The 57,671-nt window shown below is 45.8% G+C and carries 59 protein-coding genes, 6 tRNA genes and 1 riboswitch (1 of these 66 only partly in view); of the genes, 17 read left to right on the plus strand and 48 right to left on the minus strand.

The genetic code is table 11. The features are described from left to right. Positions 1 to 534, minus strand: the 5' portion of a protein-coding gene (gene cobD, locus BLQ13_RS08260) for a threonine-phosphate decarboxylase CobD (RefSeq protein WP_090918023.1). 657 nt of this gene lie to the left of the window's left edge; only the first 534 of its 1,191 coding nucleotides appear in the window; the start codon lies at positions 532 to 534; its stop codon lies beyond the left edge, outside the window. A 263-nt stretch (positions 535 to 797) separates the two neighbouring features. On the opposite strand from cobD, the gene BLQ13_RS08265 reads away from it, so the two are divergent. Together BLQ13_RS08265 and BLQ13_RS08270 are read left to right on the plus strand one after the other, a co-directional pair. After that, positions 798 to 1,802 carry a lipoate--protein ligase gene (locus BLQ13_RS08265; RefSeq protein ID WP_090918025.1) on the plus strand — a complete coding sequence of 335 codons (1,005 nt, stop codon included), beginning with the start codon at positions 798 to 800 and terminating at the stop codon, positions 1,800 to 1,802. 365 nt (positions 1,803 to 2,167) lie between these two features. Further along, positions 2,168 to 2,971, plus strand: a complete 804-nt coding sequence (locus BLQ13_RS08270; RefSeq protein WP_090918027.1) for a Cof-type HAD-IIB family hydrolase — start codon at positions 2,168 to 2,170, stop codon at positions 2,969 to 2,971. 317 nt (positions 2,972 to 3,288) lie between these two features. Here BLQ13_RS08270 and BLQ13_RS08280 read toward each other — a convergent pair whose 3' ends face one another. After that, positions 3,289 to 4,212: a DMT family transporter gene (locus tag BLQ13_RS08280; protein WP_090918031.1), complete on the minus strand. Its 924-nt coding sequence runs from the start codon at positions 4,210 to 4,212 to the stop codon at positions 3,289 to 3,291. A gap of 120 nt (positions 4,213 to 4,332) precedes the next feature. Here BLQ13_RS08280 and BLQ13_RS08285 point away from each other — a divergent pair, with 120 nt between their 5' ends. Then, positions 4,333 to 5,754 (plus strand): aminotransferase-like domain-containing protein, encoded by a 1,422-nt coding sequence (locus BLQ13_RS08285; RefSeq protein ID WP_420848920.1) that lies wholly within the window; start codon positions 4,333 to 4,335, stop codon positions 5,752 to 5,754. Between the two features lie 525 nt (positions 5,755 to 6,279). Here BLQ13_RS08285 and BLQ13_RS08290 read toward each other — a convergent pair. From BLQ13_RS08290 to cysT, 11 genes are all read right to left on the minus strand, one after another. Then, positions 6,280 to 6,906: an ABC-2 transporter permease gene (locus BLQ13_RS08290; protein WP_090918035.1), complete on the minus strand. Its 627-nt coding sequence runs from the start codon at positions 6,904 to 6,906 to the stop codon at positions 6,280 to 6,282. Beyond that, on the minus strand, positions 6,899 to 7,765 hold the full coding sequence (locus tag BLQ13_RS08295) for an ABC transporter ATP-binding protein (protein ID WP_090918037.1): 867 nt from the start codon (positions 7,763 to 7,765) through the stop codon (positions 6,899 to 6,901). The genes BLQ13_RS08290 and BLQ13_RS08295 overlap by 8 nt, the downstream gene beginning before the upstream one ends. Positions 7,766 to 7,770: 5 nt before the next feature. Next, positions 7,771 to 8,145 (minus strand): GntR family transcriptional regulator, encoded by a 375-nt coding sequence (locus BLQ13_RS08300; RefSeq protein ID WP_090918040.1) that lies wholly within the window; start codon positions 8,143 to 8,145, stop codon positions 7,771 to 7,773. A gap of 235 nt (positions 8,146 to 8,380) precedes the next feature. Next, positions 8,381 to 9,016: an ATP-dependent Clp endopeptidase proteolytic subunit ClpP gene (gene clpP, locus BLQ13_RS08305; protein ID WP_276326729.1), complete on the minus strand. Its 636-nt coding sequence runs from the start codon at positions 9,014 to 9,016 to the stop codon at positions 8,381 to 8,383. Further along, on the minus strand, positions 8,982 to 9,965 hold the full coding sequence (locus BLQ13_RS08310) for an RNA polymerase sigma factor (protein ID WP_244159256.1): 984 nt from the start codon (positions 9,963 to 9,965) through the stop codon (positions 8,982 to 8,984). Before BLQ13_RS08310 ends, clpP begins: the two co-directional genes overlap by 35 nt. Before the next feature lie 367 nt (positions 9,966 to 10,332). Further along, positions 10,333 to 11,127 (minus strand): MBL fold metallo-hydrolase, encoded by a 795-nt coding sequence (locus BLQ13_RS08315; RefSeq protein ID WP_090918044.1) that lies wholly within the window; start codon positions 11,125 to 11,127, stop codon positions 10,333 to 10,335. 233 nt (positions 11,128 to 11,360) lie between these two features. Continuing rightward, positions 11,361 to 11,807, minus strand: coding sequence for a hypothetical protein (locus tag BLQ13_RS08320; protein ID WP_090918045.1), 447 nt, complete (start codon positions 11,805 to 11,807; stop codon positions 11,361 to 11,363). 126 nt (positions 11,808 to 11,933) lie between these two features. Continuing rightward, on the minus strand, positions 11,934 to 13,001 hold the full coding sequence (locus BLQ13_RS08325) for a sulfate ABC transporter substrate-binding protein (protein ID WP_186809753.1): 1,068 nt from the start codon (positions 12,999 to 13,001) through the stop codon (positions 11,934 to 11,936). A gap of 46 nt (positions 13,002 to 13,047) precedes the next feature. Continuing rightward, the gene (locus tag BLQ13_RS08330; RefSeq protein ID WP_090918047.1) at positions 13,048 to 14,112 is read right to left on the minus strand and encodes a sulfate/molybdate ABC transporter ATP-binding protein; all 1,065 of its coding nucleotides are present in this window, start codon (positions 14,110 to 14,112) and stop codon (positions 13,048 to 13,050) included. Position 14,113: 1 nt separating this feature from the next. Then, entirely contained in the window at positions 14,114 to 14,911 is a 798-nt protein-coding gene (locus BLQ13_RS08335) for a sulfate ABC transporter permease subunit (RefSeq protein WP_090918049.1), read from the minus strand. Continuing rightward, the gene (cysT, locus tag BLQ13_RS08340; protein ID WP_090918051.1) at positions 14,908 to 15,723 is read right to left on the minus strand and encodes a sulfate ABC transporter permease subunit CysT; all 816 of its coding nucleotides are present in this window, start codon (positions 15,721 to 15,723) and stop codon (positions 14,908 to 14,910) included. Before cysT ends, BLQ13_RS08335 begins: the two co-directional genes overlap by 4 nt. A 422-nt stretch (positions 15,724 to 16,145) precedes the next feature. On the opposite strand from cysT, the gene BLQ13_RS08345 reads away from it, so the two are divergent. Then, positions 16,146 to 16,547: a secondary thiamine-phosphate synthase enzyme YjbQ gene (locus BLQ13_RS08345; RefSeq protein ID WP_090918053.1), complete on the plus strand. Its 402-nt coding sequence runs from the start codon at positions 16,146 to 16,148 to the stop codon at positions 16,545 to 16,547. Positions 16,548 to 16,723: 176 nt separating this feature from the next. On the opposite strand, the gene BLQ13_RS08350 is transcribed toward BLQ13_RS08345, so the two are convergent. The 5 genes from BLQ13_RS08350 to tkt form a co-directional block, all read right to left on the minus strand. After that, positions 16,724 to 17,326, minus strand: coding sequence for a TetR/AcrR family transcriptional regulator (locus BLQ13_RS08350; protein WP_090918057.1), 603 nt, complete (start codon positions 17,324 to 17,326; stop codon positions 16,724 to 16,726). 5 nt (positions 17,327 to 17,331) lie between these two features. Continuing rightward, positions 17,332 to 17,964, minus strand: coding sequence for a YigZ family protein (locus tag BLQ13_RS08355; protein ID WP_090918449.1), 633 nt, complete (start codon positions 17,962 to 17,964; stop codon positions 17,332 to 17,334). 168 nt (positions 17,965 to 18,132) lie between these two features. Further along, the gene (locus BLQ13_RS08360; RefSeq protein ID WP_090918059.1) at positions 18,133 to 19,488 is read right to left on the minus strand and encodes a glucose-6-phosphate isomerase; all 1,356 of its coding nucleotides are present in this window, start codon (positions 19,486 to 19,488) and stop codon (positions 18,133 to 18,135) included. A gap of 182 nt (positions 19,489 to 19,670) precedes the next feature. Next, a complete protein-coding gene (gene ppnP / locus BLQ13_RS08365) occupies positions 19,671 to 19,988 on the minus strand; it encodes a pyrimidine/purine nucleoside phosphorylase (protein WP_090918062.1) in 318 nt (105 codons plus the stop codon). A 154-nt stretch (positions 19,989 to 20,142) separates the two neighbouring features. Then, complete coding sequence (gene tkt / locus BLQ13_RS08370; protein WP_090918064.1) at positions 20,143 to 22,185, minus strand: transketolase; 2,043 nt, start codon at positions 22,183 to 22,185, stop codon at positions 20,143 to 20,145. A gap of 370 nt (positions 22,186 to 22,555) precedes the next feature. Here tkt and BLQ13_RS08375 point away from each other — a divergent pair, with 370 nt between their 5' ends. Next, on the plus strand, positions 22,556 to 23,035 hold the full coding sequence (locus BLQ13_RS08375) for a hypothetical protein (RefSeq protein ID WP_090918066.1): 480 nt from the start codon (positions 22,556 to 22,558) through the stop codon (positions 23,033 to 23,035). Positions 23,036 to 23,141: 106 nt separating this feature from the next. Here BLQ13_RS08375 and purU read toward each other — a convergent pair whose 3' ends face one another. Continuing rightward, entirely contained in the window at positions 23,142 to 24,035 is an 894-nt protein-coding gene (purU, locus tag BLQ13_RS08380; protein ID WP_090918068.1) for a formyltetrahydrofolate deformylase, read from the minus strand. 67 nt (positions 24,036 to 24,102) lie between these two features. Continuing rightward, positions 24,103 to 25,209 carry a deoxyribonuclease IV gene (locus tag BLQ13_RS08385; RefSeq protein WP_090918070.1) on the minus strand — a complete coding sequence of 369 codons (1,107 nt, stop codon included), beginning with the start codon at positions 25,207 to 25,209 and terminating at the stop codon, positions 24,103 to 24,105. Positions 25,210 to 25,376: 167 nt separating this feature from the next. Here BLQ13_RS08385 and BLQ13_RS08390 point away from each other — a divergent pair, with 167 nt between their 5' ends. After that, complete coding sequence (locus BLQ13_RS08390) at positions 25,377 to 25,844, plus strand: DUF2621 domain-containing protein (RefSeq protein ID WP_090918072.1); 468 nt, start codon at positions 25,377 to 25,379, stop codon at positions 25,842 to 25,844. A gap of 173 nt (positions 25,845 to 26,017) precedes the next feature. After that, entirely contained in the window at positions 26,018 to 26,929 is a 912-nt protein-coding gene (locus BLQ13_RS08395; RefSeq protein WP_090918075.1) for a TIGR01777 family oxidoreductase, read from the plus strand. A gap of 26 nt (positions 26,930 to 26,955) precedes the next feature. Here BLQ13_RS08395 and BLQ13_RS08400 read toward each other — a convergent pair whose 3' ends face one another. The 16 genes from BLQ13_RS08400 to BLQ13_RS08475 form a co-directional block, all read right to left on the minus strand. Continuing rightward, on the minus strand, positions 26,956 to 28,755 hold the full coding sequence (locus BLQ13_RS08400) for a DUF6382 domain-containing protein (RefSeq protein WP_090918077.1): 1,800 nt from the start codon (positions 28,753 to 28,755) through the stop codon (positions 26,956 to 26,958). A gap of 60 nt (positions 28,756 to 28,815) precedes the next feature. Continuing rightward, positions 28,816 to 29,322 carry an A24 family peptidase gene (locus BLQ13_RS08405; RefSeq protein WP_090918079.1) on the minus strand — a complete coding sequence of 169 codons (507 nt, stop codon included), beginning with the start codon at positions 29,320 to 29,322 and terminating at the stop codon, positions 28,816 to 28,818. A 15-nt stretch (positions 29,323 to 29,337) separates the two neighbouring features. Next, positions 29,338 to 30,378 (minus strand): pilus assembly protein, encoded by a 1,041-nt coding sequence (locus BLQ13_RS08410; protein WP_420848921.1) that lies wholly within the window; start codon positions 30,376 to 30,378, stop codon positions 29,338 to 29,340. 26 nt (positions 30,379 to 30,404) lie between these two features. Then, a complete protein-coding gene (locus tag BLQ13_RS08415; protein ID WP_090918081.1) occupies positions 30,405 to 32,633 on the minus strand; it encodes a hypothetical protein in 2,229 nt (742 codons plus the stop codon). Beyond that, positions 32,614 to 33,279 (minus strand): TadE/TadG family type IV pilus assembly protein, encoded by a 666-nt coding sequence (locus BLQ13_RS08420; protein WP_420848922.1) that lies wholly within the window; start codon positions 33,277 to 33,279, stop codon positions 32,614 to 32,616. Before BLQ13_RS08420 ends, BLQ13_RS08415 begins: the two co-directional genes overlap by 20 nt. Further along, positions 33,272 to 33,448, minus strand: coding sequence for a Flp1 family type IVb pilin (locus BLQ13_RS08425; protein ID WP_090918085.1), 177 nt, complete (start codon positions 33,446 to 33,448; stop codon positions 33,272 to 33,274). Before BLQ13_RS08425 ends, BLQ13_RS08420 begins: the two co-directional genes overlap by 8 nt. A 13-nt stretch (positions 33,449 to 33,461) precedes the next feature. After that, positions 33,462 to 34,331, minus strand: a complete 870-nt coding sequence (locus BLQ13_RS08430) for a type II secretion system F family protein (RefSeq protein ID WP_090918087.1) — start codon at positions 34,329 to 34,331, stop codon at positions 33,462 to 33,464. A gap of 12 nt (positions 34,332 to 34,343) precedes the next feature. Next, positions 34,344 to 35,102 carry a type II secretion system F family protein gene (locus tag BLQ13_RS08435; RefSeq protein ID WP_145333424.1) on the minus strand — a complete coding sequence of 253 codons (759 nt, stop codon included), beginning with the start codon at positions 35,100 to 35,102 and terminating at the stop codon, positions 34,344 to 34,346. 166 nt (positions 35,103 to 35,268) lie between these two features. After that, positions 35,269 to 36,564 (minus strand): TadA family conjugal transfer-associated ATPase, encoded by a 1,296-nt coding sequence (locus BLQ13_RS08440; protein ID WP_090918091.1) that lies wholly within the window; start codon positions 36,562 to 36,564, stop codon positions 35,269 to 35,271. A gap of 45 nt (positions 36,565 to 36,609) precedes the next feature. Beyond that, on the minus strand, positions 36,610 to 37,902 hold the full coding sequence (locus BLQ13_RS08445; protein ID WP_090918093.1) for a nucleotide-binding protein: 1,293 nt from the start codon (positions 37,900 to 37,902) through the stop codon (positions 36,610 to 36,612). Positions 37,903 to 38,061: 159 nt separating this feature from the next. Continuing rightward, positions 38,062 to 38,445 carry a VOC family protein gene (locus tag BLQ13_RS08450; RefSeq protein ID WP_090918096.1) on the minus strand — a complete coding sequence of 128 codons (384 nt, stop codon included), beginning with the start codon at positions 38,443 to 38,445 and terminating at the stop codon, positions 38,062 to 38,064. Between the two features lie 229 nt (positions 38,446 to 38,674). Continuing rightward, a complete protein-coding gene (locus BLQ13_RS08455; RefSeq protein WP_090918099.1) occupies positions 38,675 to 39,532 on the minus strand; it encodes a DUF6612 family protein in 858 nt (285 codons plus the stop codon). Between the two features lie 131 nt (positions 39,533 to 39,663). After that, positions 39,664 to 40,086 (minus strand): thiol-disulfide oxidoreductase DCC family protein, encoded by a 423-nt coding sequence (locus tag BLQ13_RS08460; protein ID WP_090918101.1) that lies wholly within the window; start codon positions 40,084 to 40,086, stop codon positions 39,664 to 39,666. 149 nt (positions 40,087 to 40,235) lie between these two features. Then, the gene (locus BLQ13_RS08465; RefSeq protein WP_090918103.1) at positions 40,236 to 40,514 is read right to left on the minus strand and encodes a hypothetical protein; all 279 of its coding nucleotides are present in this window, start codon (positions 40,512 to 40,514) and stop codon (positions 40,236 to 40,238) included. Between the two features lie 104 nt (positions 40,515 to 40,618). Continuing rightward, a complete protein-coding gene (locus tag BLQ13_RS08470) occupies positions 40,619 to 40,864 on the minus strand; it encodes a zinc ribbon domain-containing protein (protein WP_090918105.1) in 246 nt (81 codons plus the stop codon). A 250-nt stretch (positions 40,865 to 41,114) separates the two neighbouring features. Continuing rightward, a complete protein-coding gene (locus BLQ13_RS08475) occupies positions 41,115 to 41,534 on the minus strand; it encodes an organic hydroperoxide resistance protein (RefSeq protein ID WP_090918107.1) in 420 nt (139 codons plus the stop codon). 409 nt (positions 41,535 to 41,943) lie between these two features. On the opposite strand from BLQ13_RS08475, the gene BLQ13_RS08480 reads away from it, so the two are divergent. Further along, entirely contained in the window at positions 41,944 to 43,302 is a 1,359-nt protein-coding gene (locus tag BLQ13_RS08480; RefSeq protein WP_090918110.1) for an Nramp family divalent metal transporter, read from the plus strand. Between the two features lie 130 nt (positions 43,303 to 43,432). On the opposite strand, the gene BLQ13_RS08485 is transcribed toward BLQ13_RS08480, so the two are convergent. Continuing rightward, entirely contained in the window at positions 43,433 to 44,131 is a 699-nt protein-coding gene (locus BLQ13_RS08485; protein WP_167375680.1) for an HAD family hydrolase, read from the minus strand. Between the two features lie 157 nt (positions 44,132 to 44,288). After that, positions 44,289 to 44,717, minus strand: a complete 429-nt coding sequence (locus BLQ13_RS08490; RefSeq protein ID WP_090918114.1) for a hypothetical protein — start codon at positions 44,715 to 44,717, stop codon at positions 44,289 to 44,291. 117 nt (positions 44,718 to 44,834) lie between these two features. Further along, positions 44,835 to 45,010: riboswitch (cyclic di-AMP (ydaO/yuaA leader) on the minus strand. Between the two features lie 378 nt (positions 45,011 to 45,388). Here BLQ13_RS08490 and BLQ13_RS08495 point away from each other — a divergent pair. After that, a complete protein-coding gene (locus tag BLQ13_RS08495; protein ID WP_090918116.1) occupies positions 45,389 to 45,868 on the plus strand; it encodes a glutathione peroxidase in 480 nt (159 codons plus the stop codon). A 205-nt stretch (positions 45,869 to 46,073) separates the two neighbouring features. Here BLQ13_RS08495 and BLQ13_RS08500 read toward each other — a convergent pair. Then, positions 46,074 to 46,156 (minus strand) — tRNA-Leu (locus BLQ13_RS08500). A 449-nt stretch (positions 46,157 to 46,605) separates the two neighbouring features. On the opposite strand from BLQ13_RS08500, the gene BLQ13_RS08505 reads away from it, so the two are divergent. The 3 genes from BLQ13_RS08505 (at position 46,606) to BLQ13_RS08515 (ending at position 48,439) form a co-directional block, all read left to right on the plus strand. Then, positions 46,606 to 47,307 (plus strand): urease accessory protein UreF, encoded by a 702-nt coding sequence (locus BLQ13_RS08505; RefSeq protein ID WP_167375681.1) that lies wholly within the window; start codon positions 46,606 to 46,608, stop codon positions 47,305 to 47,307. A gap of 266 nt (positions 47,308 to 47,573) precedes the next feature. Continuing rightward, positions 47,574 to 47,777 (plus strand): Rha family transcriptional regulator, encoded by a 204-nt coding sequence (locus BLQ13_RS08510; RefSeq protein ID WP_090918120.1) that lies wholly within the window; start codon positions 47,574 to 47,576, stop codon positions 47,775 to 47,777. Positions 47,778 to 47,812: 35 nt separating this feature from the next. Beyond that, complete coding sequence (locus tag BLQ13_RS08515; protein WP_090918121.1) at positions 47,813 to 48,439, plus strand: nitrogen regulation protein NR(II); 627 nt, start codon at positions 47,813 to 47,815, stop codon at positions 48,437 to 48,439. Between the two features lie 90 nt (positions 48,440 to 48,529). Here the strand turns inward: BLQ13_RS08515 and BLQ13_RS08520 are convergent, their stop codons facing one another. From BLQ13_RS08520 to BLQ13_RS08535, 4 genes are all read right to left on the minus strand, one after another. Then, complete coding sequence (locus tag BLQ13_RS08520) at positions 48,530 to 48,955, minus strand: helix-turn-helix domain-containing protein (RefSeq protein ID WP_090918123.1); 426 nt, start codon at positions 48,953 to 48,955, stop codon at positions 48,530 to 48,532. A gap of 259 nt (positions 48,956 to 49,214) precedes the next feature. Further along, a tRNA-Leu gene (locus tag BLQ13_RS08525) sits at positions 49,215 to 49,297 on the minus strand. A 15-nt stretch (positions 49,298 to 49,312) separates the two neighbouring features. Further along, positions 49,313 to 49,388: transfer RNA gene (locus tag BLQ13_RS08530), tRNA-Lys, on the minus strand. 120 nt (positions 49,389 to 49,508) lie between these two features. Further along, positions 49,509 to 49,580 (minus strand) — tRNA-Glu (locus BLQ13_RS08535). Positions 49,581 to 49,931: 351 nt separating this feature from the next. Between BLQ13_RS08535 and BLQ13_RS08540 the strand changes: the two genes are divergently transcribed. Beyond that, a complete protein-coding gene (locus tag BLQ13_RS08540) occupies positions 49,932 to 50,708 on the plus strand; it encodes a DeoR/GlpR family DNA-binding transcription regulator (protein WP_090918125.1) in 777 nt (258 codons plus the stop codon). Between the two features lie 4 nt (positions 50,709 to 50,712). Next, positions 50,713 to 51,606 (plus strand): Cof-type HAD-IIB family hydrolase, encoded by an 894-nt coding sequence (locus tag BLQ13_RS08545; RefSeq protein ID WP_090918127.1) that lies wholly within the window; start codon positions 50,713 to 50,715, stop codon positions 51,604 to 51,606. A 181-nt stretch (positions 51,607 to 51,787) separates the two neighbouring features. On the opposite strand, the gene BLQ13_RS08550 is transcribed toward BLQ13_RS08545, so the two are convergent. Then, positions 51,788 to 52,426, minus strand: coding sequence for a flavin reductase family protein (locus BLQ13_RS08550; RefSeq protein ID WP_090918453.1), 639 nt, complete (start codon positions 52,424 to 52,426; stop codon positions 51,788 to 51,790). An 85-nt stretch (positions 52,427 to 52,511) separates the two neighbouring features. Between BLQ13_RS08550 and BLQ13_RS08555 the strand changes: the two genes are divergently transcribed. Then, a complete protein-coding gene (locus BLQ13_RS08555) occupies positions 52,512 to 53,210 on the plus strand; it encodes an ArsR/SmtB family transcription factor (RefSeq protein ID WP_090918129.1) in 699 nt (232 codons plus the stop codon). A 202-nt stretch (positions 53,211 to 53,412) separates the two neighbouring features. Here BLQ13_RS08555 and BLQ13_RS08560 read toward each other — a convergent pair. The 3 genes from BLQ13_RS08560 to BLQ13_RS08570 form a co-directional block, all read right to left on the minus strand. Next, positions 53,413 to 53,501 (minus strand) — tRNA-Ser (locus BLQ13_RS08560). A 1-nt stretch (position 53,502) separates the two neighbouring features. Further along, positions 53,503 to 53,578 (minus strand) — tRNA-Asn (locus BLQ13_RS08565). 94 nt (positions 53,579 to 53,672) lie between these two features. Then, entirely contained in the window at positions 53,673 to 54,134 is a 462-nt protein-coding gene (locus tag BLQ13_RS08570; protein ID WP_090918455.1) for a SprT family protein, read from the minus strand. A 119-nt stretch (positions 54,135 to 54,253) separates the two neighbouring features. Here BLQ13_RS08570 and BLQ13_RS08575 point away from each other — a divergent pair, with 119 nt between their 5' ends. Together BLQ13_RS08575 and cmpA are read left to right on the plus strand one after the other, a co-directional pair. Continuing rightward, on the plus strand, positions 54,254 to 54,610 hold the full coding sequence (locus BLQ13_RS08575) for a hydrolase/acyltransferase (protein WP_090918133.1): 357 nt from the start codon (positions 54,254 to 54,256) through the stop codon (positions 54,608 to 54,610). A gap of 200 nt (positions 54,611 to 54,810) precedes the next feature. Next, a complete protein-coding gene (gene cmpA, locus BLQ13_RS08580) occupies positions 54,811 to 54,954 on the plus strand; it encodes a cortex morphogenetic protein CmpA (RefSeq protein WP_090918135.1) in 144 nt (47 codons plus the stop codon). A 172-nt stretch (positions 54,955 to 55,126) separates the two neighbouring features. On the opposite strand, the gene BLQ13_RS08585 is transcribed toward cmpA, so the two are convergent. Continuing rightward, the gene (locus BLQ13_RS08585; RefSeq protein WP_090918137.1) at positions 55,127 to 57,343 is read right to left on the minus strand and encodes a Tex family protein; all 2,217 of its coding nucleotides are present in this window, start codon (positions 57,341 to 57,343) and stop codon (positions 55,127 to 55,129) included. Between the last annotated feature and the right edge of the window lie 328 nt (positions 57,344 to 57,671).

Raw genomic sequence — 57,671 nt, forward strand, 5'->3', positions numbered from 1 at the left:
TTCGGCTTTCCGCGCTAACCTATGCAGTGTCTCCACCGGATATTGTACACCGTTTGGGTTGTTTGGCTGTCCAAGAAAGAGCAGGTCTACCTTTTCCATCAACTGTTCGATATGTTCAGCTGGCGCTTTCCAATTCAGCTCTTCAAACCCTTCCGTATGCAGAATCTCCGCACCGAATTGCCGTGCCAAAGCGCGATATTCCGAGAAACCCGGTTCCACTGTTCCAACCTTGCACGGAGCAAGTGCCAGCAGGATCAATGCCATACTTTCAGCCGCACCATTCCCTACGGAAATTTGCTCTTGTGTTACTCCCAAACGTTCACCCAGAAGCGCTTTGAATCCCCGATGGCCCGGGTCAGGGTAACGAAGCACCGAATGCAGACCTTGCTGTAATGCTTCCAAAACCTCTTTGGGAGGGCCTAAAGGGTTGATATTAGCGCTATAATCCAGAAAATCCGCTGCATTGCCTCCAAACCTCGAAGCTGCGGTCTCCACATCTCCACCATGTCCGAACACTTCGATATAACCGGTCATTCTTCCGTCATCCTCTCTCTATGTTCTTTTTATTATGGATGTCGTAGGTGGGATGGGTCAATCCTGTATTCCTTCTCCATTCATCTGTTTGTCAAGAGTCGGGCCCAAATCCGCCTTTATCTACTTGTTTTCTTTGTGTCCCAACGACAATTCGTTTACAATAGAAGAGGAATTTCAGGAACTTCAGTTTTCTGATTCTTTTGTACGAGTATCACTACATAAGGGGCTACTCGCCTCTCACATACATTAATGGAGGAATGACCATGCTGTTTGTAGATAACCAGGGCATTACAGATCCTTCTGTAAACCTCGCGATTGAGGAGTACATTTTGAAACATCTGCCGATGGAGGATGACAGCTACCTGCTGTTTTACATCAACCGTCCGTCAATCATCATTGGCAAACACCAAAATACGATTGAAGAGATTAATATCGAATACGTTCAGGATAACGGTGTGCAGGTGGTACGTCGTCTTTCCGGGGGCGGGGCGGTGTATCACGATCTGGGCAACCTGAACTTCAGTTTTATTACCGCGGATGACGGTCAGTCCTTCCATAATTTCCGCAAATTTACCCAGCCTGTAGTTGAAGCGCTACACGAACTTGGCGTCAATGCCGAGTTGACCGGGCGCAATGATCTGCAAGTCGGCGAAAAGAAAATTTCGGGCAACGCCCAATTCGCTACCCGCGGACGTATGTTCAGTCACGGCACGCTGATGTTTGATCTGAATCTGGAGCACGTTCAGGCATCTCTGAACGTCAATCCCGAGAAATTCAAATCCAAGAGCACCAAGTCGGTACGCAGCCGCGTTGCCAACATTCGTGATCTGATTGACACCAATCTGACGATTGAAGAGTTCCGTGATGAGTTGCTTCGTCACATTTTCCGCATGGAGCCGCAGGACGTTCCTCAGTACAAGCTGACCGAGAAGGACTGGGATAAGATTAAAGAAATCTCGGCGGAGCGTTATAACAATTGGGACTGGAACTATGGTCTGTCACCGGAAAGCAATGTGAAGCATACCCGCAAATTCCCGGTGGGCATCATCGATCTGCGCATGAACATCAAGGATGGGCGTATCGAAGATATTAAAATCTTCGGCGATTTCTTCGGTGTTGGCGATGTAGCGGATATCGAGGACATGTTACGCGGCAAGCGTTATGACGAGACTGAAGTGCGTTCAGCCCTGGAAGGTCTCGATGTGAAGCATTACTTCGGCAACCTGGAGCTGGAAGACTTTATCGGTCTTGTTTTCCTGGAAGAGTAAATAAGGTAATACGACATTTAGATGAGTATGGATTGTTTGAACGAATTTTCGATGACACCTCTAACGGAAAAGGCAGAACTATTCGTTTACACAATAACGGAGAAGACAGAAAAAAACTGGAGAAGTGAAGCGTTCGCCTAAAAGCTTTCTGCAAGAAAGCTACATCGGAAGCATATGCTTATCACCGGATTTTCTCCCTTCTAAAAGGGATTCAAAAAATCTGGGGATAACAGCGATCGGAAGGTTATTCTGTCTTCGGAGTGTTCGTGTAAATCATCGGTGGTTCTGCGTTTGGAGTGACTCGTGTAATCTATTTATTTCGTTCAATGAAATAGACACAGATAAAAAAAGGAGAGAAACATCACATGACTTACAAACTCATTGCCATCGACATCGATGACACTCTGATCAATGACAACAAGGAAGTTACACCCGCTACGCAAACGGCTTTGGAGCAAGCGGTAGCACACGGAGTAGTAGTAACCCTCGCGACAGGACGCGCTTACGCTTCCGCACAGACACTTGCACGCCAAACCAAGCTGAACGTGCCGATTATTACGTATCAGGGGGCTTTGGTGAAAAACCTGCTTGATGAAAAAGTGCTCTATGAGCGCTATGTGCCGCAAGAAGCTTCCCGCAAATTGTTCGACTACTGCCTGGAGAAAAACTTGCATCTGCAAACGTACATCGACGACAAGCTGTATGCTCGTGAAGAAAACCAAAAACTGCTTGATTATGCCAAACTAAACGGCACGCAATATTACATCGAGTCTGACTTCATCAAAGTCATTGAACAACCAACACCAAAACTGCTCATTATTGATGAGCCGGATTATTTGGACCAAGTCGCTGTAGAGCTTCGTGAACTGCTGGGATCTGAAGTGCACATCACCAAATCCAAGCCGTATTTCCTCGAAATTATGCATAAAGAAGGCACGAAAGGTCACGCACTGACGTTCCTGGCCGACCATTTCGGTCACGAACTCAGCGAGTGCATCGCCATCGGCGACTCTTGGAACGATCACGAGATGTTGGAAGTCGCTGGTCTTGGTGTAGCGATGGGCAACGCCATCCCTGCGCTGAAAGAATTAGCAGACTATATTACGGCGAGCAACAACGAAGACGGCGTAAAAGAAGTTATCGAGAAGTTTGTACTGAACGCAGAGTAAAATCATCTGTAGTTTTGCAAAAACAAGAAAGCCCGGATATCACAATGATTTGTGGTTCCGGGCTTTCTTGTTATTTTTTATTTTTGGCAAGCAATACTGCGGTTAAAAAAGAAATCTGTAACGACACAGTAATTGCAACCGAAACCATGATATTCGTTGAATCGGATATATGAACGAAAAATAAAACAAGAATGAATACCAAGATAGAAAGAGCCACACTGGCTACGAAGTTCAGGAAGATTTTTCTCATAACTATACACGACTCCTCAAAGTAAGTACTCTTACTATCATACTATAGAGGAGATTCATCCGGTATTCTAGGAGCCTTGCACAATCACCTTCGTACGTCTCCCTTTCTTCAACCAGCCGCTCACCTTCTCATTCATGGTTAACAGCCCCGAGATAACCAAAACGACACCGACCCACGTCACCCAGCTGACATGCTCTCCGTACACGATCGCACCGAGCCCAACGGCAATTGGAGGCGATATGTATAACCAGGTTGCCGGGAACAGCGGATTAGTACGTGACATAATCCAATAGAACAGACTGTGCCCGACCATTGAACCGATGACCGTCAGATAGATTACGGACGACACGGCCGGTAGCACATCCAGTGCCGACATATTCCAGGATTCCGTCAGTGCAGAGAGGATAAATAACAGCACACCGCCATACATCATCTGCACCGCATTAATGGCAACAGGATTCATCTCACTGAATTGATGAATGACTTTTTTGGAATATAACGTACCTGCGGAATAACAGACTTCCCCTACCAGTACCGCGATGCATCCCCATAAAAATAAAGAACCTGCACCAAGCGATACGCCTGGCAAAACGACTAGTACGACACCTGTAAACCCGATCAGGCAGCCAATCACCATGCGGGCAGAGGTTTTCTGCCGCAATAATGCCGTTTGCATGAGCATAATCATCAGCGGTCCTGTTGCCGATAGAATAGCTCCTACACCGGAACTGACATGTTGCTCCGCCCAATATAACGTAGCAAAGGTCGCAAATGTCAGACCTGCACCTGTAATCAGCATTTCTTTGCGGAATAACAGGGACAAGTTCACTTTCCCCTTCATCCACATCCATGTAAACATTAAAGCTCCCGCAATCACAAACCGCAGTCCAGCAGATAGAAAAGGCGGCATGCCTGCCTCCACACCAATTTTAATCGCCAGAAAAGTTGTTCCAAAAACGAGACACATTACGGTAAATGCAATCCCTACCATGTTAACCACTCCTTTATCTGTTCTCCATCATAGCTCATGGTCTATAGAACAGAATGAACAAAATAGAACAGTTACCTCCCTTTTGCTGTTACAATGGAGATCAAAAGGAGCGTGGGTCGGGTGAGCAGAACGGTAATGATGGCAGACAACAGCATGAAACGGTACGAGCAAGTTATCCACTATCTCATGGTACGGATTGAGGCTGGGGAGTGGGTTGAACAGGAAAAACTGCCTTCGGTACGAAGCTTGTCCGAACTGCTCGGCGTACACCGGCTAACGGTTTTCAAAGCGTATCAGGAGTTAAAACAACGTGGGATCGTCTATGTTAGAGACAAATCTGGTTATTACGTCAGTCCAGCCAAACCACTATCCGATACAGATCAGGGAGATGATCCCTCCGTGTCGGCCTGGCTCCATTGGGACACACTTGACCGAGTCCAATCACTGGAAGCGGAATATCAGTTTTCCAAATCATTAATCGATCCTGCACTACTACCCAACCGATATTGGGGCGAATTGATGCGCGATCTGTTAGATCAATATCCTCGTCTACTCGGTACGTACTCAACGATCCAAGGCGATCTAGAGCTTCGTACCAGTCTGGCCAGCCATTTGACGGCAAAAGAACGCTTCTACCTGTCCTCTGACGAAGTACTGATTACATCCGGTGCTCAACAGGCGATTGATGTCATCTCCCGTGCACTGGTCAAGCCTGGAGATCGGGTACTGATTGAGCGACCAACTTACGGCCCTGCCATGGAAATTTTCCGCAAACAGGGTGCACGGCTTGTTTTTACCGATATCCATCCCGAAGGGTATGATCTGGAGCAGATTGAGCATCTGATGAAAACAGAGAAGCCACGCCTCTTTTATATGACACCGACGTTCCAAAACCCAACAGGCATCAGCATATCTGTAGAGCAACGCAAACAGTTACCTGAACTGGCTGAACAATATGGCTGTTTCCTGGTGGAGGATGACAGCACATACGATATTTATTTTAAAGAAAAACCGCCTGCGCCAATCTTCACTTATGATACTTCTGGACATACACTGTACATCCGTAGCTACAGCAAATATGTTGTTCCGGGTCTGCGAATCGCAGCCATTATGTGCCGTTCACATCTCATGGCTGGACTCCAGGCTATCAAAGCTCTGACAGATAACGGATCACCACTACTGAATCAGAAGCTGTTTCTACGTTACTTCCAGTCGGATCGTATGCACCAGCATCTGTCCAAACTTCGAACTGCACTTCAACTTCGAATGGAAGTGATGGAGCAGTGTCTGCTGGAGACAGACTGGACATGGACACGCCCCGAGGGCGGTCTGAACATCTGGGCCGATCTTCCCGAGGGGATCGACACAGGTAGGTTGTTACACCAAAGCATGGAGCACTCCATTGCTTTTGTGCCTGGCACCGTGTTTGATCCCTCACACGCATCAGGTAGCCGCAAACTCCGTCTCTCCTTCTCCTACGCCCGTGAACAGCAGATTCGGGAAGGCATGGACAGACTGATCACTTTAGCGGCGAGAAGTTAAAACGAAACTTAGTTTGGGATCGATGAAGAGAACTAGTAAGAGCAACAAAGACTCGAAGGAGTACCGGAATTCAGGCTGGATAAGGAAGTTTGAAGAGTGGATTGAGCGTGGATTGAACCTCGCCAAGTCTTAGAAGTGTGCAGAATTCTGAATGTACCCACTGACAGTGGGTCAACGAAAGCTCAGAGAGTCAACGAAAATGGGGAGAGGTGTCCAAGGCTTAGGTCAGACCACTTTTTGTCTATAATCAAAATGGCTGTTTCCTCTGTGGGCACATCGATGTCCACTTCATGCCAACGCTAACGATCACCAGAAACCTTATTTAGGCGTTTTTCACAACCTAAAAAATGTAACGATCACCAGTGACCTTATTTCAATGGAAACATGTGATTTTCACCCATTTTCCATCGAAATAACTAACATAGCACCGCCTGAGATCGTTACATTCTTAAATCACCTGAAATGGAGCAAATAGGCTCATCTGTGATCGTTAGCGCCCGCTTCGAGTCCCTAAAGCCAATCCGCTCACAGATCTTTTCTCTCAAATAACCGGATCGTGACGGCATACGAAACAAAAAACAAGGTCACTATGGCTATGGCAATCCCCACGATAATGGGTGTTGTGATCAAGCCATCTTTACCCGCAACATCAAGAATAAACGCAGTCGGTTGAGCAAGAACAATTAAACAAACGAAGAAAACCGTATTAATAATGCCTGCTCCCTTTTTGCTGAGTGCATAGAAAAGTGGCATATAAATAGATACCAGTATAAATACCAACCCCATAGAAATAAGGATATCCAACAGGGAATAATGAGGTTTGTTGAGTTCAGGATAATTCAGGTTAACAATCTTGTGAATGCCGTAGGATACAAGCACTCCAAACAGGGAATAGAGAATGGAAGACAGGTACTTTGCTTGCACGATCTGTTTGCGACTGACTGGAAGTGTAACTAAAAAGTTATGATTATGGTTTTTGATATCAATCATCGTAGCTAGCATAATCGAGCCAAAAGCCGTATAAATCCCTACGAGATACATGGACATTTCCATCTTCGGAATAAACGCCCAACTGAAAATCACCACATATAGAGCAATAATCCACAAAGAACTTCTCAGTGCAATAAAGTCTTTACGAAGCAGATTAAGCATGTTGACGTCCCCCTTTTGCCGTGAAATAAATCAAGTCTTCCAACGCCGGCCTATGCAAAAGAGCCTCACTGCCGAACATACGCTGTGCCTCCACTTTGTTGTCCGATAACGCTTCAAAACCAATCGATGTTTCACGTATGCCAACGAATTGACGCCGGGTATCCGCATCCAGTAGATCCATATCGCCTTTCACAATGGTGTAGCGCTCAAGTACGTCGTCTTTGGCTTCATTGAAAATCAGCTTGCCTTGATTAACAAAAGCGATATAGTCCGCGATCCGCTCCAGATCCGTCGTAATATGTGTCGAGAAAATGATGGATTTGGACTCGTCCTGAATCATGTCGGCCAGTAGATCAAGCAACTCCCTCCGAAAAATCGGATCAAGACCGGATGTTGGTTCATCCATGACAAGCAGATCGGCATCATGAGACAGAGCAACCGCAAGCGAGAATTTGATTTTCATGCCTTTGGATAAATCCTGGATTTTCTTTTTCGGAGACAATTCGAATTGTTCCAAATAACTCTTGAACACGGCATGGTCCCAGCGACTGTAAAAAGGAGCAATTAAACGTGACATCTCCCGGATGGTCAAATGTTCATAATAAAAACATTCATCGGACACAATACCGAGCCGCTGCTTGACAGCCACATCACCGCTTGGATTCTCACTGCCCAGCGTTCTCACTGTTCCCCGATCAGGATGGATGAGTCCGGTAATCATTCGGATTAATGTACTTTTTCCAGCTCCGTTTGGGCCAATGAGCCCTGTGATAAATCCCTGTTTCACATCTGTGGATATGTTATCCACCTTAAATAACGGATACCCTTTCGTAACATTCCGCAATTCTATCGCATTCATCTTGCCTATTCCTCCTCTAACAGCAAAGTAAGATGATGAATCAAATCCTGTGCGCTCATGCCCAGTTCCTTGCTCTCCTGAATAACCTCAAGCATCTTCGCTTCTAATTGCTTCATACGTCTCTCGCGGATAAAATCCTGATTTGCACCGGATACAAAACTTCCCTTGCCAACCACGGAATCAATCAGTTGCTCTTTTTCCAGTTCTTCATACACACGTTTCGTCGTAATAACGCTGACTTGCAAATCCTTCGCAAGTTGACGGATGGAAGGCAAGTGATCTCCTGCTGCCAGTTCCCCGTTCAGAATGCTCTGCCGAATCTGGGATAAAATCTGGATATAGATGGGATCGCTTGATGCATTGGATATCCGTATATTCATTTTCTTTCTTTCACCTCATTGCCATTGTTTCATATTAATAACCAGGCATAGTGTATATATATAATATACACACTATATCCGGTTTAGGTCAACCTTTTTTATCCATTTTCTTACCTCCAATAGAAAAAACAAAAAAAAGAACGACAGTCCCCTGTCGTCCAAATCTTTACATTCGTCGTTTCGATTATATTTGCTGTCTGTGTCACTCGCTTCGTCAATTCCATCTAAGGTGACACTACGCACCTGTAACAACCTTATCTACCAATCCATATTCCACGGCTTCAGTTGCCGTCAGGAAATAATCTCGGTCCGAGTCTTTTTCAATGCGTTCCAGCGGCTGGCCTGTATGGTCTGCAAGTAACTGATTTAGACGCTGGCGGTGCTGGATAATACGGTTAGCATGTATCAGCATATCTGATGCCTGTCCGCGTGTGCCGCCATGCGGCTGATGAATCATAATTTCACTGTTCGGTAACGCCATTCGTTTCCCCTTAGTGCCTCCCACCAGCAAAATCGTACCAAAACTCGCCGCCATACCGGTGCAGATCGTCGAAATATCTGGCTTCACAAACTGCATCGTATCATAAATGGAGAAACCTGCTGTCACCGATCCCCCCGGACTGTTAATGTACATCTGAATATCTTTATCCGGGTCCTCGGCACTCAAAAACAATAATTGGGCCACAATGGCATTGGCCATCTGATCTTCAATCTCTCCTGACACCATAATGATGCGGTCCTTCAGCAAACGTGAATAAATATCATAACTCCGCTCACCGCGAGCAGTTTGTTCTACTACGTAAGGTACTACGTTCATATGTGTCGCCTCCTTATCATTAGGCAGCCATGATGACCGTGTACGCACTTCCATAAGACATTGGATTCATGCTCGAAGTGGCATAACCGTACATCACTGGCTGCATCGCTTGAGACGGCAGAACCTGTTGCAGAATCGTACCCGCCACAGCTATCGGATCGTGCATACGGTTCAGGCACAGATCAATTAGACGTGCAGTATCTCCTTGACGGAAAGCCATCAGATAATTGCGGAGCTGCTCTTGCTCCAGATCTGCGGGCTCTTTCATCGTCCCCTGTTCCAATGCAGCATCCATCCCTGCTTCCTCTAATGTATGCCTAACCTTGGTTAAAGCTGTACGGGCACGGCTTAATGCCGCTTTTACAGCACCTTCGGTTGTATGCAGCATCTCAGCGGTTTCTGCCGCCTTATATCCCATGATTTCACGTAATATATAGATTGCTCGTTGCCACGGTGGCAAGGTGTGAACTAACAGCTGCACCGCAGACTCCAGCTCTTCAAATGATTCTTCTTCCGTACATTCGGACATCACAGATTTCATCTCCGCGAGAATAGATCGAAGCTTCTCCTGCTTACGAATTCCATCAATCCATGTATTGCGTGCAATCCGAATCAGATAAGCTTCCCAATTAAAAGACGCGTCTGATCTTTCGTAAGCTTGCACCACCTCTGACGATAATCCCTTGAGACAGGTTTCCTGTACGAGATCCTCTGTCTCTGTCACTGATTTGGTCAATGACAAGCAATATGCATAGAGTGAAGCCATCAAATCAGGCAATATATCGTGCAACATGGGGTGCGAAATACGTTTCCCATCAGCATCCTTTGTACAATCCATATCATATCTCTGATTCATTGTAGTAATCTGATTTATTGGACTAGCTTGATTCATTTGATTGGTAATTCCGCCAGCTCCAACATGATCCGTCTTGTAATTACGGGTTTTACTCCATTCATGCTCAAGTCTGTTGACTTCGCAATCTGCGGACTTCACAAAGGCCATCTCGGGGGCCCCCCTTTGTTTGTTCCTGATTAATAATATAATTTGAACTAAAAATTTTACACAGGACACTCCGATGACAGAATAACCTTCCAATCGCTGTTATCTCCAGATTTTCTGGATTCCCTTTTCCAAAGGGAAAAATCCGGTGATAAAGGCGATCGCTTCGCTTTTTCAGGTTTTTTCTGTCCTCTCCGTTATAGTGTAAAAAATAGTTCAACTTATATTAATTAAGTGTTTCATTATGTAAACGAAGAACCTCCTGTAAAGGATACGCTCTTCTTCATTATTTTTTCAAAACAAAACTATTCCTAGATCTCCGGTTCTCCAATTTTAATGCCGAATCCTGATTTCGCATCGACATCAAACCTTAGCCCAGCGTCACCGTCATGCCTGTTCGTGCTATGGTAATGCCCTGATCCAGTTTATAGTCCTGCCTTACATCTACATAATGGGACATATGTGTAAAATAAGTGTATCCCGGCTTCAGCTCTCGCAAAAGCTCCTGCGCCTCCTGCATATCGTACACCGAACGCGTCGAAAACTCCGCCAGCTCATGCACAAAACTTGTGCCCAATACCAGTAGATCCAGTCCATACAACGGTTCCCTCTCGTCTTCCTTCAAATCTATAGCATCCGAACAGTAAGCCCAAGCATACCCCCTACGTTCCAATCGATAAGCGTACGAAAATCCATTGTGTCCGTGACACACTTTCCAGGAGCGAATCGTCCATTCACCGAGTTCAATCCCGTTATCCGTTTCCATAAAATCCATGTGACGAGCGAGCCACGGAAATTGTCCCTGTATCGTAACGATTACCTCACGCGGGGCATACAGCTTACCCTTCACGCCTAGCCAGCGGCACGCATCCGCCCATTCCGGCAGGCCGCCAATATGATCAAAATGCGCATGTGTAATCAACAACGTATGCACCATACGCATTCCCTGATCTTCCATCTGAGAACGCCAGTCCGGCCCGCAGTCGATCATAAACATCCCGTCTTCAGGCTGATCTTCCACGTGACTACCATCATGAATCAGAACAGATGAACGTTTCCTCCGATTTTCACCTGTGAGTCTGGCCTCCGTACATACCTTGCAACTACAATACACACGTGGGACACCCATGGCATCGCCTGTGCCCAGAAATGTGAGCTGATTCATTCCGTATTCCCCTCTCGCTCCCTGAAGCCGATTCAGCTCAGATGTGATGTCTCTTCCTTCGTAATCAACAAAGTTGTGCCTCAAATATTCTATGTAAATTGTAATCCCCTACCTCCGCTTTTGCAAAAAAAGACTCTCCCACTCACAGCTTATGACAGCTGTCCGGGAAAGTCAGTTGTCTGACCGGGCTGGAGAAACCCAGCCTCAGACATGATGATTCCATATGCGTCCGCTCACACCAGCGCACGCAGTTTCAACGTCAGTTCACGGCCAGCAGGAACCTCTAAGGCATCCGTGATGACCCAGTTCCATGCCAGACGTTGCTCTAGCACCTCAGCCTGTTCTGCAGTCAACTGCAAACCGGTGATGATTCCCTCACCCACCGCGAAATCCTTGTCTACTTGCAGATTAAATGCTTTTTCCAGCCAGATGCCCAGGCCGCCACGTGTATTAAACGTAATTCGATACCCGTTCCGTACAGCCCCTTCCAAGTTCTCACCATGCTCGTCCGCATAGGAGAAAAACGTATCGTACCGATAATGCTCTTCGGATACGGTATCAAATGCCGCTACATCCTTGGCTTGAATCGCTTTTAATATATCCGCTTCTGGCATGCCCTTGCCGCGGGCCTGCTCCAGCCGAATCGCTGTGCTTTGGGACAATTTGATCTCTGTACTCATTACGGTCACACCTCTCTTCAATTACGATTATGCCAACATGTGTATTAGTATACTTCCTATTATAACCTTTTCGTAGTAAAAAACCTCCATCTCGGCATGCCGTAAAATGAAGGTTCACATTAGCTGCTACAGTCCCGCCAGTACCTGATACCATACGCCGCGTTTGGAATACAGTGTCTTCCGCACCTCATCCCATCCACCCAGATAGTTGATATCAAACAGTCCCGCTGGTGTCGGGAACGATTCTTTCGTCTCGGCAAATACGTCCGGGTCTACCGAGCGGAAGCCGTGTTTCGCAAAAATACGCTGCGCTTCAGGTGTCCGCAAGTATGCGATAAAAGCTTCCGCCAGCTCCCGATTGCCATGTTTGTCAGCATATTTATCCACCACCACTGCAGGATTTTCGATGAGTATTGTATTTTTGGGCACCACGATATCATAATCTACACCCTTTGCGATTCGAGCGAGCAATTCATTCTCGTATGTTACGATGACGTCGCCTACACCGTATTCAAATGCCGCCATCGAGGAACGGCCACTCTTATCCAGGGATTCAACGTTCTGGTGCACCTCTTCCAGAAATGCTTTGGCTGCGGCAGGGTCTTTCTTGCCCTCTTTCTCCTCCGAAAGCTTCAATCCTGCACCATAGATTGCATTAATATCCCACTGTGCACCACCGGATGTTTTCGGGTTAGGATACAGCACCTTTACGCCAGGTTTGGTTAAATCCTGAAAATCTTTAATCCCAAGTGGATTGCCTGCTCGTGTTCCCAGTACAACGATTGAACGAGTAATCATGCCCTCATTCGGCGTTTGTTTCCAATCCGTAGTGACCAGCTTGGCCTTCACCAGTTTATCGATGTCACTTTCCATCGCCAGCAAGGCTACATCCGCTTCGAACCCGCCGACGATCGCTCTAGCTTGAGTTCCTGAGGCTTCATAAGACTCTTGAAAATTAATACTCTGTCCCGTTTTGGCTTTCCATTCTGCCTGGAACTTGGGCAACAGTTCACCTACCGCATCTTTCGCTACGCTATATGCACCAATAACCAGTGTGTTCGAAGAATCCCCACTCGAAACCCCGGCTGGCTGCCCTGGCTCCTGCTTGCTGCATCCGGCAGTCACACAGACGAGCACAAGCATCAGGATCACGTATAGAGGTATAAATTTCTTATTGTTTTGGCTCGTCTGCATGGCCGCTCCTTCTTTCATTTCTGCTTTATTCTTAACATAACAGGCTCTAGATCATGACAGGCATCGGATCTTCTTTCAGTCGGTTCTCAACAACCCAGCTCTCCGAGTCGTTGAACAAATAGGCGCGGTGCACAAGCACACGAATCGTTTGCCCGATCTCTAGTGTCGTTTTCTCCAATGAGCGATAAGTGATGAGCTTATGTCCCTCCACCTCAACTTCAACCATCCATTCACTACCGCGGAAGTGAAGATGTTTCACAATCCCTTTTTCCGTTGCAGACAACATCGTGAACTCGTTTTTGAGTCCAATCTCGATATACTCGGGTCTTATCAGCGCACGTGTATTGCCACCTTGCACCGCATGCTCGAAACCTTTCAGCTGAGAGGCATCCTCCACCACCGTGGACTCCCCAATAAAAGTCGCCACGAAAGGGGTCTGCGGATTTTTATAAATATCCCAAGGAGTACCCTTTTGCTCCAAACGGCCTTGGCTGATAATCATAATCTCATCTGCTACTTCAATGGCTTCATCCTGATCGTGAGTAACAAAGATGGACGTGATTCCTACCCGCTCGATCAACTCACGCAGCCATGAACGAAGCTCTTGACGGATCTTTGCATCAATGGCTGCAAACGGTTCGTCCAGAAGCAGTAACTGCGGCTCAGGCGCAAGCGCTCTGGCAAAGGCCACACGTTGACGCTGTCCACCTGACAACTGGTGCGGATAACGCTGTTCGAAACCTTTCAGCCCAGTCAGCTCAACGAGTTCCATCACGCGATCACGAATCTGGGCTTTGGGTGTCTTTTTCACCTTGAGACCAAACGCAATATTATCAAAAACACTCATATGTTTGAACAACGCATAGTTCTGAAATACAAATCCAATGCCTCGCTCTTGAGGCGGCAGATGATTCACGACTTTTCCGTGGAAGCGGATCTCGCCCGACCCTGGGCTTTCAAGCCCTGCGAGCATACGCAGAATCGACGTTTTCCCGCCTCCGCTGGGGCCGAGCAAACCGATCAGATGGCCTTTGGCGATATCGAACGAGACATCTTTTACCGCATGAAAATCACCAAAGTGTTTGTTCAGATCACGAACTTCTACATGCATCTCAATGCACTTCCTTTCGCTTCTTGGCCCATTCCATCAGGAGCAGCAGTCCTACGGAGAAGGTTACCAGCACCAATGCCACACCGTTTGCGGCTGACACGTTGAAATTCTCTACATCCTGATATACCAGCGTTGTTGCTGTCTGCGTTTTATTCATAATATTACCCGACACGACCAATACCGCCCCGAATTCTCCGAGAGAGCGCGCTACCGTCAGAACCAGACCATAGACCACCGCCCAGCGAATGGAAGGCCATGTAACGCTCCAGAACGTTCTCCAGCCGTAGGCTCCAAGTGTGGAAGCCGCCTCTTCCTGCTGCGAACCTAGCTCCTGCAGGACTGGCATAACTTCCCTTACCATTAGCGGAAACGTAACGAACAACGTGGCAATAACCATGCCTGGAAAAGCGTACACCACATTAAATCCGATGCCCTCAAAAAAACCTCCCATGATGCTGTTTGGTCCAAGCAACAAAACAATCATCAAACCGCCAATAACCGGCGATACCGCATAAGGTAAATCGACAATGCTGTTAAGCAGTCCTTTCACCCGATCACTCAGCCATCCTGCGCGGACCAGATAAATGGCCATCATGATGCCAAACAATGTATTTAACAGAGTAACCACCAGAACGACCAGTCCTGTCATCATCAGTGCGTGAAGCGCCTCAGGACGCATAATGCCTTTAACAAAGCCGCCTGCACCATCCTCAAATGCGCCAATCAGAATCCGTCCAAGAGGAATGATCAACAGCAGTGTGAATACTACAAACGTAAGTCCGATTAAGAGTCTTCTCATCTTCTTCTCCCCCGCATCTGTACCAGATTGATCAGCCAGAGGATCAGGAAGGAGAGCGTTAGTAGCAACACGGATACGGCAGCAGCCCCAGTCGGGTTATCACTTTCAATCTCACCATAGATAAAAACAGAAGCGGTTAGTGTTCTGCCTGGAATATTACCGGCAACCAGTACAACCGCGCCAAATTCAGCGAGCGCTCTGGAAAAAGCCAACATTCCGCCGCTAATCATGCCAGGAGCCATAGATGGAAGAATGACCTGCATGAATGTACGTGCCTTGGAAGCACCCATCGTGTACGAAGCCTCTTCCTCGGAAGGATCGATCTCTTCCAGCAAAGGCTGCACTGCCCGGATGACAAAAGGAAAGGTAACAAAGGTCATCGCAATCACAATTGCAGGCTGATGAAAAACAATTTCAAACCCCATTGATTCAGCCAGTTTTCCGACAGCACTGATCGGGCCGAGCAACAGCATAATCATCAGACCGCCTACGGCTGTCGGCAACGCAAAAGGCAAATCGACGAGACTGTTAAGAAAGGATCTGCCAACGAATCGATATCTGGTTAACACCCAGGCAATCATGGTTCCTAAGACCACATTAATTATAGCGGCGACCACGGCCAGACGTACCGTTAACAGCACCGCCTTCCATGCGATCGGGTCCATGATGCTCTCAGCAAAATTGCTCCATCCTTCAGAAAAGGAATTGGCGTACACACCGATGATTGGAAGTACAATGAGCACGATGAAATATAACAATACGGTACTGCGAAAACCCCAAGTCCATCCCTTGTGACGAAGAACGGTGTTCATTACTGTGTTCCCTCCCAGCCTCCGGCTTTAACTCCGGTCGGCAGTCTACCTGACTTCATACGACATTTTCCTGAGTTGGATAAGTTTACTTTATTATTATTCCCATTAGTCTACTTGGTTTTTGCTTATCTGATACTTTACCAGTTTGCAGTGCTGATCGTCAATGCTTTTATTCGAACTATTTGATGCCTTGAATACACAAATTTCCCCATTTTTAATAAACGATTTCAGTACATTACATTGGCGAAATTCCGTTCAATGTAATCAAACATTTGTGTAGCCTTCATCCTTGTATACATCCTTTTGTAAATCGTTTATTTCTACCTGTAGAATCAATGAGGTTCGTTGAGCTTTGGGTGGTTAAGTTACCATCCGGGGAGTTAAAATTGAGGAGAGCCATTACAACGCCAAGGAGGAAAGACATGTTATACACAAAAAATATATCAACATTTGCAAGAGATGAAATGAAGGATATCACACGGGAAGTCAAACAAGTTGTACAAAGCAGCGGCGTGCAGAATGGCACCGTGCTCATTTATTGTCCACATACAACAGCTGGCATTGCTATTAATGAAAATGCGGACCCCGATGTTAAACATGATGTCTTGTTACGTCTCGATGAGGTGTACCCATGGGAGCACCCTCAGTATCGTCATGCCGAGGGCAATACGGCCTCTCACCTCAAATCAATAACTACCGGTCCATCACAGACTGTCATCCTTCATGAAGGCAGACTGCTTCTCGGACGCTGGCAAGGGATCTATTTTTGCGAATTTGATGGACCGCGTAACCGGGAGTATTTTATTAAAATTATGGAAGGTTAAGTTCCATCTCCAAAAAAGACAAACACAAACAGGCGCTCCACCCTGTACCGGGGTTAGGAACGCCTGTCTTCATCTTCAGCGTATGAAAATAATATCTTTCGCATGATAACGTAATAAAGAGTTAATGTTATGATCAATCACCGCCTTGAAGTGTAGGGGCAGGCATAAGCGGCAAATTATTGCACGCCAGGCTGCTGACCCAAGTTACGGCACAATACTTTCACATGAGACAACGCAGAGGATTCGATCTCCGCAAACGTTAAACGGTCTTGAATATGATACGATATGAATCCGTGCATAGCCAAAAACAAAGTACGCGGCACATGCTGAATATCTTCTTCGGCACAGCCTTCTTCCTTCATATACTGCCGAATAATCGACGCAAACAGTTCGAAACAACGTCCCTGCTCCGTACGACAATAGGACAATAACTCCTCGTCCCGAATCATAAACATAATCTCGTATTGATACGGATTTTCCAGACCAAATCGAATAAACTCCATCAGAATATGCTCCACTTTGTTCACGCCGCCTGCAACCGGCCTGACCATGGCTTGCAACAGTAGATGTCCCAGATGGTTGAAATCCTCTACCACGATCGCATAGAACAATTCTGCTTTTTCCTTAAAATGATAATACAGCGACCCATGACTATAGCCAAGATGCTGGCCGATGCTTCGCATCGAAATGGCGCGGTATCCTTTGGTAATAAAAAGATGCCTCGCCGCCTCCAGTATCCGCTCCCTCGACAACTCCTGTTCGACTGCTCTTCTAGCCATATATTTTATTCCCCTTCAATAAAATAAAGCCGCTGTCCCTCCGTGATCCGGGATTGCCCTTGCGTCAAATCCGTGATCCAGGCGATAAATGCCTCGGTTTCACTATCCGGCGGAAGACACGTTAACGTAACTTTATCGGTGAAAGCCGTTTCACCTGTACGCACTTCCCGGCCCCTTAACTCATTTTCCACTTTCCCAAGCCACGTATAATCCAGTTCGACAAATACTTCTCGATGCAACACTTTGGTAATGGCTTCACCTGCTTCAATCGCTGCCACAGCACCATCTGTATACGCACGAATAAGTCCACCAGCGCCAAGCATGATTCCCCCGAAGTATCTTGTAACAACAATCGCTACATTCTTTAATTGCTGATTCTTGATCACCTCAAGAATAGGTTTACCCGCTGTACCACTCGGCTCCCCGTCATCGGACTGCTTCTGAATCTCATCCCGCTCGCCAATCATGTACGCCGAGCAGTTATGTGTCGCATTCCAATGCTTTTTCTTGATATCATCAATAAAAGCAATAGCTTCTTCCTCAGTTGAGACCGGCATAATATGACCGATAAACCGTGATTTTTTGATCACAATTTCCAGTTGTCCCGATCCTCGAACCGTTCGATAACGTTCAATCATTTCCAATCCAACTTTCCGTAAATCATCCATTTTACAAGAAAGCAGTTCCCCGCATATTGCGGATGAACTGCCTTGGTTAATGACACCCGGGAAACGATACCCTGCAAAAGCTCGCATTCCCGGATGAACTTAACAATCTTTATTTAACTATATGAGCGAAGCCATGAATTATTCAGACAGTCTCGCTTCGAGCGCTGCTTTCTCTTCTTCAAAGCCTGGTTTGCCCAGCAATGCGAACATATTTTTCTTGTATGCTTCCACGCCTGGTTGGTCAAATGGATTCACACCCAGCAAATATCCGCTGATGCCGCATGCTTTTTCAAAGAAGTATACCAGATATCCGAAGGAATATGGAGTCATATCTGGAATGTTCACAATCAGATTTGGAACTTGACCATCTGTATGTGCGAGCAATGTTCCTTGGAATGCTTTTTTGTTGACGAAATCCATCGTTTTTCCTTCCAGGAAGTTCAAACCGTCCAGATCGTCCGCATCAGCTTCAATGGAAATGTGCTCGGATACTTCTGCGACTTGAATAACGGTTTCGAAGATGTTCCGGCTACCTTCCTGAATGAATTGACCCATAGAGTGCAAGTCTGTGGAGAAATCTACGGATGCAGGATAGATCCCCTTGTAGTCTTTACCTTCGCTTTCACCAAAGAGCTGTTTCCACCACTCGGATACGAAGTGCAAGGAAGGCTCGTAGTTTACCAGAATCTCTGTTCCTTTGCCTTTACGATACAATGCGTTACGAACAGCGGCATATTGATACGCTTCGTTCTCCGCTACATTCGGATTGCTGTACTCTTTGGAAGCATCAGCTGCACCTTGCATCATTTCTTCGATGTTGATCCCTGCTGTTGCGATTGGCAACAAACCTACTGCCGTGAGTACGGAATAACGTCCACCTACATCATCCGGGATGATGAAAGATTCATAACCTTCTTCATTCGCCAGCTTTTTGAGTGCTCCGCGCTCTTTATCTGTTGTTGCGTAGATACGTTTGCGAGCTTCCTCTTTCCCGTATTTTTTCTCCAGAGCTGCACGGAAGATACGGAATGCAATCGCTGGTTCAGTTGTTGTACCCGATTTAGAGATAACGTTCACGGAGAAGTCTTTACCTTCTACCAGATCCAGCAAGTGTGTCACATACGTAGAGCTGATGTTGTTACCTGCAAAATAAATCTCAGGAGTTTTGCGCTTGTCTTTCGGCAAATTGTTGTAGAAGGAATGTGTCAGCATTTCGATCGCTGCGCGTGCTCCCAGGTATGATCCACCGATACCGATCACGATCAGCACTTCGGAATCGCTTTGGATTTTAGCAGCCGCTTTTTGGATGCGGGCAAATTCTTCTTTGTCATATGCTGTCGGAAGGTCGATCCAACCGAGATAGTCGGAACCTGTTCCTGTACCATTATGAAGTTGCTCGTGAGCCAAGCGGATCGGTTCAGCGAAATAGTCTACTTCGTGCTGGTTTACGAATTGCAAAGCTGTACTATAGTCAAATGTCACTTTTTTTGCCATGATCTCAAAAACCTCCTGATATCGGTATAATATTTCCGTTTTCCATGTTAAACAACTTGTCCTAAGGATACTTCAAATCCAACTTGCTGACAAGCTTATGCACGAACTTGGCTGTTAACATTCAAGAAGCAAAAAGGGCAAATCGAATCCGCAACAATACGGTTCGAGTTCCCCTTCTTGTGTTATTCCGCCGGGTACGAGCAGACGTAGTCGGTAACGCTGCGTATCTCCAGTTTGAATTTGGATTCAGCAGGCACGTGGAATGTAGCTTGGCCTTGAATCTCTTGCCACTCTTCTTCACCAGGAAGCAATACTCTCAGATCGCCGGACAGAATCTCCATAATTTCGCGGGAATCTGTGCCGAACTCATAGTTACCTGGAAGCATGATACCTAGCGTCACTTTGCTGCCATCCCCCAAAATAACCGTTCTACTGGTTACCTGGCCATCATAATATATGTTGGCCTTTTTCACTACACTGACTTGATCGAATTGTGACATGCGTACCCGCTCCCCTGAAGTTAATGAAAACAAAAGGCAACACAGATTAGGGCAGCCATGCCGCCCTTGACTCTGCGGAAATAACAACTGTCATGAGCCAGAAGCGCCGGAAGACGTTCGGCCCATGACAGACTGTTGAAGTATAAAGTTTTAATTACAGCAATGCTTTTACGCGGCTAACTACGTTATCCACAGTAAAACCATACTCCTGGATTACACGGTCGCCAGGCGCGGAAGCACCGAATGTGCTGATTCCGAGAATGTCACCTTGATCTCCAACATATTTTTCCCAGCCCATTGGATAAGCCATTTCGATTGCCAGACGAGCTTTAACATCCGGAAGAAGAACCGACTCTTTGTAAGCTTTGTCTTGTTTCTCGAACAGATCCCAGCTAGGCATGCTGATTACGCGAACTTGAATCCCTTGCTCAGCAAGTGCAGCTTGAGCTTTAACAGCGAGCTGTACTTCAGAACCTGTCGCGATGATTTGTGCTACCGCTTTACCGTCTTTAGCATCGGACACCACATAAGCACCACGTTTAACGTTCTCACGTGCACCTTCTACAGTACCTTCGAGAATCGGCAAGTTTTGACGAGTCAGTACCAAGGCAACCGGGTTGCTCTTGTTCTCCAGCGCGTAAGCCCAAGCTGCAGAAGTTTCGTTACCGTCAGCTGGACGAATTACCGTCAGGTTCGGGATGATACGCAGGGAAGCCAATTGCTCGATCGGCTCGTGCGTAGGACCATCTTCACCAACAGCGATACTGTCGTGAGTCAGAACATACGTTACTGGCAGGCTCATCAGTGCAGCCAGACGAACAGCCGGACGCAGGTAGTCGGTAAATACGAAGAACGTACCGCCGAATACTTTCACGCCGCTATGCAATGCCATACCGTTCATCGCACCAGCCATACCGAATTCACGGATACCGAAGTAGATGTTACGGCCGGAATAGTCTTCCGGAGTGAAGTTTGTCAGGTTGTTCAAGTGCGTCATTGTGGAGCTTTCCAAGTCAGCAGAACCACCTGTCAAATGAGGCACATTGTGTGCAAGACCGTTCAGAGCGTTACCGGAAGCTACACGCGTAGACAATGCTTTGTCTGTTGCCGCATATTTCGGCAGATCACGATCCCAGCCATCTGGAAGGTCACCGTTAATTGCTGTTTCGAACTGAGCAGCCAGTTCAGGGTATGCTTTTTTGTACTCAGCAAATTGTGCGTCCCATGCTTTGTTTGCAGCAATACCTTTTTCTTTTACTTGAGCAAAGTGATCGCGAACTTCAACTGGTACGTGGAAGTTTTCTTCATATACCCATTTATAATATTCTTTAGTCAGTTTAGCTTCTTCTGCACCCAGTGGAGATCCGTGAGTACCGCCGTGGCCGCCTTTACCTTGTTTGTTCGGGCTACCGTAACCGATAACGGTTTTCACTTCGATCAATGTAGGACGTGCTGTGTCTGCTTGACCTTCTTTGATTGCTTTTTCAATTGCAGGCAAATCGTTACCATCTTCAACACGCAATACTTGCCAGCCATACGCATCGAAGCGTTTAGCGATGCTTTCGGAAGAAGACAGATCAAGTTTGCCATCCAGCGTAATGTCGTTGGAATCGAACAACATGATCAGTTTACCAAGGCCCAGACGTCCAGCCAGAGAAGCAGATTCATGAGATACGCCTTCCATCAGGTCGCCATCACCGCAGATTGCATATGTGTAGTGATCAACAACGTTAAATTGATCTTTGTTATAAGTCGCGCCCAGTTGAGCTTCAGCCATAGCCATACCAACTGCCATTGCAATACCTTGACCCAGTGGTCCGGTAGTTGCATCAACACCAGCTGTATGTCCGAATTCCGGGTGACCCGGAGTTTTGCTTCCCCATTGACGGAATTGTTTCAATTCTTCCATAGGAAGATCGTAGCCGCTCAGGTGCAGCAAGCTGTACAGCAACATGGAGCCATGTCCTGCGGACAGCACAAAGCGGTCCCGGTTAATCCAAGTCGGGTGGTCCGGGTTATGAGTCATCGTTTTTGCAAAAAGCTGGTACCCCATCGGAGCGGAGCCCATCGGCATACCCGGGTGTCCGGAATTTGCCTTCTCAATTGCATCAATCGCCAAAGTACGTACGGTTGTAATCGACAGATTGTCGATTGTGGTGTTCTCGTCCTTTTGAATCGCTTCGTTCTTGTCAGTCATGGTTTGTCCTCCTCATGTCTTTAGATAAGTCGGGTGCGCAAGCGAGTCCCTCTCATCATACAAGCAAACCGCATAAACAATAAGTGAATCCGCTTGAATGTTTCATTTTGACTTATTCACTTTTGTATTGTATCACTTGCCGTGAAGCTTTTCCATAACCTTCTTTTAGAAAGTTACGGAAAATTCGGCTGATTCTCGCTAAACCTTGTTAATCCATCGGATGAAGTATAACCTTTAAGCTGAAAACCATACACTTTTTAGAGATTAACGTGAAATTTGCATCTTCTAGTCTGTATCTCTCGATTCGAGAGCAAGGTGAACGGTTTATTTTTCAGATAGTAGGTATGCTTCATTCCAAGGAGGGCTTGTAATGTCAGATGCAGTGCGACACCCGTCTCGTTCGTTAAAATCATCATTACCCTTGTTTTCCGGGATCATAACCGGAATCGTCAGCGGCGTTTTTCTGGGACTGTTTCTCAAAGTGGTCCAAACATTAACTGACGAAAAGGTATACACCTTGCTACTTAACATTGATTTTGTACCTGGGCTTCCTCCGCGCCTGCCGGAATGGATCGAATTTTCCCTGCACCTTGCTGTATCTGTTATCATCGGGATTTTCTATATCTGGTGGATCAGACGTTCAGGCCGTCCAGTCAGTAAAGGAATACTTATTGGAGCCGCCTCTTCCCTGCTCTATCTCCCTTTGTCTCCGTTATCCCCACGTGTACCCGATCTGAATGACGCTGGTGCCATTTTCTATTGGGTCGTTGGCCATCTTCTCTTTGGTACTTTGTTAGGTCTATGCGGAAAATACATACACGCCAAAAAGCGGCACCCGGTTCATCATTGAACTGGGGCCGCTCGACTTATAGTGCAGCACTCTCTGAGTGACTGAGTCTACTTCTCTTGTGAGGTTACGGATCAACCTTGCACAGTATTAAAGCGTAAACTTAGACTTAAAATACGACTGTTTTATTTTCGTGTACAAGAACACGGTCCTCCACATGCCATTTCACAGCCCGCGCAAGCACAACACGCTCAATGGTACGTCCAATGCGTTTCAATTCGGTCACATTATCCCCATGGCTTACACGCTGAACGTCCTGTTCAATAATTGGGCCGCCATCCAGCTCCTCCGTTACATAATGCGCCGTTGCGCCAATGATTTTAACACCACGGTTATAGGCTTGAGCGTATGGCTTACCTCCAACAAAGGCTGGCAAGAACGAATGATGAATGTTGATAATACGGTTACGGTAATGTTCAATAAACGTTGGAGAGATAATCTGCATATAACGGGCGAGAATAATCACATCCACATCGTTGCCGATCACTTCCAGTTGACGTTGCTCCGCTTCTTTTTTCGTATCGGCTGTAACCGGAATATGGTGATACGGAATGCCGAAAGACTCTACATAGTTTTTCATATCCAAATGGTTGCTGACCACAAGCGCAATATCCGCATCAAGATCGCCAGCCTGCCATTGCCAGAGCAGCTCTACCAAACAGTGATCCTCTTTGGATACAAAAATAGCCAACCTTTTTTTGCGGCTAACCGCTGAAAGAGACCATTCCATCTCGAAACGTGTTGCCACATCGGCAAAATCCGCTTCCAGCTTCGCCAAGTTGCTCTCCAGTTGCGGTAGATCGAACTCGATCCGCATAAAAAACATACCGCCTGACGGGTCCATCGTATACTGGTCAGACTGTACAATGTTGGCACCATGTTGATGCAAAAAGTGTGATACCGCTGCTACAATTCCCGGACCATCCGGACAGGAAATAAGCATACGCGCTCGATTGGCGCGGTTTTGATCATCAGGTCGTATTTGTTTTGCGTGAATCTCCATCGGGTTAATCTTCCTCCTTCAATTAGACAAGACATACATGAACTATATCAGGCAAGACTTGCAGGGATTACCCTGCAAGCCAAGCAATCAAGCGGTGATTGATTTGTTCTTCATTCAAATGTGGGAACAATGCCGCCTCTGTCACCATGTCATACAAGCGTTCCAGCGGTTCACGCGGATCAGCTTTTTTGGCTTTGGCATCATTTTTGAGCAGTGTCCACACATCAAGTACATACGCACGGGAATCCAGTTCCTTACCCTTGAAGAAGTGCTGCATTTGCTCGACTTCACTCAGGAACTCCTGACCGAAACGGCCTTCCACGTCTCCGCGCAGCAATGCAATTTCAATTTCATACATCGGTCGCTGGGTTTTGGCATCTTTACCAATCCAAGGCGTTTCCAGAATGAATGGACGATTATTCAGCTTCTCATGGTTTACAATACGGTTGATTGCTTCAAAACCAATCCAGCCCGATCCAATCGGTGTATGACGGTCTTTGCGTGCACCGGCAGGGTTTTTACTATCGTTAATGTGCATTACAGCAATTCGGTCAAGTCCAACCGTTCGATCAAATTGATCCAGTACACCATCCAGATCGTTGACAATGTCATAACCCGCATCATGAATGTGGCACGTATCCATACACACCGTCAGACGTTCGTTATGTTTCACTTTCTCAATAATCTGTGCAAGTTCCTCGAAGCTCCGGCCCATCTCGGTCCCTTTGCCAGCCATCGTCTCAAGCGCAATATTCACATCGGTTTCCTGAATACCATCGAGCACTTCATTTAATCCTTGTGCAATACGTTCGATACCGTAATGAGCATCCTTATCCGTAAATGCACCAGGGTGCAATACGATGTTTTTCACACCAATGGCGTGAGTACGGCGAATTTCCTCCTGAAGGAAGTCCACAGCCAGTCCATATGTGCTGTCCTTGTAAGAGCCCAGGTTAATGATATAAGGAGCATGCACAACAATGTCCTCAAATCCGCCTTCCTGCATGGCAAGTTTGCCTTCCTCAATAAACATCGATTCAATAGGCTTGCGGCGTGTGTTCTGCGGTGCACCCGTATATATCATAAACGAACTGGAACCGTACGAGGACGCTTCCTTCGTTGCACTCAATAATCCCTTGTCCGAAAAGGACACGTGGGAGCCGATTTTCAGCATCAATAGATCCCCCTTTTTCTGAATTATCCACTATCATAACGCGATTATCGAAATAAATCTAGAAATGCGATATAATTCGAATGAGAGGCTATTTTTGACAGCAAATTACGGAACATGGACGCCTTTTCATCAGGGCGTGAAAATCAATAAACCGAGGTGATTTGGCAATGATTTTTAATAACTACACCCAGCTTTTAACGAGTAGTTCGCCCAGCAACTGGTTTATGAATACGATTGCGTTCTGGACGCTTTTGCTGCTTGGAAGCATGTGCATCGGTGGATTTTTCATGATGCGCAAGTTCCTTAAAGTGCTGCCGAAAGCTGACGGAAAGTCCAAGCTGGATTGGCAGAATCACTGGGTGGAGACAAGCCGCCACCTATGGACAGATGAAGCCAAAGCTTTTCTGGATCAGCTTGTTGAGCCTGTACCTGGCCCTTTTCGCGACATTGCCAAACATTCCATTGCTGCCGAGATTGGTAAAATTGCCGTGGAAGATCATGCAACCGAAGTGTCCAGAGACCATTGCATTAAAGGTTATATCATTGCGACACCAAAACGGGACAATAAATTTCTGGTTAAATTTCTGGAGAAAAATAAAATCGACTATACTCCATATCGCCATTTGATGAAATAATCATTCCATGAATTATAGCGTATGAACCGATTGGAAAATAAAGCAGGTCAGCATCGTTAGATGTGGTACCAATTTGGTTAAATTAAACACATGTTAGCTCCGCTCGGTAAGCCCTTTTCACTCATTTAACTTACCTTGCGGGGCTTTTTGACCCATAAGAGAGGATGTTCAATATGAAAATTGCCATTTGTGGAGGTACCGGATTTGTCGGAGGCGCACTTGTAGATTACTGGTTGCAGGCCGGACATCATGTGAAAGTAATCACTCGCAAGCTTCCTGACATGCATAATCCGAGTAAAAACCTTACATATATATCCTGGGATCAGCTCGAAGAAACTCCGCAGGAACTGGAAGGTTTTGATGCTCTGGTGAATTTAGCGGGCGAGACATTGAACCAGCGTTGGACAACGAAGGCCAAGTTGGAAATTGTGGAATCCAGAGTTACAACCGTTGCCCGGGTTGCTAAACTAGTGGAATCGCTACGACAAAAGCCAGAAGTTGTCGTCCAGGCTTCGGCCATGGCAATTTACGGCACCTCTCCCGATGAAACCTTTGATGAGAGCAGCCCGCAAAGGTCGATGAATTTTCCTTCTCGCGTCTCGGAACAATGGGAAGTTGCCGCCGATGCCATCCGGGATGTAAGACTGGTCAAAATCCGTGTCAGTCTCGTTTTGGGTCATAAAAAAGGGGCATTCCCATTGATGAAACTGCCCTATATGCTCGGATTTGGCGGCAAGATCGGCAGCGGCAAACAGTGGACCAGTTGGATTCACATTATGGATATCGTTCGATTGATTGACTTCACTATTCATAACAAAGAGATTTCGGGTCCAGTTAATGCTTCTTCGCCCAACCCGGTAACCAATGATGAATTCGGCCGTACGGTAGGCAAAGTTTATCATCGTCCTCACTGGTTCCCTGTCCCTGGCTTCCTGATCAAAACACTGGTTGGTGAACTATCCGTCGTCCTGCTTCAAGGACAACGGGTCATTCCACAAAAATCTTTGGATCACGGTTTTAAGTTTACCTTCCCCACATTGACTCAGGCTCTTGAGGACCTGAAGCATCGCGGGTTATCCGATTAAAACAAATTACATTTGGATCGTACAGTTCATCCTGACACTCGATAAACGTAGACCGATTCGGCCAGGATGAACGTATCCCCATCCGTCAGTGGATATTCTTTGTAAGGAGCCAGCAGATTTCCTTGAAGCATCGTTCCATTGACGGAACCTAGATCCTTGAGAGCATAACCAGACTTGCTCCGACTCAATTCCACATGTGCACGGGATACACCTGTCGAGTTATCTACATATTGAACCATATCCGCTGCTCTTCCAATGACAAACGATGCTCCCTTCACATCAACACGTTTGCTCCCTCCACCTTTATTTAAAGTTAGTTCAAGGTAATATGATGGTAGACTAGAGCTTCTGTCTTCATTGGATAATCCGTCCAGTGCCTGCAGATTAACTGTTGCCTCAACGGCTGAACCCGTGAGATGGGGTTCAGAAGTGCTCCCCCATTCCCTATCCCGCTTCTCAGTGTATGGTGGATTAAGCATATCTCCAGACGTTAGGTTCATAGGGGATATGCTCATGCTGCGAAGGCGGGAAGAGGTATGATCTTCAGTAACCTCAGGCAAAGATTCAATGGATTTCCCCTTATCTTCTTCGGGCTTATCCATGGCATTCCAGCGCCAGCTCTCCTGAAACATCTCCTCTTCTACTTTAGCCCCCTTATCCTTTTTCCTGCCTAGCACTGATAAAGAGAAAGGGATATGAACGCCGGATTTACCAGCGGAATCACCCGTTCTCTTCCACATCCAACTCGCCACTGCAATGAGGCCAACACTTAGCGCTGTAGACAAAATCATTGCATTCTGACTTGGCTGTTGCATGTAGATAAATCTCCATACTAATGCCATGGAAACTATACAACCTAGCCAGATATATGTTGTACGCGAAGAGCTAATGACCGAATTTTGCTCTTCCATCTCCACATTTTTCTGATCTACGGAAACAAATGATGAAGAGGACTCAGGCTGAGTTGAGGTCTGATTCTGATGAAAGTAGTTTGTATTTCTCGACGAAGGTTGGCCAGCTGTTGGCCTGTGTAATAAAGATTTCGAATAGGGGTCTACTTTTTTAATGTCTACATCCGGTTTGATGATTTGCTGGCGCTCACGTTGATGACGATCTGATTGTTCTGCATCAGGTTTATTGTAATTAAGTCTGGCGACGCTTTTCTTTTCAGGTAGCTGACTGGATATCGGTCGTGCTGGTTTACCAGTACACAATTCTAATAAAAGTTCACGTAATTGCCGAATGTCCCACCGCTCATCATCACATAACTGTAATACTCGTTGTATGCCCTCTCCTTCTAATTCCTGAACATGAGCCATAAGCTTGATTACCAAGTCACGGAATATCTGCGGGGGTTGCTTCTCCTGCCGGGCATGGGCATTCATCATGGGTACGTAAACTAAACCAAGCTCCCCTTGCTCCATTGCCCCCTGAATAAATATATAGTCTTCGTGAATACACAAATTTTGTGGTTCCAACATGTAGTGCCTGCACTCCACAAGAGCTTCTGCCAACTGAAATAAAAGATTATACAATACTGGCAAGCTGATTTGACTCGATTTTAACATCTGGGACAACATCTTATATCCGGAGATGTCATACTGTAACGTTACATTCTGATCAATCTCCCGAGTGAATAAAGGTAGCATACGAGGAATTCGATTCGAGGTTAACATACCGATCTGTACCCTGCTGAGTTCCTCCATTCGTAGCCCGTCCGCTTTTTCCAAAACCATAAATGTCCCGCCGTTACGTACGAAATCTCTCGTTAAGCCATACATACCGCTCCTCACTTTCCATTGTTTTAATATGTTAACAAAAGTCATTACACGGATGCTCCAATAACAGAGGAGCCTTTCAATCGCTGTTATTCCAGAGCAGAGCAACTACCCAAACATATAAATCCATGAGCTGACGAAACCGGGAAGTACAGCGAGCATAAACGGGAACTTCAACGTTTTTTCGTGACTTACGAGTTTAAGAGAGCCGAGTTTAAAGAAACCGAATATATTAAACATCATTGTACGTATTCTCTGCGACGCATCTTTGCGAAATAAAAGGATAACTAAGCCGATTAATCCAGCGTACAGAATGGAATATATGATCACGTGTATGCCAAATGTAAACCCCGTCCAGGCTCCTATGCCCCCAAATAACTTCACATCTCCTGCACCGACTGCACCGATGACGTACATTAAAAACAACATACCGAAACCAACAGCAAATCCAGCTAAAGAGAACCACGTACCTCCCCAGCCTCCCCAAGCAAGATGAGCAAGCACTCCCATTGCCGTTACTGGTAGAGTCAACCGATTCGGAATTTTCATAGACCGTATATCGGTTACAAACGCCACCAGAAGATATATACCACAGATCACATAAAACCATCCCACCTATATCATCGCTCCTTACTTTCTGGATGCTACCGTAAATGAAGTTTCCGTCTGCATGCCCTCCGCAGTCTCTACAACAAAACTCCAAGTCCCTTCCGTTGTTCGAGTGCCCACAAACCATGTCCATTCTATGATTCCGTTCTCGTCAGCCGTAGCCCAGCCAATATGCTTCGCAGAACTCTCACCAGACTTGTAAAAAATCGTGAGATTAGCCGTTGCGCCTGGCTTGACCTGAACCTTTATCGTTGCATGGTTCCCTATGAATGCTGGATCTGGCTTTGATAAAACAGTTGCTGACCCCGTGCTATTTTCTCCCCCGCTTCCGTTACCACTTCCTTCTCCTGTGTCACCAATCCATATCCGCTCTGATGCAGCAACTTGAATTCGTAAAGGCTTGCCGAGAAAAGGAACCTTCACAGGCAACTCATAACTCAGCTCTAATCTGAAATACGGATTCGTCTTATTCTTCAAGTTAGGAACGGATACTCCGTTAACATGAATACGTTCCATATCTAGCAGTGTAGTTTCAACAAATGGTTGCAACAACGGCTTCACAACCGGATCAAGTATGGCTTCCATTACCGACGTTTTGATTCTTTGCAGTGGCTCTTCACCACGTTTCGCTGCATCTCGCACCCAGTCACTTAAGGGTAAAGGCAAGGAAGAAGCGTAACCGTCTGCCCATTCCGTCAGGGACAGCTGTGGCCATTTCCAGCCCTCCTCCAGGCTCTCACCTCCAGCAGAATCTGAAGGCGCGAAGGCAAGTGATACTGGATAAATCTTCGTTGATAACTGTTTTACCGTTTCCCCCGCTGTACTCTGCAATGCGGTGGAGATCAGTGTCATCTGAACAATGAAGATAAGAAATAGGATAAAGAATAGAAAAATGGGTAGAACCAGCGAAGCCTCCAGCACCATAGTGCCCTGTTCTTTCTTCGCTTCAAGCACCTGTTTTCTCAGTGACTTCAAGCGTTCCAATCTGCTTATCCGCATGATCCGATGTTGCATCTGCACAAATTTCCTTTCATCCTGAACCTGAACCCTTTTTTCCATCATGCCTCCATCAACATGTTTTCACGTGTTCAATAGGAATAATCCGCCTTCCGTTCAATGAAAAAGCGTCCATCTTGTACTTGATCCTCACTGCCCATAACAGCGCCTATACTTCGCACAATTCCAGGCAAAAACCATAGCTTGATGCTGCTGCGCATCTGACCGGAAGCATAAGTTTGTTTCTCATCCGGGTTAGCTCCCGTATTCAATCGGATCAAGGCTAACATTCGGGACATTTTGCGATCATTATTGCTATGCATAAGCAGGAACAATCTAAGGTGATCCCTGTATGTCAGCTTCACCTTGATATATTTGGATAATTCAACATTGCCGTCCTTCGCCAGCTTCACCATATCTTCTATTGCATGCGTGATTCCATATAGGATCGCGGCAGACAGCACAAGAAGCGGATTCCCAAGCTTACTATTCTCACTTAGTCCTTCAGCTGTACGAATCGCCAGACGCATTCCGAAGACCTCCGCATATGCAGATGCGATGTTACCTGAAGGGTTATGAAAACCGTATAGAATATACTCCAGCTCCTGATTCTCCAGTTTGAACACGTCATTAACATCTCCACTACCTTCCGTCCAGGAGAACAATTGACCAAAATCCATGGAATTAAAGTAAGCAAGCGCATATTCATTTTGAAACAACTCATCGCCAAGTTGTCCGAGTAGTCCTGACATCCCTCCGAACAGGTGATCCATTCCCTTCATGGCATTTCCACCGGAATCATAAGGATCACTCGCAATCTCTGTCTTTTCCGCTCGCTCAGAGCTTTTTTGATTGAACGCTATGTTGGCCTCATAAAATTGTTTCAACTGTTTGAATGTCTGCACGGAACCGGAACTTCCGTTTTCTATCCGGCTGAATATCCGTTTGATTTCCTTCAACTTCCCTTTGGACTGCTTGTCATTCTCTTTACGCTGGGCATCCGATCCACGGCCGTTTTCAAGTTCCTGTTGGCTCTGTGTGATAAGATTGGAAGGGCCTGTTCTCCCAAAAGAATTCATATAACGTTCCGTAGTCTGACTTGCCTGCCTGACCGCAGGTTTAATTGGAACACGACTCATACCCGTCACACTCCGAAGCTGGGTATTGAGTTCCATGCTATCTTTTCGCACGCCAGAGAAGTCTTCATTTTGAGAAATCACACGAGATTTTATCCGATCAAATAGAGCATCTTCCCTGACCAGCTCGGAAGCGAGCGAACGTGTACTTTTGGCTTCATTGCCGGAACCCGCAGATGTCGGACTCGTTCCAGGGAGGGTAGAGCTACCCACGTTGTCATAACTGGCATTCTCGGAACGATTTTCTCCTTCCGCAATCACTCGTTTTATTTCTTCATTAATTTCACGTGCCTCTTCAATCTTGTCCTGTGCTTCCAATAGTTTGGTCTTATGCGCCTCTAGCGCTGGTTGCATCAACATGCTGATTCCTGTCACAATCTGATTTACACCTGTCCGGTAACGCCCCAATTCCAATATGTACAGCTGTTCAATGAGAGGCAGTCCTTCGTCTGCTTGTTTCTTGCTTAAATAATCGGCATAACGTGCAGCCGCTTCTGCCGCTGTCTCTGGCGCTGTCTCAAGCATTTCTTCATAGATGGCCTGGGCTGGCGGTTTCATGATCAAGTCTGGAAGTTTCATTACCTTATCGGCAGATTCAATCTGATTCCCAATCGCTTCATCCAGCAATTTCTCACGTTTGTCATAGAGCTTTTGTAATTTCTTCAACAGATCTACGGTATGTGCTGCTTCCTTCATCTCCTCTGACATCGGTTTGAATCGATTAATCACTTCAATAGCAAAATCAACCGGCGCTCTATACTTCATGTCTTCCTGGATTTGACGATTAAAAATATCATACCTGCCCAGTTCACGTTCCATACCCAGTGAAGTGGTGTCCCATTGAATATCCAGAATCGGGAAACCATCCTTTACGGAAGAAGGTTTCACACTATCATTCAACACTTTGGCCATAATGGCATCTCCGCTACTATCGCCATATGCAAACAAACCATACTCCCGAAGTGATGTATCATAAGCTGACATAACGGATCTCATTGCGGCATGTGCCATCCGCTCCGTCTGTACTTTGAAGGCGGCAATTCTCGCATAATCAATAAAAATCGCCACAAACATATACACTCCAGCCAGAATCAAAATCAGAAATAACGTTACAGCTCCAGCTTCACCATCTTTTTTTCTAAACAGTGCCTCCCTCCCCCTTTGCTCATTTTTCGTTTTTTCCAAAATGCTGTATAACTTGCCCTGCCTCCACAGCTGAAGTCGCTTCCTTTCCACCTTTTCCTTTAAACTTGGAACCGTAATAACGGATCAAATCCACCGTTCGGATGAATTCAACCGGTTCTACAACAGCAGAGGAGCCCTTCGTGAGCACAAGATTGCCGGAATCAAACAAAAATGAGGGCAGAGGCAACGATATAACCTGCTCAAGCTCAGTTGTTACCTTCCGCTGGATCAATGCATTTTGATATGTCATTGTACCCTTCATGGCTGAAGGCATATGGCTTGATGCTTGTGCTAGTTTTTTTTCCGAAAGACTAACGCCTTCAGATCCAGGTATAGAAACACTAACCTCATTGTCCGCTCCCGCCCAACCAAACAAAGCTCCTAACAGCCGATCATCGCTTAACCTCCAATACAAGTGATCATATTCCCCGGAAGCATATTCGCCTGTCAGCGCCTGTTTGTGACTATTATCCCAACTGTAGGCAGCTCGTTCAGAAGCCGCATAAGCATGCTGGTTTAAAAACGTTTTTTGGTACATGTACATCGTGAAGAACAGCAGCAACACCAGGATAAATAATATGATCGGGAAGACCAGGGAAGCTTCGACAGTGAAGCTCCCTTCTTCCTTTCTAAAATGTCTACTCAAAAAACTCATCACTTTTGCTACTGACATTAACCAGCAGTCTTGTTACCAACTTTTTAATCTGGTCTTTGAAGATCAACGCTATAATGATAATTACACCAATAATCAGAATCAGTTCCAGCGTACCCAGACCCTCTTCTTCTTTCCAAAATGCCGCTACCTTGTTCTTCATCCCAATTTCCCTCCTACATGTTCATCATCATAAAAGCTGGCGCACCGATCATGATCACGATTGTAAAAAAGATCAGCACCATCGGAAACACTAATTTCGAAGAGGCCTGCTCTCCCTTGGCCCGGCTAACCGCCTTGCGTTTCTCCCACAATACATGCGACAGATCCCGCAGTGCCAATACAAAGTCACCTCCTCCACGCCGGAAATTCAGTAAAACTGTCGTTGTAAAAATCGTTACTTCCTGCACACCACATCGGCGGCTGAACTGCTCTAAAGATTGCTGAAACGAGTATCCGTTATTCCAGTCCCCTGCCGCTCTCCGCAATTCGTTGTACAAGGGATGATTCCGTTCGCCCTGGCTATTCACACTATGGTTGATTGCACGTTGTACTGTTTCCCCTGCCCCAACCAAGAGCACAATTCGATTAAGCAGTTCAGGGAGCTCTATAAGGATATCTTGGTCTCTTCGCTTCACCTTGGTGTAAAGATCCTTATACATCGCAAACGGTAAAGCAATTGCAAGAACGACTCCACCAGCTAATCCTCCCGTGCCTACCTCCCTCACAAGGGATAGTAAACATCCTACCAGCAACACTAGCCATGAGTACGTCAACATTTCAGCACAATAGAGTAGCGTTTTCTCACCGCTATGTTGTATGCCATGCATCTTCTGGATCGCGTGCTGCATCCGAAACATAAGTACAGGTAATCTGCGGCCGATCTCGAACTTGTCCAACATAAACAGAAACGGAGCATGCATTTTTTTCAAACGTAATCCTTCCATATGCAGCTTTCGTAAATGCTTGTAAGTTTTCCCCCGGGTTCGATCAAGCACAATCCAGCCCGCACTAAGTACTCCTCCAATCATGAGGGGAAACAGCATCTTTTCATCTCCTCACACTTTGATATCCATAATGCGATGAATCCATAGATAACAGCAGACCAGCACAGCAAGCGCACCTGTAGAAATGAGATATCCGAGCCCGCTGTATAGTGGTTCCATAAAATCTTTGGCGGTCAGGTTGAGAAATAACAAAAAAATGAAGGGTGCCGCAAACATCACTTTGGATTCAAATCTTTTCTGAGCCACAGCAACCATGATGTCCTGTTGAATATCCAGCTTTTCTCCAATCACTGCGGAGGTACGACGAACCACTTCCACCAGATCACCTCCCGTTCGTTTACAAGTAATAAACACGTCTGCGAAATTCGTAATATCTTCAATCTGTGCCCTTTCCGAAAAATCCTGCAACGCCTCTTCAATCGGCTGACCGTATTCCATGCGTGTCCGCAATATAGTGAACTCTCGAATCAAATCGGTATCAGCTTCAGGGTTCAACATCCGCAGGTCTTCAACGGATTCCTTAAAACCGTTTTCCACTGACTTCCCGGCCGCCAGGGCCGAGGATAGTGCATACAGAGCCTGCTTGAAATGCAGACTAAGTGTCATCCTTCTGCGTTCCAGTAACACCTTTGTCCAAAACCTGGGCACCCATATACAACCAGCAGCCAGTATCGTGCCTGCCAACCAGTGATGATAAAACAACAAGCCAACACCGAAAAATAAACATCCGCTGACCAGCATACAGACAAAGCGTTGTCTTGAGCTAAGTGTATATACGGTATAATTCGTTAATGCTTGCTTGCCCTGCACCGCCCTCTGCACCCTCTTTCTCTCACAACATGGTTTGGAACTTCCCAATATCGTTAACAACAAGATAGGTCACATCAAAAACATTAAATCATAGTTGTTATAAGACGTTTTCCTTTTCCACTCACCTTGTATCCCATCCTATAGCTCGCTTTATTTTCATAGCTTACTACTTGTTTTCTGGTCCGGCCTGCTCAGCTAATTGTTCTATGTATCCTTCAAGCCACTCTCCAAGTCCGGCGATATGAATCTTATCCACCTTGGTCAGGTTGCCCACCCGGATGAGTCCACCAATGATACGCCCTTCCCGTTCCTCCTGCTCCTGAAATCGAAACAACGGGTTCAAAAGCACTTCACCATGACATAAACCCATCACTTCACTGATTTCCGTCACACGACGTGAACGGTCTCGAAGCCGAGAAAGATGTACAAAAATATCGATGGCCGAGCTAATCTGCTGTCTTACAACAGTAATGGGAAGTTCCGCTCCACTAAGGACCATCGTTTCAAGTCTACTGATCATGTCCGAGATCGTATTTGCGTGACCAGTAGACAACGATCCATCATGTCCAGTGTTCATCGCCTGTAGCATATCCAGTGCTTCCGCTCCCCGTACTTCCCCAATCACAATCCGGTTCGGACGCATCCGTAAGGAGGATTTGATCAGATCCCGGATAGAGATAAGACCTTTCCCTTCTGTATTGGCATTTCGGGTCTCCAGAGAGACGAGATTGGGCACCGTCACGATCTGTAACTCCGCTGAATCCTCAATCGTAATAATCCGCTCATCGGCAGGGATGAACTGGGATAACGCGTTCAGAAAAGTCGTTTTCCCCGAACCTGTACCTCCCCCGATAAAAATGTTGTATTTGCTCCGCACTAACTGCTGTAATAACACGGCTGCTTCCTCATGCAAAGCCCCCTTCTCAATCAGATCAGACATCTTCATCGGCTCACTTGGGAACTTCCGGATCGTCATCGTTGGCCCCTTTAGCGCAATAGGCGGAAGCACAATGTTGACCCGTGAACCGTCCTTCAGACGGGCATCCACAATGGGGGAAGATTCATTGACGATGCGGTTCACACCAGACACGATTATTTGAATAATATCCTCCAGCCGCTCTCTGGACTCGAATTGCAGTGGAATCTGTCTGACCTCCCCTTCTTGTTCCACAAATATCTCCCGATGACTGTTGATCATAATCTCAGTAATGTCCGGGTGATCCACCAGAGGTTGTAAAATATCCAATCCGCGAAAAGAATCGTACAATCGTTGCACCAACTCATGGCGCTCACCTGAAGTCAAATCTTCCAGGCCCGAATCACCGAGAACTTTTCTCTCAATCCCATGCCACAACTCCTCATCCCCGGCAGAAGAAGTCATATCGAGCGAAGCTCGGACCTCTCTGCGAAGCATTTGAAATTGTTCTTCACGGTCTGTGATGTTCCATAAATGATCTGTCATAACTCCCCAGGCTCCTCCTGTATATAAATGCATCCTGTCTTGCGGCTAGCCACCTCCTTCAGCCTGAATCAGCAATTCACACAATCTCTTTACTTCACGCTGGAAGATCGGTGAACTCAGCATGACCTCTTCCTGATTCATCTGTTTCCAAGAAGGGATATAAGGCAACACCGCATCCACATACAGATCAGGTCTTGGCAATGGATTGATCACTTGCTCCCGATATTTGTTGATGACAAAATACGTACGCTCCAGCATACTTCCTAACAGTTCTGTTCGGTTACGCTCGTTATGCTGAAGCCATTGTCCCCATCGGTGCATCGCAGCGATATCATCTTCTACTAACCAGACGAAGGTATCTGCCGTTTTCAGGATGCCATCACTACGTTCATCCCAGCCTGAGTCTCCGTCCAGAATCAACACTTCATATTGCCCGGAATCGGTCAGATACCGGATGAGATCCACTGTATCCGCTTTAGACATCTGTAACATTTCCTTACGGTTGGCTAACGGCCAGAACACATCCGCCTTTAATGCCTCATGCCCAACAACATACTCAACTATTGTTTTCATTTGTCCTGTTACCGAGATATCCGAATCAGTACCAGACGCTATATCTGTATGTGCATCCGTACTTTTCCTTCCCCCCGCACTTTTATCTTGTGTAGGACCTTGATTCAGGCTACGCCGCTGCGTCTGTAACTGACCACCCGCTACCTCCCTTTTACGAGCCTTCAGATCATATAGTAGTCGTGATAAACCTGTCTCTGCTTCCACATGATGCTGACTGCCCTGCCGTAACCCTTTCTCCAGGAAAGGAAATGAGCTGTCCAGAGTCTCCAGATTGAGATACAACACAGAATACCCAGCGAGTCCAAGCTGCTTCGCCATATGCAGAGCTACGGCTGTTTTACCGCTCCCACCCGATGCCGATAATACACCGATGGTTAATGTTTCTTGACCCGAATGTCGACTCCGCTTACTACGTGGTTGCCTGCAAGCCCTCCTGACGGCTTCAAGCAACGCGGGCAACGGCTGATACTTCATGAGTCGCTTCGCCTCGTGCCCCTCGTCAGCTCCTTCGCTAAGCATAAGCCATGGGATACCTGAGACATCCCCACCATTCATCAACAAAGGGTTTAAAAACTCAGGTTCAGCGATGATCAGATCAGGTAGCTCTTGTTCATCCAGTTCATTCATATGATTCCTGAATGCTTCCCACTGTGAAAAAGCGATGAATCGCATCGTGGAGCTTGACGAACTACGCTGTACATAGTCAAGCCAAGCTTGGATATAATCTTTATCCCTCGATACCAGCACTGCCTTAAGGACAATCAATTACGTTCCCCTCCCATCAAAAAAAGCACAAAAAAACACCGCCCATTTCCCACATGAAATTGCAGGATATGGACGGTGCTTCCGTCACGTGCTATGAATGTATGCACACTATAACATACAATTTCTGGACGAGCAAGGGATTTATTCTAACCATCTCACCTAGGAACCATAAGGCGCTCCAAATTCAATGATATTTCGATCCGGATCAAGGATAAAAACCTGAGCGAATCCAGCCACACTATCCGGTCTCGCTTCATATTCAATACCTTGCTCTTCCAGCCAAGCGATCGTCTCCGAATAACTGACCACCCAAAGTGCAAAATGTCCGTCGGTTGTATCAATCCCCGCTTCCCGCAGCGTATGACCTTCCGGATGTTGCAACAGATGAAGTTGCTGACTGCCGATCGCATACCACGCACCCGTGGAACGAAACGGAGGACGCTCAATCTCCTGCATTCCGAGCAAACCCGAATAGAATTTTTTTGCGGTTTCCAAATTACGAACAGCCAGACTTACGTGATGAATATGTGCATATCTGATCATCTCGGTATCCCCTCCCCATTAAAACAATGATGAATTAACCTTACGCAACCACATGTTTACACTCACGGCTGATCCTTTTACAAATGACCAAATTAAAAAAAAAAACATCATACAAGTCCATATTATAACACTCTAAAGAACTTCCAAAATCAAAAAAACACCCCTGATCCTTATCCGGTCTACCCGCAGGTATTCCGAAGTAAGAATCAAAGGTGTTTCAAGGCTTCACTTATTTTGCGCTATCCAAAGCCTCTTGCGGGATTTTGATTTCTGCAACTTTGTCATGGTTGGAGAACGAAGTGTCCATTTTCATGTCCATCGTCATTTTCTGATTGTTTTGCTCCATTTCCATCACCATCTCTACATCGATCTTCTCCATAAGAGATGTCTCTTTGTTAATCAAATATTTCATTTTCATGCTCTTAATGTTCATTTGATCAAGCATAGCCTGCATTTGAGCATCTGAACCGTTTTGTTCCATAACGGATTTAGCCAATTCCTTGACATTGTCACCCGATACATCTGCGTTCAGGACATAGTTGTCGCCCTCTTCAGTGATCTTAACGTCTTCTTTTACTTTTTTGAATTGGTCCAGCTCTTTTTCCGGATTCATGCTAGCTTTCAATTGTTCGATGAGCGCCTTCGTTTGCTCTTCTGGGATCGCTACCCACTGGTCACCCACTTGGGAGTAAATTTTGTCTGAAGTAATATACTGTTTTACGTTTTGCTTTTGTCCAGACATATCCAGTTCCATCTCTTGATAGATCATCATTGGATCTTTAACGATATCCATTTTCAAAGACGTTTTTACTTGCTGATCTTGAGATTGCTCACCAGCATCCACTTTAATTTTTTGATCAATGTTAGCTTCTGTAGTGAAGCTTTTCAGCGCTTTCGTTGCTTCACCTGTTTTGGCAAGCAATTCATCCAGTGTTGGAACAGCCGCATTCTGCTCCGCTGTATTGTTGCTTTCAGTCGTTGTTTCATTACCTGCTGGCGGCGTTGCAGATTTATCTGTGTCGTTTCCGCATGCTGCCAAGCTTACTGCCAATAATGCCCCAATAATCATTGTCGTCCACTTCTTCAAGTTGTTATCCTCCCAATAATGTAAAAAATAATGTAACCCACAGTAATTACCCAGTAATTTCCGATATTAATCACCTTACATGAAACTTCTTTCTTATGGAAGCTTATCCTTGAAAACTGATACTTTTATACTTATAAAAATCGATCTTTAGTCTCGGGTGTAGGCAACATACATGCATCGTCCTTCCCAAACCAGCGGTACCGATTGCGCGCAACCCAGTTGTATACTGCATTACGAATGAATTTGGGCACAATAACAAACACATAGAGTAGCGGATAAGGAAACTTGAGACCTTTGGCCAACCTTAACGCTGCTGTGGAGCGTGTATAGTATTTTCCATTTTCAATCAATACAAACGTATCCATGCTGTCAGTTCTCAGACCACCCTTCTCCAGCAATCCTTTCGCCACATCCGACTGCAGTGAAGCAAAGTGATATTTCCCTTCCGGGTCACGCTTGATAATCCATTTCGTTATTCCTTGGCAAAAGTTGCATACGCCGTCTACAAGAACAATCGGGTGCCCCTGATGCTTATCCTCTTGGTCTACTGTCATATGATCGTGGCCTCCTATATGGTGCTGTTAGATTACTTACCCATTTTGAGCCAACTTTCCTCGCCTAACCTGAATTTGATCCACCAATCTCTCTGGCAAAATAGAAAAAAAGCGCAGGCTCAGTGCCTACGCTCATAACTGTCCGACAATTACTCAGCCAGTGCTTTTTCCATCCACTCGTCGTTAATCATTTGTTGATGCAGGTCACCTGACCATTGATCCATACATTTGCAGATGAAGTCTTTACGACATACAGGACAAGGTGTTTTCTGCAGACGGCTGATCGCAGTCATTTTCCAATCCGGAGATTTGGAGTAGAATACACGGCACTGTGTACCATCCACCAGTTTCATCGTAAATTCGTACAATCCGTCTTTTTCGTTTTTGCTGGCTACTTGCAGTTGTGCAATGCTTGGTCTATAAGACATGGATATCACCCGTGAATTCAAATTTGGTTCATGCTAATGACACTGACACTTTCAGTACTAAATCATATTAAAGAAATTTCAGGTCGATGTCAACTCACGCATGTCTATCCGCCGAACAGAATATCCAGAATTGTCCCAACTTGCCCCTGTTTCTTGCCTTTCAACACGTCCGGGTTAAACACTTCCACATATCCACAGGCCGTACAGCCCACAAACAAATAATGGTTATGCTGAATATCAAACACCTTACTGAGCCCCGCTCCTGACATAGAGACTTCTTTAATGTTGCATTCCGTTCCCCGGCATTTGGTGCATACAAATTTTCTCTCAATCATCTCTTCAATACTCATCGCCGTTCCCCCTTAATGGAATATGTGGCATGAAGTGACTGTACGTTTATGTAAAAGAGTACGACCTAACACGGAGAAATCCTCCTCCGCTTTCAGATTAGGTGATTCTCGGGCGGTATATGTTGGAAAACAAAACCCTGCTGAGCTACCAGCAGGGCTTGTGTGCTTGAAGATCAGATATCACTGGATACCTTGCTCTTTATTTTACCTGTGCCCTTCAAAGAGAAAGAGCCAAGAGTTCTCCTATCTATTAGACAACGTTGAGTACAACATCAATGTTGCCGCGTGTTGCTTTTGAATACGGACAGAAGTCATGCGCCTTGCGGGCAAGATCTTCAGCCTGGCTGTGATCCACTCCCGGCATACTCACATCCAGACGAACCGCTAGCTTGAATCCGTCATCTGTTGGATCTTTGCCGATCGATACGTTGCTGGTTACAACGACATTCTCCAATTTCACACCTGCTTTGCGTGCCACGTTAGCCAGAGCGCTCTCGTAACATGCACCGTATCCAGCTGCAAAAAGTTGCTCGGGGTTTGTACCTTCTCCACCTGCACCGCCAAGTTCTTTCGGCATTTTCAGATCATGTTGCAGTACACCGTCCGAAGAAGCCACCGAACCTGTTCGTCCACCTTTTACTGTCGCTGTTGCTGTATATAAAGCTTCCATCAGAATCTCTCCTTCGTTAATAAAGTTTTGACTGCCTACAATTCATTTTAAACTTCTGGCTCGATTTGAAACGTCTGATTGTGTACTTTATCAGCTTTTACATTTGGCTACATTTCATGCGTACCTGATAAAAGTCGTATCTTTTTACGAAATGGGTACGATACAAAGAGGCTCTTCGAAAATATAACCTCAGATCCTCCTTATTTTTTGTCCGACTACACAAAAGTTGCACTAGACAAAAATTATTGAGGGTGTACAATGTAAACATGAACATAAAATTTTAGATATATGAGCACTCGTATTTATCCCGTTTATTTGCCACAGCATTTGTGCTAGAGCACATCCTAAAAATGAATTTATTCCGGCTACAGGCCGACCACATCTTATTGTAAAGTCAGGTGATCCATGTATGAGTCAAAAAAATCCGTTCAATTCTCCATCCAGCGAATATGCGTCTGCTTCCGCAGCTACGATGGCTCCCTCGCTAGGTGAGGCACACAGTTCCATGAAAGTACCCAAAAATGCGGCATGGTGGAAAAAGTTCCTCGCCTTTGTCGGCCCAGGGTATCTTGTCGCTGTTGGTTATATGGACCCCGGCAACTGGGCTACGGATATCGCAGGCGGCTCGCAATTCGGTTATACGTTATTGTCCGTCATCCTTTTTTCCAACATGATGGCCGTGGTGCTTCAATCCCTCGCAGGCAAGCTAGGTATTGTCACTGGGCGTGATCTTGCTCAAGCCTGTCGTGAACGCTTCAGCGCTCCCGTTGTCATGATGTTATGGATTCTATGTGAACTGGCTATCGCGGCTACGGATCTCGCTGAAGTCATCGGCTCAGCAATCGCTCTTAAACTTTTGTTTAACATTCCCATGTTGTACGGTGTGATTATTACCGCAGTGGATGTATTACTCATTCTCGTACTACAAAATAAAGGATTCCGTGCACTGGAAACACTCGTCATCGTGCTGATGGCAACCATTGCTCTTTGTTTCGGCATCGACCTATTCTTGGCGAAACCGGATATGGGCGGTGTTCTTCACGGATTTGTTCCTAGCACCGAAATTTTGCAAAACCCGGCCATGCTCTACATCGCCATTGGCATCATCGGGGCTACCGTTATGCCGCACAATCTGTATCTGCATTCATCCATTGTGCAGACTCGCCAGATTGAGCAGACGACTCAGGGCAAAAGAGAAGCTATCCGCTACACCACATTGGATTCAACCATTGCTTTGACGTTAGCTCTGTTCATTAACGCAGCCATCCTGATCGTATCTGCAGCTGTATTCCACAGCGCTGGCATGACACAGGTAGCAGAGATATCCGATGCATATCATCTGCTAACCCCACTGCTTGGTACAACGATCGCCAGTGTCTTGTTCGGCGTAGCTTTGCTCGCATCCGGTCAGAACTCAACCCTTACAGGCACGCTTGCAGGACAGATCGTCATGGAAGGCTTCCTGAATATCCGTATCCCGGCGTGGTTGCGTAGACTGGTTACCCGACTGATTGCGATCATCCCTGCTGTTATCGTCACTGCTATTGCCGGTGAGCGCGGCACTGAAGAGTTGCTGATCTTGAGTCAGGTCATCCTGTCCCTGCAGCTGCCATTCGCCGTCATCCCGCTTGTGATGTTCACAAGTGACAAAAAAAGCATGGGGTCTTTTGCAAACAAACTGTGGCTCAAAATTGTCTCTTGGGCTATTGCCGCTATCATCGTTGTGCTGAATGTGTATTTAATCATCCAGACCATCATGCTGTTCTAGTTTATATATGAAAAGGCCGATTCGCTGTTGGTATTGATCCCAACGCAAATCGGCCTTCTTTGTATCATTATTGTGATACGCTCTAATACCCTCATACCTTTAATCTACCCCACACGATCTAACCTGAGACTCATATAGATTTACCTGCATTCTCATCGGGTATGAGTAGCGGCAGCAGTTCATCTAGCGACTCAACCGTCCAGTCTGCACGCTCGCCATCCGAGAGCTCTGGCTGGAACCTCCCGTATCCTTGCAAAATACGAATGGTGCGTAAGCCTAAACTACGTGCTGGCATAATATCATTATCAATTCGATCTCCAATCATAACCGCTTCTTCCGGCGCGCATCCAGCTTGCTTCAGAGCAACCGCATACAACTCCGGATCAGGCTTGGACACCCCTTCTTCTGCCGAACAGGCCAGGACATGCACATATTTACGAAGTCCGTAACTCTCCAGCCTTGCTTCAGTCCCAGGGCTCTGATTCGCAATAATGCCAATGCGATAGTGATGCGAAAGCTGTTCAAGCACCTTGGTTGCAGAAGGAAACGGTTGCTCCAATTCTTTATGGAATTTCAGCTTGTCCTGAATCTGAATGCGGTGATCTTCATCATGAATATATGTACGTATGGCCACTTTCATGGGCCACTGTTCATAATTACGGTAACAGGTAGCAAACAGTTCTCTTACCGCCTCAATCTTTACTGGATAGCCGTAATCATTCGCTTCCCGAACGAACTGCCCAATAATATCATCTACAGGCTCCCATTCGTCCACCAGCGTATCCCCCACATCAAAAAACAACCACTTCAATCCGGCAATATTCGGCACGCTGATTCCTCCTCGTTAGCTGCAGGTTATCCCTCGCTTCTATACTACCGTACTGTTTCCATAAAAAAAGAAGACCCACGACAAGCATGAGTCTCCTCAAATTCCGTTAGTCTATACCTGCAATTATAACAGGCGTCTTACCTTGGATCAATGTCAATCACAAGCTGCTCACTTCAGCCTCCGGTTTATTGCAGCTATTAAGAAGGAACCCGACTTCTCCATTCAGTGAATACACAATTTTATCGGCGCCCATTCCACGATAAATCCCTTTAGGATGGCTCTGCTCCGTGATCACACACAAGGACTTCGATGTCCAAGAGCGACAGATTTGAAGATAGCGGCATGTCAAGTTCAGACTGTTCTCAAAAATAAACACATTGCCTACACTGCCTTGCGGCAAAAACCATTTCTCAGCAGCTGCTGTATTCATACGGATGACGTGTTCTACGCCAAGACGGCGAAGTTTGCGCTCCTCATCAGCACTGTTCGTCAGAACGGCAAATGGCATTTTTTTATACATCAGCAATTTCACAAATTTACGTCCTGCTTCATTCGGAGCGGTTACCAAAATCATCTCTTTATCCATTCTTCGTTCCTCCCTTGGCGTGAAAAGACAACAAAAAAGAAGCGTGGGGACCAAGGCCTCCGAAACGCTTCTTAAATAATCCATGACGAAAGCGCCATGAACCAGCGTGCGGTTTGTTGCCTCTCCCTTTAACGCTTACGAGGTTAGCTGACGGATTCGGGCGCGAGAGTCGCCCTATTTCCGGCTTTCACCGAAAAATTCACCCCATGAATGTCCGCTGCTGTCATACAGCCCATTCTGTTGGTTCCCCCGTTTTCCATCCACAATGAATGGAAACTCAGCGATTAAAACATCGTTCGTAAATCTTGAGTATAAGACCGATCGATATTATCGTTTGTTTCGTTTTTCAGGTACAATTTAATTAAAATTCAAATTACGCTATGAATCATACACCCGTACCATGATCATGTAAAGTGCATACAGATCACCGAATCGCCAGATTTCCGGCAATAACCTTTGATAATAACGCTTACAATGAGGTCATACGCTATCCTTCTCTTCCAAGCTACCTAATTCTCAACCGCACAAAAATTGATTCATGTATTTCTCATCCATTTCGGAGTCCAGCAAGCGAATGGTTATAACAACGCTAAATCCAAATAAGTTTTGCATTATTTAATTGTTTAAAATATAATAAGTTTATTAAGAATAACAGGATGGAGGCGTTCCCCATGTCAGTCTATGATTACAAAGTAAACACCCTTCGCGGACAAGAGATTGAGATGTCCCAATATCGCGGTAAAGTGTTGTTAATTGTGAATACCGCAAGCCAGTGCGGTCTCACCCCTCAATTCAAGGGCTTGCAAGAGCTTCAGGATAAATTCCAGGATGCTCCGTTTGAAGTCCTTGGATTCCCAAGCAACCAATTCGCGCAGGAAAAAGGATCTTCCGACGATATTGCTGAATTCTGTCAGATGAATTATGGCGTAAGTTTCCCGATGTTTGAAAAAATTGACGTCAATGGTTCCAGCGCTCATCCGCTCTTCCAGCATATTTCCAAGGAAGCACCAGGCTTACTCGGTTCCAAAGCCATCAAATGGAACTTCACCAAATTCCTTGTCGATCAGGACGGTAAAGTTGTGAAACGATATGCTCCGCAGACTACACCGGACAAAATCGAAGAGGATATTCAGAAGCTGATTAACAAATAAATGTAGACTTTCGAACAAACAAATAAAACCAAAACAAGCCACCTATAAAGCAAAGAGCCAGACACTGCTCTAGCTTTTGGGCGGCTTTTTGCTTCCTCTCTTTTAACACATGTGCTTATCCTGAATAATTCGCCCTTGTTGCTATATGAAAACAAAAAAAGAAGCTCTCCATCACGGAAAGCTTCTCTCGTAAATCTTCATATGATGCGGTCGAGAGGACTCGAACCTCCACGGGCATACGCCCACTACCCCCTCAAGATAGCGTGTCTGCCATTCCACCACGACCGCATGTCGTAAATTATCGGCAACAGAATTGATTATACCGGATTCTTAAACAAAAGTAAAGTCTTTATTAATCACTTTCTGAATGACATTTTACTACAACCGACTTTACTCTAAATTGATAACCGTTCTTCACCCCTTCCTATTCCACATCTCTTGCAAAATCCAGTCATATTTCCTCGAAAATTACATATCATTAATCTGATTCGGCAAAAAGGCCAAAGGGACTTCAGACATAAAATATATGACACAGATAGAATTTTAAATGTTATATTATATTACACTAATTCTGAATGATATTTAATTAAGTTTTTATTTTCTCATAATTCATTGACAAAACACGGATTATTATGTGAATATATATATCATATAATTCGGATTTACACATTAAACTTAACAAAAGATCATCATATGTGATTAAACATAACACAATAAAGCGCAGGAGGCGAATGATCGTGAACCGTGGGAATAAGCTACTCGATTATGCGAAACTGCTTGATCCCTCTGTCCAGGTGGGAGGATTCACTCATTTCTTCGGCATGGACACCCACATCAAGGAAGGCACCATTCGGACAGCTGAGGAACTCGAATCATTTATGCGTTGCCAGTTACACCCCAGTCTCGTTCGTCTAGAAGGTATGGCGATCAAGGGGATTTACACCGCAACAGATCATAAGGATACTTGGCGAATTGCCCTGATCGACAAACTTGTGCATGTACAGCGAACTCCTCCTGAACTTAGAGAGCAGGCAACAATAATAGGCAAACGTTTAATCAAACTGTCTCGCGCCTTGCATCCTTGGATCGACCTTAGCCCACTTGAACAAATCTTCGTAAAATACAATTCAGTTGGTTGCCTCCCCACCGTTCACGCCTGGATCAACCACCACCTCGATATCCCCGTCGAAGAGGCAGTTCTCGGTTACTTACATTCAGCCATGAATGCATGCGTATCCGAAGCTTGCAAGGTTATCCCCCTAAATGAAAATGCCACTCGGGAACTGCTGGCTCGCCTGACCGCAGACCTTGAGAATGAATGGACTACCGTGAGCGCCTCCTCACCGGATGCACCCATGCATCCTACGTCCATGTCTATGAAGTCGTTATTCCCCAGCTTCCACATGCTTGGAGCAGGGTTGCACGCTTACAGAGCATAATTACACACTCCTCCTCAAAACCTCTTTTTCAGAGCACAACAAAAACACGCCGCAACTCCTCTTGCTGGCGTGTTTTTTTATTTTTTTCAACCAAAAAAAATCGTACTTACGTCATTTTAATTCAAAAAATACACTTATTTCCGTATTTTTTAATTGTTAGATGACGAATTTGCGTATATAATGGAACCAACAGCACGTATTTCTATCTATTTTACACGAAGAATGACCTGCTGAATACTATAAAATCCACTCAGGGGTGAACCCTATTGAACAAGAAGAAGCCAGTCACTCCGTTCGGATGGGCTATCAAACGACGGCTAACCGAACTTCAGGTCGATCAGAAAACATTTTGCGAACAACATGATATTCCGCCCTACCGTCTATCCAACCTTATTCATGGCACACGCAAAGCAACCCGATTCAGACATCAGGTCGCTGACATTTTGAACATACCAGAGGAACTGAGATAAGAACACTTTCATCCATCATAAGGAGGACTTCTCTCATGGGAACCATTACATCCGACCTGGAAAGCCTATCGTTCCAGGCGACCAATCATCAGTTGATCATTATTGATCATCAATGGATGATACGAAGCTGTAACCGGGCCTGGCAGCACGGACTTCATAAACTCTTCTTACGCGCAGCCAGCCGCCACAATCATTACCTTCACCTGATGGAAGCATGGGCAGCACAACAGAAAAACCACTATCCAACCAAGTTTGCGAGGTATCTGAGGCATAACGTTGTTCCTTTTAACCAAACCCATACATACGATATCTCTGTTATTACACCACACAACGAAGAGAAATGGTTTCGCGTAGAACTTACCCCCTTACAGAACGGACCTACGATGGATACCAACCTCGCTTTGGTGGCTCACACAGATATTACAGAACAGAAGAAGACAGAACTTCAGCTGCGACAAGCCTTGACTGAAGCTCGCACCCTCCATGGACTACTGCCTATTTGCGCCGTTTGCAAACATATCAAGGATGAATCAGACGAATGGAACAGCGTCGAGCGCTATCTGGAAAAACATACTTCCGCCGAGTTTACACACGACATCTGCCCAGATTGTATCCGCCAGTTGTACCCCAAATACTCCAGTATTCTTGACCAGCATCACTAAACGGATATTTCTACAGAAAAAAACCTCCCTACTGTCCCGGAAATCATTCTCTTGGGCACAGATGGAGGTTTTTTTATCAATCAGAGACACTTACGTCCCTTCCTGCTCTGACTTATTTTCGTCTTCCGCTTCAGGTTGGTAGCTATAGTTTCCGGAATCTTTACTCTCTTTGAATTTACGATAACGAGTGAACTCGATATATTCACTAATAAAAGACTGTTCCACAGTCGATAATTCACTCTCTTGGCAATTCAATTGCCGCAAAACGTTAAAAAAATAATCTTCCCGCTTTTCCCGCACAATGGCTTCCTTCGATAAACGCCCAATCATTAACCAGTCCAGACTCACATCAAAAAATGAAGCAATTTCAATGAGTTTATTTGTGCTCGGGATTGATTTACCACGTTTCCAGTCACCCAAATTGCCAGTGCTTATCTTCAGCTGTTCACAGAAGGCCTTCTTTGTCATCCCTCTTTCGGCAATCAGGTGCTCAATTCGCTCATAGATTGACTTCATGCAAGAACCGCCTTCCAACCGTAATATCAACTTAAATGCCATATGATTGAATTATAGCACAATATTTCTGAATCCTCAGCCCTTTTATATCCAGGAAAAGCACTGTTCCAGTCGTCTGGAGTATCGTCCGATAAATACTTCAATCTGATTGGCCCAGTTCGCTGATTAAAGGTTCGTTTTAAACAATAACTTAGCATTCGCGAAAAAAATAGAAAAAGACACCCTTAATTCCTTAAGGATGTCTCACTCTAAAATCTGATGCGGTCGAGAGGACTCGAACCTCCACGGGTATACACCCACTACCCCCTCAAGATAGCGTGTCTGCCATTCCACCACGACCGCATATAAAATTGTAAATGGTGAGCCATGAAGGGCTCGAACCTTCGACACCCTGATTAAAAGTCAGGTGCTCTACCAACTGAGCTAATGGCTCTCAATGTACCTTCACCTGATGTTATGCCATGCTTCATATCGGATGTTACAGAGCAGTGACTTTCAAAGAAACCCCTTATTAAAGACGAATCTTTTAACGGTGAAGAATGAGGTAATACTATGACCCGTAGGGGATTCGAACCCCTGTTACCTCCGTGAAAGGGAGGTGTCTTAACCCCTTGACCAACGGGCCTTATGAACAATTTGTCTTCTTGGCGACAAGAATGAGTATATCACAGAGAAACAGAACAGTGCAACACTTTTTTTATATTCTTTTAAAACCCAAATTTTTGCTCGCATCCAAAGGTCATTTTCTCAACCCATTGGCCGACTTCTTATCTCCTAATCTCGCTTCTTATTTACATTATCTCGTTATATCTAAAATCACATTCTTGTCATGACTGTACTTTAATTATGTAAATTAATGATTAAAAAACTTATGAAAACTTATTTTCGCTTACAATATTGCAGATCACATTATAATTACTTATAATTAAACTATAGTACAACGCACGGTCACCATGAATATAAGGAGGCTTTACGTTTGTTTCAAGAAGAACGCATGCAACTCATTATTGAGCACCTGCGCAAGCATCATCGTATCTCGGCTGAAGAGATTGTATCTTTATTCGATGTCTCACGAGATACGGCACGCCGGGATCTGATTAAACTCGAAGAGCAGGAAGCCATTATTCGTACACGTGGTGGCGCAATCCTCCCTTCTCCCCCACAAGAGTTCAAGTCGTATCAGGATCGGTTGAAGTATGTATCTGAGGAAAAAAGAGCCATTGGCAAACTGGCCGCTGCTCTCGTTCGTTCAGGAGAAACCATTATCCTGGATTCCTCCACAACGGTGCAGTCCTGCGCGGAGAATCTGAACGGGAAATCCTGCACTGTAATTACAAATTCCATTCACTCTGCTGATTCGTTATCCAAGCACACAGCAGTCCAGATTCGACTGTTAGGAGGCCGATTGGATAAGGAACAGCGTTATGTCTACGGTACACCGGTTATTGAGACACTCTCCCACTACTATGTGGATAAAGCCTTTATAGGCATTGGCGGTCTCACTATGGATGGATTCAGTGCTTCTGAAGAGGAAGGCAAGATCAAACATCAGATGATGAAATCGGCCAAAAAAGTAATTATCCTCGCCGACCACTCCAAAATGGGCAAACGTTATGGTTATCGTTTTGCAGACTGGTCGCTGGTAGACGTATTAATTACAGATCAATGGCCGGATCAGGAATGGCTGGATTTTTTAAACGAACAAAAGGTTGAGATTCTAATCCCTGAACCCACACAAGATAAGGAGTTGTAAAGATATGAAGTTATTTGCTACCGATTTAGATGGAACTTTGTTGAATAGAGACAGCCAGATTAGCCGCGAGAATGCCGATGCCATCCAGAAAGCGCAACAGTCTGGCATGAAAGTAACCATTGCGACTGGACGCGTATATTCAGATGTTGTGGCGATTAGCCGCCAAGGCGGAATCAAAACACCGATTATCGGTTCCAACGGCGCTACCATTCATGATGAGAATGGAGAACGCTTATTCCACCTCCCTCTGGAACGTGAAACGGCCGCTTCTGTCATGCAATGGCTGGAAGATGAGCACATTTATTATGAAGCTTCAACTCAGATGGGCATATACGCTGCAATCAGTACTCATGAGACGATGCTCGCCGAATTGGAACGTGTCCTGGGATCAAAACCCGGTGAAGATATCGAGCGCATGATCCGTTCGATCAAAAAACACTACGACAAAAAAGACTATCACCGCGTGAACAACCATCTTGAAATTCCGGCAGAAGCTTGCATCTATAACATCATGGCCTTCTCGATGAATCCAGAGAAGGTGCAACGCGGACGTGAATATTTCTCCTCCAGAACCGATGTGGCAATGGTAGTTTCCTTTGAGCATAACTTTGAAATGCAACACCCGGATGTATCCAAAGGCAATGCCCTCTCCAAACTGGCGGAGCACTTGAACATTTCGATGAAAGACACAGCCGCGATCGGGGATAACTTTAATGATGTTTCCATGTTACAAATGGCTGGGCTAGGTATCGCAATGGGCAATGCTGAACCCGAAATTCGCGCCATGGCTAAAACAATCACACTAACCAATGTGGAGCATGGCGTCGCTCATGCGATTCATAGCCTGTTAGAAGGCAAACCGATTGCGCCTGAGGAAACCATTGTCTCGGAAGGCTGATAAAGTACCATTCAAAGGTTAGTAACATTAGTGAAATGAAAACAAGCACAGCAGTCTCCTTAACCGAGCCAGCCTGTGCTTGTTTTTTGGTTCCGTAACATGCCAAGGAGTGCAGCTCTCACTTAACCTCTCGCTCGACCTCTTATTTGCCCTCTTACTCAATCTCATCAGCCATTTATTTCTATGCCCGAAAATTCTCCCCTTGTCTCTCCCCAAGTCCGTAATAATGCCTGAAATTATAAATCAACGGATGCCATTGCTTGGGATCAATCTTATTGAAATCCGAAATCAAATGAGAATGTGCATGCACCTTCACCGCTTTCACTTCTACAACCGCCATATTCGGCGTATGCTCCGGGATACGGATATGTTGTACAGCCGCTTCAATCTGAAGCGGACATTCAGCTATTTTATCTGGCGCTACTTGAACTGAACTTTGAGACGTCAGACCTACTGTCCTAAATTTATCTTGGCAAAACGTATACCCCATTTGTTTTTTAACTTCTGGCACGGGAGAGCTTCCCGTCAACCGCCCCAGCGCTTCAACTTTTCCCCACATCGAGTCATCCGGCAGATTAATAACACATTCAGGATGATGACAGAGATTCTCATAAGCCTTGCCCTGTGTACCTATCCCCAGTACCAGACAATCCCCCAGCGCCCAAGAAGACGATAATGGGGAAAGATTCGTAGACCCATCTTCGTTTAAAGTACTAAGGATGATCACAGGGGTGCCATAGTATAGAATACTGGGATTAATAGTCTCGTGCTGATTCACCCGAGCCGACTGGGTAGTTTGTTTTGTGCTATACTGCTGCATATCGTTACTCACCTTATACCTCTCCTGTTCAATTCATGAATTGAAACCAATTGTAATACAGCATTATTTCAACTATCATCGAAGTATGAATGCATATCCGAATATTACTGTTATCGCCTCACTTATTGCCGATACAAGCCGTTCTATATTTCTCTCCGCTCTGCTGGATGGAAGGGCGTTACCTGCCGGCGAGCTGGCCTATATGGCCGCAGTCAGTCCACAGACCGCAAGTAATCACCTTGCTAAACTTGTAACGGGAGGACTATTGGAAGTAGAACAGCAAGGTCGTCATCGGTATTATCGTCTAGCGAACGAGGACATTGCGGATCTGATTGAGAAAATGGCCAGTATTGCCCCAGCGGTACAGGTTCGCTCATTGAAGCAATCCAATCAATTGCAACAATTAAGTTATGCTCGCACCTGTTACGGTCATCTGGCTGGAAAACTCGGGGTATTACTCTGCGAAGCATTGCTCAAGAGAGGTTATCTGGTTGAACCTGAAGAAGCGCAAGGTAAGGATTACCTAATTACGGAGGAAGGATCGCAGTGGTTTAGCTCATTTGGAATGAAGCTGCAATTGAAGCCAGGATCACGCCGAGCCATCGCTCGTAAATGCCTGGACTGGAGCGAACGCCGTCATCACCTGTCCGGCTTGCTTGGTGAACAGCTCGTTCAGCGATTACTTGAACTGAATTGGATTCGTCAAAAAACAGGGAGTCGCTCTGTAGACGTAACCGAGGCTGGAAAATCAGGTTTGTACGAGCTTTTGGATATTTCTCTGTAAACGGCTCAGATGCTAAAAAACCAAAAAATCCTCTTTACATGAAGAATTTACTCATTCATGTAAAGAGGATTAAAAGTGTATATTCAGAACGGAGAGAGAGGGATACTCTCACTTCGCTCGAGACTGCGATGTATCGCTACCGAAGCTTATGCTAAGGCGAACCTTTAGGGTTCTCATCCCTGGCATAGAAGTATAATCAGAACGGAGAGAGAGGGATTCGAACCCTCGAGACGCTTGTGACGCCTACACGATTTCCAATCGTGCTCCTTCGGCCAGCTCGGACACCTCTCCATGGCTCCCCGAACAGGACTCGAACCTGTGACAACTCGATTAACAGTCGAGTGCTCTACCAACTGAGCTATCAGGGAAAATTAACTTGAATAACATTAATTTATCATGATTAATAATTCAAGTCAACCTGCCTTTGACTCCCTTTTTACAACAAATTATTCCTAGTGTTCGTCAGATGGTTTGAATTGTCAGTTTGCCTGAACATCGACCGCAGCGATAACGCTTGGGATCTATTTTCCGTTTACGCAAATATTCCATCCCGCAATTCTTGCATACAAGCTTGTACCGATACGGTAGCGGTTTCCTGCCCTTGTCTCCAGGAAGAGACTGACAGAACCGTGAACCCCCCACTTTCTGCAAAAGTGCCTTGAATTCCGGATCCCTATGCTGGTATCCCCGCCCTCGAATATGCAGATGATAGTGGCACAGTTCGTGCTTGATAATTTTCTCAACCTCGTCTTTTCCGTAGACTTCGAGCTGATGTGGATTTATCTCGATCCGATGGCTTTTGAGCATATACCTTCCACCTGTTGTCGTCAGACGACGGTTAAATATCGCTTCATGAGTAAACGGAACTCCGAAATGTTCCAGAGAAATCTGTTCAATCCATTGTTGTAATTCCTTATTTTCCATCATTCTCCTCTCTCTCCACCCGCCCGAGCACACTGTTTTTCCCGTACAATACTTGAATTTTAACCGTTTCGTAGGCTACACTGTCAAGTAGAATGTATGAGGGGAGATTAATACTCGTTATGCCTACAATGCGCTATGTCATCCTGCAGCAGGAGCAACAATTACAGTTTGTTGAAATGCCCGCGGATTATGCTTATCAACTCAGTGCACTTAATCTGCGTCTGCACAAGGAAATCGACAAACTCACGGCAACAGATGTACCCGTTCTACCCTGGGCTATTGCCGAATGTGATCATCTCGATCTGTTAAACGAAAACTTGTCCATCATCGGCGGGCTTGATTATATCAATGCCCTTGAAGAGCGTTTTGCTGCCCTGCGTGAAAGCAATTATCCTTTGATTTCCCTGCTTACCGAGATCCGGGCACTACAAGCCCAATTGGAACAATGGTATGAAGAAGAGATGGAGTCGTTCTGATACATTCCATAGGGAAATTATTTTGGCAAAACTCAATACAATGCAAAAGGCGCACTTCCCGCACAGGGGAATGTGCTTTTTTTCGTTCTGGTTCAACAGATTATGATCATTTTGAATTGACATGGAGTTATCCCGCACAGTCCAGGCTATTGCCACATATGCTAACGTACAGATGAATTATGCAAAAGGAGGAGATTCCTTTGCCTCAATGGCTCTGCAACCAACTCATGCGGGCGTTCCACAAAAAGGACAGTCGTCAAATCAAGTTACTGAACGAATGCTGGTATTTCTATCGCAACAAACCTGCCAGCAGTTCACAGCGCAACATGGAGAACGAAATCTAAGCCTTGTACACCAAACACCATACCTATCCATACCATCGCACCAAAAAGGATAATACTTAACAGCAAACAGCCTTCCCAATGCGGAAGGCTGTCCCATTATACGTTTACACGTATATACGTCTACAGACGTTTAGTTTGACATCACATCATGATGCCAAAACGCGATAATTAATCACGAATTTGCAGATGCAGGTTTTTTCATCGTCAGGCCAACACGACCTTTTTTCGTATCTACATTCATCACCCAGACGGTCACATTATCACCAACGGAAACAACATCCATCGGATGTTTAACGTACCCATTGCTCAATTGAGAGATATGGACAAGCCCATCACTTTTGATGCCGATGTCAACGAAGGCACCAAAGTCAATGACATTTCGAACGGTACCTTGCAGTTCCATACCTTCCACCAGATCTTCAATCTTGAGTACATCGGTGCGGAAAATCGGCAGCGGCATCTCTTCACGAGGGTCACGACCCGGGCGCTGTAAACTGTCCAGAATGTCGCGTAGTGTAGGCACACCGACATTCAGTTTAACGGCCAACTGTTCTGTCTGCTGTTCGTACAGAAGTACAGACAGTTCTTTGCTTCCGAGTTTGTCCAGCTCGACCTGAAGCTCTTTGAAGAGCTGATCAACCACCTTATACGATTCAGGGTGAATTGGCGTACGATCCAGTGGATTCTCCCCTTCAGAGATACGCATGAAGCCTACGCATTGTTCATATGTTTTTGCGCCCAAACGGGGCACTTTCTGCAACTGGCGACGACTTGTGAAACGGCCGTTCTCTTCACGATATTTGACAATGTTTTTGGCAATAGTTGCATTAACACCAGCAACATAAGACAACAAGGAAGGTGAAGCCGTATTAACATCCACGCCAACATGGTTAACTGCGGATTCTACGACAGCCTTCAAGCTCTCTTCCAGAACCTTCTGGGATACATCATGCTGGTATTGGCCGACGCCAATCGCTTTTGGATCAATTTTAACGAGTTCAGCCAGCGGGTCTTGTACCCGGCGAGCAATAGAAGCCGCGCTACGCTCGGCAACATCCAGATCCGGGAATTCCTCTTGGGCAAGCTTGGATGCAGAGTACACACTTGCACCAGCCTCGTTCACAATCAGATAAACCAGACTGTCATCGCCATTCTCCTGAATGATCTCGGCTACAAACTGCTCTGTCTCACGCGACCCTGTCCCGTTACCAATAACGATCAATCCAATATCGTACTGCTTGATCATCCGATGGAACACTTCAGCCGCTTCATGCTTCTTGTTATGCGGAGGTGTCGGGTAAGTTACAGCTACTTCGAGCAATTTCCCTGTATCATCGACAACTGCCAGTTTACAGCCTGTCCGGTATGCCGGATCGACACCCAGTACACGTTTGCCATGAATCGGCGGCTGTAACAGCAGGTTACGAAGATTCGCGGAGAACACCGAAATCGCCTGATTTTCCCCTTTTTCCGTCAACTCGGCACGCACTTCACGTTCAATGGACGGTGCAATCAGACGTTTGTACGCATCTTCGACGACGGCACGCAAAATATCTTGCACCGCAGAAGCACCACGAATAATCTGGCTTTCCATATGGCGATGAGCTGGTTCGGCTTGCACGTCTAGTCCAACCTTGAGAATACCCTCCCGTTCCCCGCGGTTAATCGCAAGAATGCGGTGCGGCGGCATCTTTTTGGCTAATTCACGGTAACTATAATAGTTCTCGTATACTGACTCTTGCTCCGTATCCTTGGCTTCTGAAGTCAGCATGCCGTGATCCAGTGTATATCTGCGAATCCAGGCGCGAATAGCCGCATCATCGGCAATATTTTCAGCGAGAATATCCTTAGCCCCTTGAAGGGCCGACTCTGCATCCTCCACCCCGAGTTCTGCATTAATATAACGCGCAGCCTCCTGAAGTGCATCTCCTTGTTTCGGCTGTTCCCAGATCCATACGGCGAGCGGCTCCAGACCTTTTTCCTTGGCTACACTGGCACGCGTTTTACGTTTCTGACGGTAAGGACGGTACAGATCCTCTACTTCCTGCAACTTGACAGCTTGCTTAATGGATTTCTCCAGCTCTTTGGTCAGCTTGCCCTGTTCCTCTATAATACGGATAACTTCCAGTTTACGGTCTTCCAGATTACGCAAATACACCAAGCGTTCTTCAATCTGCCGCAGCTGGTTCTCATCCAGTTCTCCAGTCATTTCTTTACGGTAGCGGGCGATAAACGGAATCGTATTGCCTTCGTCCAGAAGCTCCGATGTGGTGCGAATCTGCTTCAAGGACAGTGACAGTTCCTTGGCTACCTGTTTGATGATTCGTTCTTGGCGTTCCGCCTTTAATGTTTCTTCATTGGGTTCCAGAACCGTTTCCTGTTCAGACAAATAAATCCCTCTTTCCTTCCTGAATCGTGCATAATACTCATTTCAGGGCAGCTGTGCTGCATAATAACAGTATGGTCGATCATCCGAAGTTGATCTCAAGCTTTTCAAGCTCTAAATAACACTCTTCTCTATATTATCACAAAATCACGTTGAAATTTCTATCATTCCTATGACACGTCTGTCATTTGCGTTATTGCACTCCTAACATCCTTCCCCGTTGAACGAAAAAAAAGACCGAGAACGTCATCATGACATCCCCTGGTCTTCTTAAAAAATATCTAATTCATCTAAATAAGTTGAGAGTTTCTTTTACACGTTAACGGAGGGG

The organism is Paenibacillus polysaccharolyticus, from assembly GCF_900102085.1.
Lineage (GTDB): Bacteria > Bacillota > Bacilli > Paenibacillales > Paenibacillaceae > Paenibacillus > Paenibacillus polysaccharolyticus.

Excerpts from the sequence above, each read along its gene's own strand:
- BLQ13_RS08355 (WP_090918449.1), bottom strand. The coding sequence starts at position 17,964 with ATGATTGAACGTTATCGAACGGTTCGAGGATCGGGACAACTGGAAATT.
- BLQ13_RS08460 (WP_090918101.1), bottom strand. The coding sequence starts at position 40,086 with ATGACAGTAGACCAAGAGGATAAGCATCAGGGGCACCCGATTGTTCTT.
- BLQ13_RS08425 (WP_090918085.1), bottom strand. The coding sequence starts at position 33,448 with ATGAAGAACAAGGTAGCGGCATTTTGGAAAGAAGAAGAGGGTCTGGGT.
- purU (WP_090918068.1), bottom strand. The coding sequence starts at position 24,035 with ATGGAGATTCACGCAAAACAAATACGACCTGATGATCAAAACCGCGCC.
- BLQ13_RS08440 (WP_090918091.1), bottom strand. The coding sequence starts at position 36,564 with ATGACAGATCATTTATGGAACATCACAGACCGTGAAGAACAATTTCAA.
- BLQ13_RS08350 (WP_090918057.1), bottom strand. The coding sequence starts at position 17,326 with ATGGCTAGAAGAGCAGTCGAACAGGAGTTGTCGAGGGAGCGGATACTG.
- BLQ13_RS08385 (WP_090918070.1), bottom strand. The coding sequence starts at position 25,209 with ATGCTGAAAATCGGCTCCCACGTGTCCTTTTCGGACAAGGGATTATTG.
- BLQ13_RS08315 (WP_090918044.1), bottom strand. The coding sequence starts at position 11,127 with ATGAATCAGCTCACATTTCTGGGCACAGGCGATGCCATGGGTGTCCCA.
- BLQ13_RS08360 (WP_090918059.1), bottom strand. The coding sequence starts at position 19,488 with ATGGCAAAAAAAGTGACATTTGACTATAGTACAGCTTTGCAATTCGTA.
- BLQ13_RS08270 (WP_090918027.1), top strand. The coding sequence starts at position 2,168 with ATGACTTACAAACTCATTGCCATCGACATCGATGACACTCTGATCAAT.
- BLQ13_RS08555 (WP_090918129.1), top strand. The coding sequence starts at position 52,512 with ATGAATGCATATCCGAATATTACTGTTATCGCCTCACTTATTGCCGAT.
- BLQ13_RS08345 (WP_090918053.1), top strand. The coding sequence starts at position 16,146 with ATGTTATACACAAAAAATATATCAACATTTGCAAGAGATGAAATGAAG.
- BLQ13_RS08465 (WP_090918103.1), bottom strand. The coding sequence starts at position 40,514 with ATGTCTTATAGACCAAGCATTGCACAACTGCAAGTAGCCAGCAAAAAC.
- BLQ13_RS08375 (WP_090918066.1), top strand. The coding sequence starts at position 22,556 with ATGTCAGATGCAGTGCGACACCCGTCTCGTTCGTTAAAATCATCATTA.
- BLQ13_RS08475 (WP_090918107.1), bottom strand. The coding sequence starts at position 41,534 with ATGGAAGCTTTATATACAGCAACAGCGACAGTAAAAGGTGGACGAACA.
- BLQ13_RS08410 (WP_420848921.1), bottom strand. The coding sequence starts at position 30,378 with ATGATGGAAAAAAGGGTTCAGGTTCAGGATGAAAGGAAATTTGTGCAG.
- BLQ13_RS08450 (WP_090918096.1), bottom strand. The coding sequence starts at position 38,445 with ATGATCAGATATGCACATATTCATCACGTAAGTCTGGCTGTTCGTAAT.
- BLQ13_RS08515 (WP_090918121.1), top strand. The coding sequence starts at position 47,813 with ATGGGAACCATTACATCCGACCTGGAAAGCCTATCGTTCCAGGCGACC.
- BLQ13_RS08280 (WP_090918031.1), bottom strand. The coding sequence starts at position 4,212 with ATGGTAGGGATTGCATTTACCGTAATGTGTCTCGTTTTTGGAACAACT.
- BLQ13_RS08480 (WP_090918110.1), top strand. The coding sequence starts at position 41,944 with ATGAGTCAAAAAAATCCGTTCAATTCTCCATCCAGCGAATATGCGTCT.
- ppnP (WP_090918062.1), bottom strand. The coding sequence starts at position 19,988 with ATGTCACAATTCGATCAAGTCAGTGTAGTGAAAAAGGCCAACATATAT.
- BLQ13_RS08265 (WP_090918025.1), top strand. The coding sequence starts at position 798 with ATGCTGTTTGTAGATAACCAGGGCATTACAGATCCTTCTGTAAACCTC.
- cysT (WP_090918051.1), bottom strand. The coding sequence starts at position 15,723 with ATGAACACCGTTCTTCGTCACAAGGGATGGACTTGGGGTTTTCGCAGT.
- BLQ13_RS08550 (WP_090918453.1), bottom strand. The coding sequence starts at position 52,426 with ATGCAGCAGTATAGCACAAAACAAACTACCCAGTCGGCTCGGGTGAAT.
- BLQ13_RS08295 (WP_090918037.1), bottom strand. The coding sequence starts at position 7,765 with ATGAATGCGATAGAATTGCGGAATGTTACGAAAGGGTATCCGTTATTT.
- BLQ13_RS08520 (WP_090918123.1), bottom strand. The coding sequence starts at position 48,955 with ATGAAGTCAATCTATGAGCGAATTGAGCACCTGATTGCCGAAAGAGGG.
- clpP (WP_276326729.1), bottom strand. The coding sequence starts at position 9,016 with ATGGAAGTGCGTACACGGTCATCATGGCTGCCTAATGATAAGGAGGCG.
- tkt (WP_090918064.1), bottom strand. The coding sequence starts at position 22,185 with ATGACTGACAAGAACGAAGCGATTCAAAAGGACGAGAACACCACAATC.
- BLQ13_RS08545 (WP_090918127.1), top strand. The coding sequence starts at position 50,713 with ATGAAGTTATTTGCTACCGATTTAGATGGAACTTTGTTGAATAGAGAC.
- BLQ13_RS08575 (WP_090918133.1), top strand. The coding sequence starts at position 54,254 with ATGCCTACAATGCGCTATGTCATCCTGCAGCAGGAGCAACAATTACAG.
- BLQ13_RS08290 (WP_090918035.1), bottom strand. The coding sequence starts at position 6,906 with ATGCTTAATCTGCTTCGTAAAGACTTTATTGCACTGAGAAGTTCTTTG.
- BLQ13_RS08320 (WP_090918045.1), bottom strand. The coding sequence starts at position 11,807 with ATGAGTACAGAGATCAAATTGTCCCAAAGCACAGCGATTCGGCTGGAG.
- BLQ13_RS08400 (WP_090918077.1), bottom strand. The coding sequence starts at position 28,755 with ATGACTTTTGTTAACATATTAAAACAATGGAAAGTGAGGAGCGGTATG.
- BLQ13_RS08470 (WP_090918105.1), bottom strand. The coding sequence starts at position 40,864 with ATGAGTATTGAAGAGATGATTGAGAGAAAATTTGTATGCACCAAATGC.
- BLQ13_RS08330 (WP_090918047.1), bottom strand. The coding sequence starts at position 14,112 with ATGCATGTAGAAGTTCGTGATCTGAACAAACACTTTGGTGATTTTCAT.
- BLQ13_RS08390 (WP_090918072.1), top strand. The coding sequence starts at position 25,377 with ATGATTTTTAATAACTACACCCAGCTTTTAACGAGTAGTTCGCCCAGC.
- BLQ13_RS08395 (WP_090918075.1), top strand. The coding sequence starts at position 26,018 with ATGAAAATTGCCATTTGTGGAGGTACCGGATTTGTCGGAGGCGCACTT.
- BLQ13_RS08335 (WP_090918049.1), bottom strand. The coding sequence starts at position 14,911 with ATGAGAAGACTCTTAATCGGACTTACGTTTGTAGTATTCACACTGCTG.
- BLQ13_RS08495 (WP_090918116.1), top strand. The coding sequence starts at position 45,389 with ATGTCAGTCTATGATTACAAAGTAAACACCCTTCGCGGACAAGAGATT.
- BLQ13_RS08430 (WP_090918087.1), bottom strand. The coding sequence starts at position 34,331 with ATGCTGTTTCCCCTCATGATTGGAGGAGTACTTAGTGCGGGCTGGATT.
- BLQ13_RS08325 (WP_186809753.1), bottom strand. The coding sequence starts at position 13,001 with ATGCAGACGAGCCAAAACAATAAGAAATTTATACCTCTATACGTGATC.
- BLQ13_RS08300 (WP_090918040.1), bottom strand. The coding sequence starts at position 8,145 with ATGAATATACGGATATCCAATGCATCAAGCGATCCCATCTATATCCAG.
- BLQ13_RS08490 (WP_090918114.1), bottom strand. The coding sequence starts at position 44,717 with ATGGATAAAGAGATGATTTTGGTAACCGCTCCGAATGAAGCAGGACGT.
- BLQ13_RS08570 (WP_090918455.1), bottom strand. The coding sequence starts at position 54,134 with ATGGAAAATAAGGAATTACAACAATGGATTGAACAGATTTCTCTGGAA.
- BLQ13_RS08310 (WP_244159256.1), bottom strand. The coding sequence starts at position 9,965 with ATGGCCTTTGTGAAGTCCGCAGATTGCGAAGTCAACAGACTTGAGCAT.